Origin of the sequence: Halorubrum sp. CGM4_25_10-8A (assembly GCF_005435025.1) — an archaeon.
Lineage (GTDB): Archaea > Halobacteriota > Halobacteria > Halobacteriales > Haloferacaceae > Halorubrum > Halorubrum ezzemoulense.
Genome location: NZ_SGTX01000023.1, coordinates 1 through 42,152 on the forward strand (window position 1 = coordinate 1; position 42,152 = coordinate 42,152).

36 protein-coding genes and 4 pseudogenes are annotated in these 42,152 nt (G+C 55.4%); 13 read left to right on the forward strand and 27 right to left on the reverse strand.

Annotated elements, in window-relative coordinates; translation table 11 throughout:
* The first annotated feature begins 268 nt into the window (after window positions 1-268).
* Window positions 269-1,570 (forward strand): site-specific recombinase, encoded by a 1,302-nt coding sequence (locus tag EXE52_RS16230; RefSeq protein WP_137703870.1) that lies wholly within the window; start codon window positions 269-271, stop codon window positions 1,568-1,570.
* A gap of 50 nt (window positions 1,571-1,620) precedes the next feature.
* Here the strand turns inward: EXE52_RS16230 and EXE52_RS16235 are convergent, their stop codons facing one another.
* On the reverse strand, window positions 1,621-2,256 hold the full coding sequence (locus EXE52_RS16235; protein WP_137703871.1) for a hypothetical protein: 636 nt from the start codon (window positions 2,254-2,256) through the stop codon (window positions 1,621-1,623).
* A 180-nt stretch (window positions 2,257-2,436) separates the two neighbouring features.
* Between EXE52_RS16235 and EXE52_RS16240 the strand changes: the two genes are divergently transcribed.
* The 4 genes from EXE52_RS16240 to EXE52_RS16255 all read left to right on the forward strand — a co-directional run bounded on the left by EXE52_RS16240 (window position 2,437) and on the right by EXE52_RS16255 (window position 6,919).
* Window positions 2,437-2,838: a hypothetical protein gene (locus tag EXE52_RS16240; protein WP_137703872.1), complete on the forward strand. Its 402-nt coding sequence runs from the start codon at window positions 2,437-2,439 to the stop codon at window positions 2,836-2,838.
* Window positions 2,835-4,265 carry a hypothetical protein gene (locus tag EXE52_RS16245; RefSeq protein WP_137703873.1) on the forward strand — a complete coding sequence of 477 codons (1,431 nt, stop codon included), beginning with the start codon at window positions 2,835-2,837 and terminating at the stop codon, window positions 4,263-4,265. The genes EXE52_RS16240 and EXE52_RS16245 overlap by 4 nt, the downstream gene beginning before the upstream one ends.
* A gap of 103 nt (window positions 4,266-4,368) precedes the next feature.
* Entirely contained in the window at window positions 4,369-4,767 is a 399-nt protein-coding gene (locus EXE52_RS16250) for a hypothetical protein (protein WP_137703874.1), read from the forward strand.
* Between the two features lie 211 nt (window positions 4,768-4,978).
* Window positions 4,979-6,919: a transposase gene (locus EXE52_RS16255; protein ID WP_137703875.1), complete on the forward strand. Its 1,941-nt coding sequence runs from the start codon at window positions 4,979-4,981 to the stop codon at window positions 6,917-6,919.
* A gap of 1,156 nt (window positions 6,920-8,075) precedes the next feature.
* Here EXE52_RS16255 and EXE52_RS16265 read toward each other — a convergent pair.
* The 6 genes from EXE52_RS16265 to EXE52_RS16295 all read right to left on the reverse strand — a co-directional run bounded on the left by EXE52_RS16265 (window position 8,076) and on the right by EXE52_RS16295 (window position 12,970).
* Window positions 8,076-8,609 carry an HNH endonuclease gene (locus EXE52_RS16265; RefSeq protein ID WP_199239167.1) on the reverse strand — a complete coding sequence of 178 codons (534 nt, stop codon included), beginning with the start codon at window positions 8,607-8,609 and terminating at the stop codon, window positions 8,076-8,078.
* Between the two features lie 203 nt (window positions 8,610-8,812).
* Window positions 8,813-9,307 (reverse strand): HNH endonuclease, encoded by a 495-nt coding sequence (locus tag EXE52_RS16270; protein ID WP_137703876.1) that lies wholly within the window; start codon window positions 9,305-9,307, stop codon window positions 8,813-8,815.
* Window positions 9,300-10,133, reverse strand: a complete 834-nt coding sequence (locus tag EXE52_RS16275; protein ID WP_137703877.1) for a ParA family protein — start codon at window positions 10,131-10,133, stop codon at window positions 9,300-9,302. Before EXE52_RS16275 ends, EXE52_RS16270 begins: the two co-directional genes overlap by 8 nt.
* Window positions 10,134-11,049: 916 nt before the next feature.
* Window positions 11,050-11,481 (reverse strand): TRAM domain-containing protein, encoded by a 432-nt coding sequence (locus EXE52_RS16285; RefSeq protein ID WP_137703879.1) that lies wholly within the window; start codon window positions 11,479-11,481, stop codon window positions 11,050-11,052.
* A 488-nt stretch (window positions 11,482-11,969) separates the two neighbouring features.
* Window positions 11,970-12,653 (reverse strand): hypothetical protein, encoded by a 684-nt coding sequence (locus tag EXE52_RS16290; RefSeq protein ID WP_137703880.1) that lies wholly within the window; start codon window positions 12,651-12,653, stop codon window positions 11,970-11,972.
* A gap of 47 nt (window positions 12,654-12,700) precedes the next feature.
* Window positions 12,701-12,970 (reverse strand): hypothetical protein, encoded by a 270-nt coding sequence (locus EXE52_RS16295; RefSeq protein WP_137703881.1) that lies wholly within the window; start codon window positions 12,968-12,970, stop codon window positions 12,701-12,703.
* Window positions 12,971-13,107: 137 nt separating this feature from the next.
* Here EXE52_RS16295 and EXE52_RS16300 point away from each other — a divergent pair, with 137 nt between their 5' ends.
* Entirely contained in the window at window positions 13,108-14,244 is a 1,137-nt protein-coding gene (locus EXE52_RS16300) for a hypothetical protein (RefSeq protein WP_137703882.1), read from the forward strand.
* Window positions 14,245-14,474: 230 nt separating this feature from the next.
* Complete coding sequence (locus EXE52_RS18885; protein WP_241988282.1) at window positions 14,475-15,194, forward strand: MarR family transcriptional regulator; 720 nt, start codon at window positions 14,475-14,477, stop codon at window positions 15,192-15,194.
* A gap of 316 nt (window positions 15,195-15,510) precedes the next feature.
* Here the strand turns inward: EXE52_RS18885 and EXE52_RS16310 are convergent, their stop codons facing one another.
* Both EXE52_RS16310 and EXE52_RS16315 read right to left on the reverse strand, forming a co-directional pair.
* Complete coding sequence (locus EXE52_RS16310; RefSeq protein ID WP_137703883.1) at window positions 15,511-16,875, reverse strand: restriction endonuclease; 1,365 nt, start codon at window positions 16,873-16,875, stop codon at window positions 15,511-15,513.
* Between the two features lie 170 nt (window positions 16,876-17,045).
* Window positions 17,046-17,966: a helix-turn-helix domain-containing protein gene (locus EXE52_RS16315; RefSeq protein WP_137703902.1), complete on the reverse strand. Its 921-nt coding sequence runs from the start codon at window positions 17,964-17,966 to the stop codon at window positions 17,046-17,048.
* Window positions 17,967-18,251: 285 nt separating this feature from the next.
* Here EXE52_RS16315 and EXE52_RS16320 point away from each other — a divergent pair, with 285 nt between their 5' ends.
* Both EXE52_RS16320 and EXE52_RS16325 read left to right on the forward strand, forming a co-directional pair.
* Window positions 18,252-18,575 (forward strand): hypothetical protein, encoded by a 324-nt coding sequence (locus EXE52_RS16320; protein ID WP_137703884.1) that lies wholly within the window; start codon window positions 18,252-18,254, stop codon window positions 18,573-18,575.
* Between the two features lie 734 nt (window positions 18,576-19,309).
* Window positions 19,310-20,599: an orc1/cdc6 family replication initiation protein gene (locus EXE52_RS16325; protein WP_199239169.1), complete on the forward strand. Its 1,290-nt coding sequence runs from the start codon at window positions 19,310-19,312 to the stop codon at window positions 20,597-20,599.
* A 605-nt stretch (window positions 20,600-21,204) separates the two neighbouring features.
* Here EXE52_RS16325 and EXE52_RS16330 read toward each other — a convergent pair.
* A complete protein-coding gene (locus EXE52_RS16330) occupies window positions 21,205-23,355 on the reverse strand; it encodes a type B DNA-directed DNA polymerase (RefSeq protein WP_137703885.1) in 2,151 nt (716 codons plus the stop codon).
* A gap of 288 nt (window positions 23,356-23,643) precedes the next feature.
* The gene (locus EXE52_RS16335) at window positions 23,644-24,246 is read right to left on the reverse strand and encodes a hypothetical protein (protein ID WP_137703886.1); all 603 of its coding nucleotides are present in this window, start codon (window positions 24,244-24,246) and stop codon (window positions 23,644-23,646) included.
* Between the two features lie 94 nt (window positions 24,247-24,340).
* Here EXE52_RS16335 and EXE52_RS16340 point away from each other — a divergent pair, with 94 nt between their 5' ends.
* Window positions 24,341-24,796, forward strand: a complete 456-nt coding sequence (locus tag EXE52_RS16340; RefSeq protein WP_241988283.1) for a MarR family winged helix-turn-helix transcriptional regulator — start codon at window positions 24,341-24,343, stop codon at window positions 24,794-24,796.
* Between the two features lie 32 nt (window positions 24,797-24,828).
* Here the strand turns inward: EXE52_RS16340 and EXE52_RS16345 are convergent, their stop codons facing one another.
* The 9 genes from EXE52_RS16345 to EXE52_RS16385 form a co-directional block, all read right to left on the reverse strand.
* Window positions 24,829-25,485 (reverse strand): ribonuclease H-like domain-containing protein, encoded by a 657-nt coding sequence (locus EXE52_RS16345; protein ID WP_137703888.1) that lies wholly within the window; start codon window positions 25,483-25,485, stop codon window positions 24,829-24,831.
* Window positions 25,482-25,802, reverse strand: a complete 321-nt coding sequence (locus EXE52_RS16350) for a hypothetical protein (RefSeq protein ID WP_089309403.1) — start codon at window positions 25,800-25,802, stop codon at window positions 25,482-25,484. The genes EXE52_RS16345 and EXE52_RS16350 overlap by 4 nt, the downstream gene beginning before the upstream one ends.
* Window positions 25,803-25,804: 2 nt before the next feature.
* On the reverse strand, window positions 25,805-26,734 hold the full coding sequence (locus tag EXE52_RS16355) for a hypothetical protein (RefSeq protein WP_137703889.1): 930 nt from the start codon (window positions 26,732-26,734) through the stop codon (window positions 25,805-25,807).
* Between the two features lie 294 nt (window positions 26,735-27,028).
* On the reverse strand, window positions 27,029-27,688 hold the full coding sequence (locus tag EXE52_RS16360; RefSeq protein WP_089309405.1) for a helix-turn-helix domain-containing protein: 660 nt from the start codon (window positions 27,686-27,688) through the stop codon (window positions 27,029-27,031).
* Between the two features lie 104 nt (window positions 27,689-27,792).
* On the reverse strand, window positions 27,793-28,818 hold the full coding sequence (locus EXE52_RS16365; RefSeq protein ID WP_137703890.1) for a Cdc6/Cdc18 family protein: 1,026 nt from the start codon (window positions 28,816-28,818) through the stop codon (window positions 27,793-27,795).
* Window positions 28,819-28,973: 155 nt separating this feature from the next.
* The gene (locus EXE52_RS16370; protein ID WP_137703891.1) at window positions 28,974-29,189 is read right to left on the reverse strand and encodes an exodeoxyribonuclease VII small subunit; all 216 of its coding nucleotides are present in this window, start codon (window positions 29,187-29,189) and stop codon (window positions 28,974-28,976) included.
* Between the two features lie 42 nt (window positions 29,190-29,231).
* Window positions 29,232-30,602 carry an exodeoxyribonuclease VII large subunit gene (gene xseA, locus EXE52_RS16375; protein ID WP_137703892.1) on the reverse strand — a complete coding sequence of 457 codons (1,371 nt, stop codon included), beginning with the start codon at window positions 30,600-30,602 and terminating at the stop codon, window positions 29,232-29,234.
* 27 nt (window positions 30,603-30,629) lie between these two features.
* Window positions 30,630-31,544 carry an ADP-ribosylglycohydrolase family protein gene (locus EXE52_RS16380; protein WP_137703893.1) on the reverse strand — a complete coding sequence of 305 codons (915 nt, stop codon included), beginning with the start codon at window positions 31,542-31,544 and terminating at the stop codon, window positions 30,630-30,632.
* Between the two features lie 78 nt (window positions 31,545-31,622).
* Window positions 31,623-32,048, reverse strand: coding sequence for a DUF6884 domain-containing protein (locus EXE52_RS16385; protein WP_137703894.1), 426 nt, complete (start codon window positions 32,046-32,048; stop codon window positions 31,623-31,625).
* Window positions 32,049-32,384: 336 nt separating this feature from the next.
* Here EXE52_RS16385 and EXE52_RS16390 point away from each other — a divergent pair, with 336 nt between their 5' ends.
* Window positions 32,385-33,401 carry a hypothetical protein gene (locus EXE52_RS16390; RefSeq protein WP_137703895.1) on the forward strand — a complete coding sequence of 339 codons (1,017 nt, stop codon included), beginning with the start codon at window positions 32,385-32,387 and terminating at the stop codon, window positions 33,399-33,401.
* A gap of 226 nt (window positions 33,402-33,627) precedes the next feature.
* Here the strand turns inward: EXE52_RS16390 and EXE52_RS16395 are convergent, their stop codons facing one another.
* Window positions 33,628-35,757 (reverse strand): phospholipase D-like domain-containing protein, encoded by a 2,130-nt coding sequence (locus EXE52_RS16395; RefSeq protein ID WP_137703896.1) that lies wholly within the window; start codon window positions 35,755-35,757, stop codon window positions 33,628-33,630.
* Between the two features lie 773 nt (window positions 35,758-36,530).
* On the opposite strand from EXE52_RS16395, the pseudogene EXE52_RS19220 reads away from it, so the two are divergent.
* A pseudogene (locus EXE52_RS19220) lies at window positions 36,531-36,725 on the forward strand (type II toxin-antitoxin system VapC family toxin); the annotation flags it as partial.
* A gap of 93 nt (window positions 36,726-36,818) precedes the next feature.
* Here the strand turns inward: EXE52_RS19220 and EXE52_RS16405 are convergent.
* Window positions 36,819-37,586, reverse strand: coding sequence for a hypothetical protein (locus tag EXE52_RS16405; protein ID WP_137703897.1), 768 nt, complete (start codon window positions 37,584-37,586; stop codon window positions 36,819-36,821).
* A 251-nt stretch (window positions 37,587-37,837) separates the two neighbouring features.
* Between EXE52_RS16405 and EXE52_RS16410 the strand changes: the two genes are divergently transcribed.
* Entirely contained in the window at window positions 37,838-38,239 is a 402-nt protein-coding gene (locus EXE52_RS16410) for a type IV pilin (protein WP_137703898.1), read from the forward strand.
* Window positions 38,240-38,299: 60 nt separating this feature from the next.
* On the opposite strand, the pseudogene EXE52_RS16415 reads toward EXE52_RS16410, so the two are convergent.
* The 5 genes and pseudogenes from EXE52_RS16415 to EXE52_RS16435 all read right to left on the reverse strand — a co-directional run.
* Window positions 38,300-38,979, reverse strand: a pseudogene (locus EXE52_RS16415) (IS6 family transposase).
* A gap of 416 nt (window positions 38,980-39,395) precedes the next feature.
* The gene (locus EXE52_RS16420) at window positions 39,396-40,799 is read right to left on the reverse strand and encodes a hypothetical protein (RefSeq protein WP_137703899.1); all 1,404 of its coding nucleotides are present in this window, start codon (window positions 40,797-40,799) and stop codon (window positions 39,396-39,398) included.
* Window positions 40,796-41,197 (reverse strand): hypothetical protein, encoded by a 402-nt coding sequence (locus EXE52_RS16425; RefSeq protein ID WP_137703900.1) that lies wholly within the window; start codon window positions 41,195-41,197, stop codon window positions 40,796-40,798. The genes EXE52_RS16420 and EXE52_RS16425 overlap by 4 nt, the downstream gene beginning before the upstream one ends.
* 275 nt (window positions 41,198-41,472) lie before the next feature.
* Window positions 41,473-42,024 (reverse strand): annotated as a pseudogene (locus EXE52_RS16430) (IS1595 family transposase); the annotation flags it as partial.
* Window positions 42,025-42,032: 8 nt separating this feature from the next.
* Window positions 42,033-42,152: pseudogene (locus tag EXE52_RS16435) on the reverse strand (IS630 family transposase); the annotation flags it as partial.

The following is a 42,152-nucleotide window of genomic DNA, read 5'->3' on the forward strand; positions in this document are numbered from 1 at the left end:
ATACAATATACTATTGGATCTATGCCGCTAAGAATGGCTCTCGCACCCGATACCACCGGATAAGCTCTCACAAAATCACATAGCGCCCGAATATATTACTTTGTCTTAGTCGAGTAAGACAGAGTAAACTCTTAGTGACCCCCACCCGTGGCCCCAAACGAGGCAGATTCAGAATTATGGTCACGTCTTCCCGAGACAGTCGCTCCAGCCGGATCGCCGCGTCTACAGCGGAGTCTGGACGGTACAACCCCCACACTCCGGAGGCCCAATGACGGGTCGCCGCTCCGTCGAGACGCCGATCGAGGACACGTTCACCAAATACCTCACGGACAAGGGGAAAGGCGAGGCCGGCGAGGAGGGCGCGTACCGAACCGACGCTGAGCGCATGCTGTATCGATTCCGCCGCTGGTGTCTCGGGAAGACCGCCGACTCCGCGAATGCGTCACCGCCCGAGTCGTGGGCCGGCGTCGTCGACGGCGATACCGTCCGCTTCGAAGATCTCGACACGACGGTGTTCTCGGACTACGCGCGGTACCTCTCGACCGCGGGGTACGCCGCCGGGACCGTCCTCACCTACTACGCGCACGTCGCGTCGTGGTGTGGGTGGGCGCACGCGCAGGGCTACCTTCCCCGGCACTACGCCCGGGAGTCGGACGCCGAAGACCCGCTCCCGGAAAACGACGGGCGACGTCCAGGCGACCAGCAGGCGTGGGAGCCGATCCACCGTGACCTGATCACGCAGTTCGTCGACCGACGCGTCTCCGAGGCGTTCGACGCGCTCGGCGCGATCGAGGTACCCCACGCTGAGCGAGGCGACCCTGAGAGCGAGACGTGGCAGGCCAAACAGCAAGCGCGGTTCGAGGCGTACCAGCGGTGTCGCGAACAGGCGCTCGTGTACGTCGTCGCCTACACCGGCCTGCGCGGCTCGGAGTTCCTTTCCGCGCCGAAGGAGGACCGTGAGGGCCGCAACGGGATCCGCTGGCGTGACGTGTCGTTCGCGGACAGCAGCGTGACGGTGTTCCGGAAGAGTCGCGAGTGGAAGGAGGCGTCGCTCCCCGAGCCGGTCATCGGGCCGTTGAAGCGGTACGCCGAGGTGCTGGACGTCCCCGAGTCGTGGCCGGTGTTTACGACGCTCCACCGGCCGTCGCTCGCGAACCACGTCACCGACGGGCTGGGTGACGCCGGTCTCGACGAGGACGCGATCGAGCGCATCCGGGCGGGCGCACCCGATCTGATCGTCGCCGCCGAACACGACCTCGACGCACCGAAGCCGCTCACCACCGATGGGGCGCGGTCGATCATGGAACGGCTTTGGACCCACGACGGCCTCGCCGAGCGTCGCGATGAGCTGGACCTCTCACTCGATGGCGACTACCTCGAACTCCACGGCGGCCGGCGCGGTGTGGGAGAGGTCCTCGTTCGCCAGTTCGGCTACGCCGCTGCGGCGCGGTATCTCGACAACAGCGAGGAACAGGTCCGCGAGGCCTACCAGCACATCGAGGCTGCCGAGCGCGCCGACATGGCGACCGAGGCGTTCTCAGAGACCGATCAGCGGGTCCGCGATAAATAATTACGCTTGAAAACTGGGTCCCACTTTTGACGGAATTGGTCCGAGATGAATTATGGAATACGCTCGATCCTTTTGACTAACCGGTGTAGTTTGATTGTCTGTTGTGGTGTAGGGTAGAAAATACGGCGCTGAACATCAGCTAATATTGAGGAATCGCTCACTGATGGGAGGTCTGTATACCCCGCGATAAATTCTTCTTCCCCGAGATCACGGAGAGCATGGTAATCGGCGAGGGTCTCATCAACTCGGACAGTCACAACGAAGACTGCCACTGCGATCAATCCGATTCCGCCTGTGTATGCTACGGATGCCGTAGTCGCCCCCGAAAATAGAAGAACTCCTGCTCCGGTGAGAGCAAAAAGTCCAAACACAAACCAGAGTGCGAACCCGTAGAGGAGGCCTTTGAACACTGAATTTCTCTCTTGATGGCTTTGTTCGTGACGAAGGACCACTCTTTGTGCGTGTTCAGGAAGGCCCCCCATCCAGTGTTCGTTCCAAATAACGGTCCCAAAGGGTGTGGCTTGTGCGAAAAACTGGCTTTCGCTTCGAAACGGGAATACTACAATCGATTCGTCTAACAAATCCAGTTCTTTCGGTTTAAGCGGGGTTGTTAGCTTTGTGAAACGGATGAACCATTTGGTGAGTACGATTGCTATCAGTCTCCTCCAGCCTGAATCGTGTTTCATGATAGTACATAATCATCACAGGTTAAATATCCCTATCAGATTCTGTTTGTCTAACATTAATCTCATCGTATCGGTGGCTGGTACTCTCCGGCTGTGTAGGATAATTGTATAATTAACATGTTGATATGAAGCATCTCCAAACAATGATTTATGCTCGACACGGATTTGGCGTGAACGAAAGTGATCGCGTTGCTAGAACAGATAGCAATTCTCACCGTCGGTGGTCTCGTTGGGCTCATAGCTCACGAATCGGTCCACTATGGATTCGGCCGTCTATTTGGTGGGTCTCCATTTGTCTCGAAGCGGACCTTCTACATCCCCGAACAGATCGACTTCGAAACACCACACCAAATGACTGACAGACAAGTACGTATCGCCGGTGGCGGAGTGGTTGTGTTCCCGATTCTCCTTCTTGTTGGAGTCTGGGCGGGATCGCTCCCTGCTATTGCGGTCGGGGCTGGGGGTAGCGGAATTAGTATGTACGACACGCTGGCGGGATACCATCCGAAGCAGTGGAAGCGATTTACTGCTGGAGAGTCTATCTCGCGATCCGATTTTCAAGCACAGGAGAATACTGAATGAAGCGGAGCGTTGCTCTCTCACTCCTTTGGTGTCTCATCCTGCTCGGCGGGACCGTCGCTGGGGCGGCCCCTGTTTCGGGAGCGACCCAGCAGCCGACGTCGACGACAGCTCAGGCTGACCAGTGTGCGTCGGCGTACGACCGACTCAACGGCCGAACCGATCGTTCGGGACCGACTGTCTCGATCACCGCGACAGCGCCCGCTCCCGGCGTCGTGTCGCTAAACTACTCTGTGCCGGACCGCCAATCTTCGTTCACCGTCTCGGTACCTGACCATCAGGACATCAAACACGTTGAGGGGTTTGAACAGCCCCATACAGGCTATTTCAAATACACCGGTGACGGGAGCGCCCGGATCGAGTACGCGGTCAATCGGAGTTTTCACATTCCCGATTCTGGTGACCCGGAGGTCCTCCCCGAGTCGTTTACCGCTCACAACGAATCAGTTGCGACGAGCGTCATTCCGAGACACGACAGCGCCCCATTCGAGCTGGAGTTCCCCGGGGGTGGATATGCTGGTACGACTATCATGTACGTGGGTGGGATCGACCACGTTGAAACAATCTCGAATGGACCGAATGACCATCGTGTTGTCGTCCCTTCGGCGGTTGATCCGGCGGTCGGGAATGCGTCCATCGAAGGCCTCCGACTCGGCGCGGCGGCAATTGAACCACGCCACTACTACTGCGAAAGTACGCTGTTCCTCCACCCCGCTGATGTTCGTGGCTACGCGGCTCGGGCGGACTCGGTCGCCGGCGAAAATTGGGGAGAGAACGTTCCCCAAGCTCACACGCCGCTTCACGAGTACGTCCACCTGAATCAACGATATCACGTCTCCGACGAAATGCGGTGGTTTACAGAGGGGTCAGCGACCTACCTGACCGCGCGCATTCTCTATGATAACGAGGAACTGACGCCGGCAGAGTACGACGCGCACCTCACCTACTGGACCCGGTATTACTCTGGGTCGAACCTCACTAATTCCAGTAGCTATCTTTCAGACTCCAGGGCGGCCCTCGACCGAGACGACTACCTCTCTGGCGCGCTGGTACTCGCGCGGCTCGATGCCGATCTCCGTGCGAACGGAAATGCGACGATCTACGATCTGTTCACCGCTGTCGGGAGCGGTGAGCCCTCGACCGACTACAACGTCTCCGCGTTTCACGCTGATTACGCACGACTCGGTGGGAATCGCTCCGAAGCCGAACTGCGAACACTCCTTGAACAGCCTGAGACGATTGAACCGACCTACGTGACGCCGTCCGCGAGGGTACTTCCCGATTCGATTACGCGACACCCAAGCTATACTGGCCTGACGCCTCGGGAGACAGAGATTCGAGTGCTACCGTTTGTTGCGCTGCTTCTCCTCATCGTTGTCGAAGGAGTGTTGCGGGTCCGAGACTCAATCACTGGTCGCGACGTCGATTGAGATGCTCTCCACTCGATTGTCGAGGATGTCGAGGCGGAGTCGCAGCCTGCGCGTTACTATACAATAGTAACAGACTATCTGCCACGAACTAATTGCGCCGGCCATGCGGGCCGACGGGATGGACCCTGAGGCCGAACACCCGCGGTGGCTGAAAGCCGACTTCGCGGGCCTGATCTACACGCTCAGCGAACACCACGACCGGACGCCGAAGGAGTTCTTTCGCGACGACGTGGGCGTCGTCCCAGACGATGGGTACGACTGGGACCTCGACGACCAGCCCGTCGTGGTCGCGCTCGATCGCCACGTCGACGCGCTTCGCAACCGAGGCCTCGCAGAGTCGACGATCGAGGGGACGCGTTCCCGGCTCGCTGCGTACGCCCGGCGGTTCGAGCATGGAACCGACGTGTCGCTGGTCGAGTCGCACAGCCGCGAGCAGGCCGTCGCAACGCTTCGGAAGTCGCGGGCCGGTACGTCTCCCGGGACGCGAAGCGACATCTCGTGAGCGACGTGCGCCGGCTCTACGCGTGGCTCGCGGAGACGGAGTATCACGACGACCACGTGCTGGACGGTGTCGGGCTGGACAGTGTTCTCGATTATTAAACTTGTAGCAGTAGTGAGCAGTTTAGCGCTATGTTGAGTTTTTATAATATATATGATGTTTTAGCCGCCACCAGTCGAATAGGCTAACACCCCCGGGTGAGAGACACCCGTTGATGGGTTTCCAACGTGACGACCTCTACGGTAGTGAACCCCCTCAATATCCCGACGGCGTCGATCGATTTCTTGACCCCTCTTTTTCGTATACTCCACCCTCTACCTACGATGTTGACCAGTGGGAGGATAAAAACCAGACAGTGGAACTCGGTGGTGAGACAGAGTACGACGAAGAGACCGAAAAGATGCTCTGGGCCCTCCGGCATTTCGAGCTACGAATAGCCCCTGAGTGTGACGAGATCGACGACTGGAGTTCTCTCGACCACCGGACGCAACGGATGTACCATGCCGGTATTCTGAAGGAGTTCATCGGGGGATATCGTGAACTTGAGGAAATCTTGGAGAAGGGGGGTCCGGTCGCTCGCGAGGCCGGCTTCTCCCCCGGTGATGGCACTAACTACTCGACACTTTCGGCCGCCATCAGCAAATTCGACGCCGATTTTCTGGCTGATGCCGCTGAGTACAGTCGCAACGCCGCGCTCTACGCACTGACCTCTCGAGGACGCTCATTCGACCGCGCTCCCCCATACCCGTCGAAGCCGCGTGCCTATTACCTCGAGAACGGTGAGGAATGGACGGTCGATATAGACCAAAAAATGAGGGAGGCCAGCCAAGTCGTCGCCGAGTACATGGCAATAGTTGCTCCCTCTCTCCGGTTCGGTCGCGACCGATCAGCCCCCAACTACCAGCACTCGATTGGAGACATCTACCGGTTGTTAGCGCACCTTGCCATCGAGCAGTGCGCCGCGAAGAACGGGGCAGAACTCCTCGCCTGGCAGTCTGACAAGGATACCCCCTCGGCCTCGACTCTCGCGGAGTACATCCCAACTCCCGGAGATTCAGAAGAGCTCGAAGTAGAAGGTATCGAAGACAAGTTCATTGATGCTACCTGTCGCCTACTCGAACGACAGACGCTCGCCCCGTCTGGACCGATACACTTGGCCTATGATCTTACGACGGTCGGCTGGTATGGGGAAGAGAACAAATGGGTGACGGGGTCGGTCAAAAAAGATAACACAACAGAATTTTGGCACTATGCGGTTCTATCAACCGTCTCACCCGGTCGGAACTACATTTTAGGTGTAACCCCCATCAAAGAGCGAAGCGAGAAAGCGGAGGCACTGGACCGGATGCTACGCCGGGTTCGTCAAAACGCCAACCCCGACTTCGGCAGGATCTACATGGACAGCCAGTTGTTCCAAGCTGATGTCGTTACAAAGTGCCGCGAACACGGGTTAAACTGGATGATACAGGCCCCAGAGGCGGAACTATACACCAAGATGGCTGAGAGTGCGCCCCCTGGAGAGTCAGATAAGGCGAAAGATATCTCCTTTACCGACTTCGATGCCCCGCACCGGACGTTTAACGCCATCATCTGTCCGATTCACGAGGAGGAAGTCGGTCAAGAAGAAACCACACCGAAAACAGAACTCACTCGCTATCACGATACAGCCGAGGATGGGGGTGGGGGAGATAGCACCGTCTCAAAGGGGGCAGCTCCCGACGCCGCCGTAAAAAATCGACTCGGCGTCTTCGCCGACGATATGCCCGCCCCAAAAGAGACGCCAGATGGCCTGAGTATCGATGGCGAAACCGGTAAAAGCGATACACATACTGTGTGGATAACAGATATAGACGTCGACGACCGGGACCTAGACGGGCTTGGTTACCAGTATCGCCACCGGTGGAAAATCGAGACGGCTATCCGTCAGCTCAAACATACTTTTCAGGGGCAGTGCCGCTCTGCGGACCGGTTGACCCGAACGGTCTACTTCGGAGCTGCACAACTGTTCTTCAACTTCTGGATCGCGCTTAAACACGAACTTCCCTATCACCTCGGTGATCCCGCAAGATTCCGGCTCACCGGTCTCGAAACACTACACGCGCTCCGCGAGGCCGACTTCGAAGCCGGGGAACGAGGAAACAATTTATTAATCTGATAGGTATCCAACATAGCCTCAAACTGGTCACTACTGCTACGGCATCTTCGGGGGGTGTCAATAGTCATGTGGATCCGTTTGTATCCCTCGATGAGAGTGAGGGGGGTTCGGAAGAGGGGATGACCCGCACCAGACCCCCCTCAGCACTATGCAGCAACAAAGACATACAACGTATGCGGCCGCCACCGACACGACAATCTCATGGTTGGAGTGGTGGTCGTGTGTGCGACATGAGCAGACAGTCGTATCGACTCGAACTCTCGGACAGCCACTGCTGGCTGGTAGCCTGAACACGCGGCCAATTCCCAGTGGGGTCGTCGTAGACAAGCGCTCACCGGGGGGTGAGACAAATGTCTGATAGCTCATTTCGGCAGGCTGTCCGCGATGCGTGGGGTACTGAGTGTCTCATCTGTGGGCGGTCACCCGAAGACTGGGTTGAGAGTGACAATCGACGGCTAGTAAACTCGCTACACCACATCAACGGTGACGATACCGACGACCGCGTCGCCAACGTGATCCCGCTGTGTCAGCGCTGTCATATCCACGTCCACAAGACGGACGCAGCTCCATACAGGCAGTGGCATCGGCAACTGCCGATCGAACACCGGAATGCGTGGAATGCGCATCATAAAGTGTACTACGAGGGGCCACGGATCAACAGCGCACAGGCCGAGTGGTTCTACGGCGATAATGAGGGCACACCACAGAGCGCACGATCCCACGATAAAAAGTCGGAATCGTCCGATGAGTCTCACGAAACGACTGATTTCGACACTGACTCGACGTCGGAGACCACAGGCGATGATGACCCATAGACTACATAGCTAGTCGTCGACGAGACGCTCGGTAACTCCGAGTGAAGCATGTGCTCCAGATTGCTTTGACTTCCGACCCCAGCTTAGGACCACAACTCCCAGTTGAAACAAAGGGCCTAAACTGCGATGACGACCTGATCGCTCGTTAGGCGACCTACATGGGTTACAACTTTTTGCTTACCACCACCTGCCGCACGCGACAGGTGGCTTCACCACGCTACCGGGGCATGCTTATCCCCAAGTTATCCCTACCCATATAAGAAGGCCAGCGCTTTTGTAAAAATGGTCTTAACAGAGATTAGAAGCGCTACACCGCAAGAGATCGGCCCTGAGAGTCGGAGTTATGACGCAGAGTTGTTGTTTTCATCGCAGTCACTGTTATCCTCATCAGCTGAGCCGGGTTCATCCCGATCATCGCCGGTGTGATCGTCGGGAAGCAAGTCGACATCAGGTGCCTCGAACGCATCAGGATCGAAGTCCTCGCGTTCATGTTTGAGATATTTCACGCTCTCTGGGACACCCCCATCGTCGCCGAACTGGTTCACGGCTTCTTCACGAGTCAGGCGTGACCCCTCGTAGTATTCGTGGTGGTACTCGTTCCACGCATGACGATGCTCGATCGGGAGCTGTCGATGCCATATCCGGTAGGGTGGCTCGTCCACCTTGTGGATGTGGACGTGACAGCTCTGACACAGCGGGATCACGTTCTCGACACGCTGATCCGTATTGTCACCGTTGACGTGATGAAGCGACAGTTTGTCTTGGTTACGTGCTCCGTAGTTGGTTTCAAGCCATTCATCTGGGGTTCGACCGCAGACCACGCATTGCCGGCCCCAGCGGTCGAAGATTGCCTGTACAAGGTGTGTTGGGCGCATTGGATTGATGTGGATCGCCGCTCGCGTGGCTGGTCGTCTATACTCTGAAACCAGCAGCGTGTATCTACACGAAAACGCGAGCGGCAGGTTGGTTAAAAATCGAGACGGCTCGTGAGAGTTCACTCCCGTGTGGTGCTTCGCTTTTGACTGCTCACCTCACCCAAATCGGGAGATAAAAATGAACGAGAGCGTACCCTCCACACCTAATCGCTAAGACCGAGCTCTTCCTCGAGGGACGTCTCGTTTATCGCCGCCCGGACTAGCGCTGGGTAAAACCGCTCATTTTTCGGCAGCTGCTCGCCATGCTCGCGCTGCCATTCAACGTTGACCTCCGAGTACCGGATGTCGAGGTCGTCGACGACGTCGTCAGGGAGGTAGATCGTCCGCCCATTCCAATCTTCGCGCAGCACGAATCCCTCATCGCCCGGTACGAGCGTGTCAGTCGTTTCTGGCGTTTCGATCGTTTCTCCCGTTTCAGTCGTTGCCGTCGCTTCAGTCGTTTCAGTCATATCAGCAGACTGCGTAACGTTCCCCTCAGTTGTCTCGATCGTTTCAGTCGTTTCAGCCGTTTCTGTTGTGTCGGTCGTTTCGGCCGTTTCAGTCGCCTCAGTCGTCGCACCGAAACGGTCAGCGATACCACCCATCTTCTCGCCGGTCTTGCCCAGTTCCTCGCTGGCGTCGTCGTTGTCGTCACTCATTTGCTTCCCTCACGAGTTCTGTCTCGACGAGTATCGCTACGTCGGCGAGTACTTCGGCCATGTCGCTGTCGAGCTCATCGGCCGCAAAGATGGAGCGCTCCTGAGCGGCGATCGCCCGCTGAAGATCGACTCGCTTGTATACGTCGAACACTGGAATCTCGAGTCCATCCTCAAACTCAGAATGTAACTGCTCGAGCATGGCGTCAGCCTGTTTGTTGTGCTCGATGCGGTTCGCGATGATACCGAGAATCCGTACCGTCCCGAAGTACTCTCGAACGCTGTCGATCTGCTTCTGTAGTCGATCAAGGCCCTGGACAGAGAGTGCCTCAGCATAGGCGGGAATCAACACTCCATCGCTGGCAACCAGCGCGTTGTCCGTGAGCACGTTGATGTTCGGCATGTTGTCTATGAGAACGACATCATACCCTGTTGCAAGCTTGTCGAGAACCATCTTCAGCCGTTCTCGAGCGCGGGGTTCGCCATTGAGTTCACCGCCGGTGCGGTCGACCATCCGCTCGTTTGCGGGGAGAAGATCAAACTCCTCACCGGTGATGATGATGTCGTCGACGCCGTCTGCGCGGCTGGGATCGAGCAGCAGTTCGTGGAGTGATACCCCCCGGTCAAGGTCGCTGTACGCCTCGTCGTAGCCAAGGATCGACGTGAGGGCTCCCTCAGGGGCAAGGTCGACCACGAGAACGTCAAGCCCGCGGTCGGCGAGTGCGCCAGCCACATGGATTGTGAGCGTCGTTTTACCAACCCCTCCTTTCTGGTTGAGCATTGCGACGATCGCTGGTGGCGTTTCGATCGTTTCAGCCGTTTCAGTCATCTAGTGAAACGAGAGAAACGCGATCGTTATAATACTATGTCAGACAATAGCTACAGCGGAGTAGTGGACGCCAACGGCCCGGAGCTCATCTCGCAACCGGGGAATCGGACGATCCCGAGGTTGTTCGAGAGCGGCTCAGACGATTAGTCGAACGGCAGGGGAGATCATCGACGTGCTTAATGAGCGGCCTGCTCGCTAAACTGTTTAACCAACAGATCATCGAGGTTTCCTCTCTTGTATTGGTTAAGATTCCTGCGTTCCGATGAAGGGCAGAGGCGCAGAAAGCCAATACAGCGGTGAGGACAGCTATGCGCCGACACATTGCCACTGCTGACCACAGCTGCGTGATGGCCACTCACGACTCACTATCAAGTACCAGTCCCAAAGAAGTACTTCCACTCCGCTCACCCGACGTATAAGCCACAGAATCTCTAATGCTGAGTTGAGGGAGCACAGCTGGCTCGGTGACACCGACCGAACCAGCTCCCAAATAGTGTCACACGCTCCCTCTCCCCTGAAAGGAGCTGCCGATCTCGTAAGAATGACCCCTAATAATCCAGAGACGGTCCGTGGCACCTGCTCGTTCTGCGGCGAGACAGTTACCGGCCGGCACGCGATCATCGAGTATGAAACAGCTAGCGGTGAGCCAGGCGTGTGGGCCGAATGCCCCGACTGTGGCGAGATCGTCGATCCCATCAATGGTCAGTAGACGGTTCATCAGGCAGATAATCGGACTCGAGCCACTATCGACAACGCACCACGAATGTCGTCACTGTGGATACAGCGTCGAGAAGGACGCCGATGAATGTCCACAGTGTAGCTCTCACGAAATTGCGGCCTATGATCTTGAGTAATCGCAGAGGCGGTCAGAATCTCAACAATGCCAGCCCTACAGACGATCGGTGATATATCGACGTTACAGCGCCCGTGAGTCGTGTGCGACGATGCTAGCAAACGCGACGTTCTCTTGGACTTGGTCAATCTCGACCGTCGGCTCATCACCAGGTTGTCCCCCGGGGACGATCACAACGTAGCCGCGTTCAACCTTCGCGATGCCGTCTCCCTGATCACCAGTCGTCTCGATCATCACCTCGCGGACTTCACCTTCATCCACAGGTGGACCTGCTGAAGTCGATGCTGCTTTCTGGGGAGTCGATTGCTGTCGATCTTGCTCGTTCGTACTGTCTGTCGAGGAGTCCGATGTAAGGATAGCAATGCGATACGTTTCGTCGGCAGCGAGCGCGTCATGCTCAATTTCACTCGCCGGGATGTCCACAACATAGGACCCATCACGCTCTTCGATTTGAGCACTGAACAGAGAGCGGAGCGAATCAGAAATTTCAGTCATCGGGCATCAGCAGTATAGGCTGCGTACAATAAGTAAATCCCGTGTTACACTCTATATGAATTACCCAAGGTGTCATAGATCTCTTACCACAGTGTTTATTTCACGCTTTCTCAACCGGAGCAACCGTGAGAACTTGCGTGCGAATTGGCCATAAGATATTCATGATACTATCAGTTGAGAAAGCACTATCGCCCTCTCTCTGTCAGCAATCATCGCCTACAGCTTTTTGACGTCTGCTGTCATCGGCCTCTCTCTTAGCCTTTTAACCGATCGAATCTCCGTGAAGATGGCATTGCTCATAGCAGTTTGTACTACGGCTGGTACAGTAGTCGGGAGAATACTGTGAGAAGCGTATACTGAATGGCCTATGCAACACCTGTATTGACCGGTCCTGAGTGGGTGTGAGAAATCTTCTATAACACCCCCATTATCGGCTAATTACAGAGCGCAAGTCGGTTCCGGTTCAAATGGGGTTGAGACTGTGAGCGTTAGTCCGGACCGATTCCCCTAACGAACTGAAGATCACCTGTCCGTGGGAGGTAGGCAACGTCGACCTGTGTGTCCAGCGAGTCCAACCGCTCCCGGAGCTGGCGGACGTCCTTCTGGAAGGTTCGGTTCCCATAGCCATCGCGGGGCCACCAGTCTAAGAACACAAAGTAGCGCCGCCCCACCTCACCTGGGTAGCTAGCCAGCGCCTGAATATCACGTTCGCCTCCACTACGGAACTGCCCACTCATGTTCATTGAGTGTTTGATTTCACAAAGCACCGACAGTGGCGTGGCCACGTCGACGAAGTTTCCGACGCCCTCCTTTTTGCCCTGCATCATGACCACCTGGCCAGCCGGGAAAACTGCCATGTCAAAGTCGCTTTTTGCGCCGCGCCAGATGCCCTCGTCGTAGAAAGTTACCTCGGACCGTACCCGCCGAATCTCATGGTTATCCTCATCGAGGCGGTTAAACATCTCTCGATTTCGCCACTCCTCCATGCTGCTGTGGTCCTGGCGGTAGTCAACTGGGACAGTCAGCTGGGAAAGACTAGCGAGAAGTTGCCGATACAACTCTGGGGCAATGGGATGCTCGTTACCGTAGTGGAACGGGTATTGCTGGAAATCCTCGTGGAGGGCATGGAGACAGGCCTCAAACTGCTCGATGTCCTCTGAAACAGATGTCATAGCGGAAGATTGCCTACGAACTAGTTACATCTTGGCCCCATCAGTGGTCATTGGGTGGGATACTGTTCAAGCCCGCTGTACACCCCAAGTAGAGTTTCAATCAAAATACTCGCAAGAGACCCTCCACCGTTGAGGCCTGCCCAGCTGATGTCGTGTTCGTCCTGAAGATCGTTGCGGACGGACCGTTCGGCCTCTTCGAGCGGGACCTTCTTCTCGGTGTACTCCTCGAGGTCACGCTCGACTGCCTCCTGCTTGAGGTCGACGTGCCCGTCGAACTGTTCGACGATGTCGGCTGCGGTGGTTGCTACTTCAGACATAGGCTGTTTCGATCGGCTTCTCGGGGGCAGAACTGCTTCACTACGAGGCTACTCTCCTGCTCCCTCACCCCACTCGGGGATCAAAAATATCTCTCTTCTGTCGACAAGGTGAAATTGCCTGACGCAAGTGCTGGAGTATGGCTCGACTCTACCACTACCAAGGCGAACCCCAACAGCACTTCTTGCTTGGGTCGGTTAATGGCTCGAACACGACGATCCAATGCGAGCCTCTCGCTGACCGGATATTCCAGGAAATGGATCAGGTGCCCGGTATCCGGGGTACTCGACGAGGGCCTCAACTCCCTGGAGAGCTTGTTCACGGAATGTGGGAGACGGGGTTGCTATTCACGGGAGACGGGGAACACGAAAACAGCCAGAGCGGGGAGCTAACCGAAGGTGGTGAGTCTCCACAATTGGCGGCTGGGGATCGTGACGCTTTGCGCGAACTTCTCTCAGAGTATTCTGGCCCCCTGCGAGGCAAATTGGAAGATCTCGCTGATACGCTTGGCATCTCTGCCGAAAGCAACGGGCCAAGCCATGCGGGTGGGGACTCTTCTGGCCCGTCAAAGCGAGCACAGCCGGCTTCGGCAGGAACTCCATCAGTTGACGATGATACTCTCCAAAATCGGCTGAGAGAAGCAGGAGTCGCAGACACACTCTCCGTGTCTGGCCTCAAAGACTGGTATGCGAAGAAGTCCACAGGACCCTCTCTGAGTACCATCGTTAGCTCATCAGAATTGCTGCGTGCGGTGTCGTTCCTTCTCTCGCAAGATGATGTTTCCGTCGTGTCGATAGCCGATGCGGCCGATCCTGATGAAGTCACAGAAGTCACTGGACTGTTTTCGAAGTCTGGGACGTTTAACACCGAGGCAGAGATCTCCCTTTCGCGATTCCACACAAGCGACGGGTTTCTGCCTGATGAACAGAACAAGACCGGCTCGTGGGAAAACGAGTTTTTGACTGCATGGTGGTACATAAATTCGACCCTCCATCTGGACTCAGAGGAGACGGCACAGTCTATTTCGTGTGAGACGACAGTGGATCTCACCTCGTCTGGAGTGAGCTCAGTTCACACAGATGCCTGGAAGGCGACAGGACATTTCAGAGAAGAATATGCTATCCGCCGCCATCAAATTGAACTGACCGAACAGGTTCTTGAGCGCCATATCGAGAGTTCTGGACCGTTTTGTCTGCCTGAGATGACTGATTTCAGCCAGTACCCCTCCACGGTGGATTTTTACGAGGAATCCAGTGTTGGGCGGATGTTCGACTAGAGTACTGAGGGAGGGATCGGTTGCCGTCTCCTCTGTGAGCGAATTCAAGCAACCGCAGCTTGTTGGCTTCCGGCTCCGAGTTTGTCTGGGATCGTGTCATGGCGGTATCGGAGGCAAAGCGCTCAAAGTGCCGCTGTCTGGACCGCTTTTTCCAAGGCCGACCAGCACCATCCTACCCAGGCTCATCGGCGGCGAGCGTTCGCTGGTCGTCCGCGAGATCGTATGCTCGGGTGAAGTTCTTCTACATCGAGGTCCTCACCAGAGATGTCGAGGTCTTCGAGAACGGTATAATCGGCATCTGCTGGAAGGCGATAGGTGTTTGCTTCCACCCGAACACTCGGTCGTTCTGGCGCGCCGAGAACGGGATTCTATTGGCCCACCTCACTCCATCGGGTGCCAAGCCTGCGGCGGGGATGTATTCGTCACAGAATAGGTGTCTAAAACACAGCCCTGCGAAACCCGTAATATCAGGTAGTGACACGGGTGATGTAATGCCAGTCCCCGTCGACGAACTCACAGACGACGAGCCATTCCCAGTTAACGCAGAATCACCTGAGTACGAGGTCCTCAGTTTTCTTGTGGCCCACCACGAGTACGGGTTCACACCACAGGAAATCGCAGCCCGAACAGGCCTCAACGAAACAACCGCATCGAACACAATGGCTCAACTTGTCGAGGATGAGCTCGTCGAACAGGTAGAGAATGTCTATTACATTGATCCACGGCGCGTTGATGAGCTAACGAATCGGCTGAGATCGCTTGACTCGGCCGTCGAGCTCTTCGAAGTGACACCCGACGACGACAGCTATGCTCAGGAGGACTGGGAACAGGAGGTTCCGAGTATCAATCCAGATGAGCAAACAGAGACATCGGTTGAGAGAGACTATAAAGCTGTAAAAGCGCGAGCAGAAGCACTTGTTGAAGAGGTCGAAAACAGCGATCCAGATTAGTGGCGGTTCAAAATGGTACTGCAGACACTGAGTCCACAGCTAAAGAAATGTAATAGGTGGCGAATCAGTACACTGCTACTATAATTGTATATCCAGTATTGTAATTTTAGCGTTTCATTACAACTAGATAACTTGGACCCCTATTATTTGTGTACGAGGCAACCATCAGCTTGTGGCCGACACGTATTGAGGGTATACCCCAGGTATCGACAGAGCACGACACGGTCGATCAGGAAGTTAACCAACCGAACGATGACAACGACGACGCCCTAGTCAAAGAAATGGTTCCTGAGTAGGCGTGAGGTCACGATCGATTCTAAATGATGCCGCCGATGACGAGTAGTCCAACGACGAGCAGCAGCGTCGCTACCACACACCCCCCGGCGAGTAGCTTGTTTTCCATCGCCTTCTCATGGAGCGGCATAGCGGCGTACTCCTCGCGAAACGCCTCCAGATTCTCCTCGTCGTAGAAGTACTTCGTCTTCAGTGCGAACCGTTCAGTAACCGCACAGCCCGTACAGACCGGCTCCTGCTCGAGTCGTTCGGTCTTGATGTGGCTGTCGCAGGCGATCGCCCCGCAGTTCGAACAGTACGTGTACGTCTCGTCGACGTCGTTCGTCTCGCAGTGGACGCACCGGTGGATGCCGTCTTCGGTGGTGACCCGAGAGGGGCCCGCTGCGAAGTACTCGTAGGGGTAGGTGTACTCGCCCAAATTGGTCGTGTGCCGAACTTCGGGGAGGTAGACTGGCTCGATCGACTGAACGGAGATGTCCGAGACGTTCGGCTCACACGTCTTATTGTAGGTGACGTTGTTGTCGCCGGTGTAGGTCACCGTCGTCGTGTGGTGCTGCTGGAGTCGGTCGACAGCCCACTCCTTGTACTCGGTTTGGGTCTGTCCGAACCGTCGCGCTTCGGTCTCGTCGAACACCGCACCGAAGCGGTCGGTGTCCAACTCAACCGTCGCGTGGAGATTCTCCGTGACCAACGTCGCGACGTCGTCGGCAGCGATCTGCGGCTGCCCACGTTCGGCGTGGACGACGAACTGCGTCCGCTCGTTAATCCGGTGGATAACGCCGACCGACGTTTCGAAGACCGCGTTTGTGTCGGCGGTGACAGCCACAACCGGCCGAAAGGTCGCGTCTGATCGGGGCGTCGGAAGATCGACTGCCTCGATATTTTCGATGTCGCGGAACGCCTCCGCGACAGGAGCGTCGACGTCGGCCGCAGGGTCGTACGGCCGAAGCGTTTCATCACAGAGGATTTCGATCCGGCCGTTGTAGAGATCAAGGCCGATCTCGTCGGCTATCTCTCGTAGATCCTCGCCGTCGATCAGCTCGATGGGATGTGGGTCGTCGTTCTGCTGGAGGCGGGTCGCGTACTCTTGGGCAGGGTTGGTGAATCGACCGGTGGTGGCAACCATCCCTCGCTTCGGCCCGTCGAACTCAAACGTCGCAATCGCCGAGTGGAGCTTCTGGACGACGGGTCGCCCGACGGTGTCCGTGTGCTTACACTCGACGACGATCGCGCGGCGCTGTCCGTCGACGACCTCTTCCATGATGACGTCGCGGCCCTCGTCAGCCGTCTTCTCAGCTTGGCGGACGTTTTCGTAGCCGAGGTTTCGGAAGACGTCCTCCATCACGTCCTCGAACTCGAACCCCGAGAGCTCGTCCAGTACAGCCATCCGGATATACTGGAGAGTACGTAGCAACTGCCAAATACATTTGCCGAAGAAATTCTCGTCTTGTTTTTACACAGACTATCTCCGACAAGCCCGAGAAGATGATCAAGTACGCGAATGCTCCCCACCCAGACGGCGCGTGACTTCTGAATCGGCTCGCTTACAGCTCCCGCTTAGGTTTCGATTTCGTACTCAGTCGCCAGCTTCTGGAACTCGTCCCACTCGGGGAGGCAATCGTCTCTAACATCGCCGTGGGTCTCGAGGTAGCGGAGCAAGGCGTTGAGTTCGTCTTCAAGATCATACTTCGCAGCTTGTGTTCGGAGGTCGTCCTCGTCGACGTCGACGTGACTGAGCAAGAGGAGACAGTACGAACGGTAACGGCTGCCGTCGTCTACCAACAGCGTGTGACAGCAGAGCTCCGCTGGAGAGAGGGCGTCGGGTTCCTCGGAGTAGACGTAATAGCGGTGGTCGGTGAGCAGAAATTGGAGGTCGAACGAGGCGAATCGAGCGAGGCCGGTTTCGTGGAATCCGTTTGCGTCGATCTCCGTCTCGGCTTGGGCGAGGAACTCATCGTAGTCTTCCCAGAGAATTGTGCCCTTCGAGGCGACGGCTTCCAGGCGTTGGCGATGGAGATGGTGTGTGAGTTGACGGGCGAACTCGTGAAGGCGGTCGAAGTCGGCGTTGAAGTCATACCGGCCGTCGTCCGTTCCGACGAGGCCACGATCGCGAAACCGCTTGAGGACACGGTTGACGGTATTGCGGTAGTTGTCACTCTGCTCGGCGATCTCGGCGACAGTTCGCGGCTCGTCGAGGTAGTATAGCACCTGGAGTGCCTTGCCGGTTAGCAGTTCGGGGAAATCGATATGGGAGTACTGGCGGACGAGGTCCTGATAGAGTTCGACGGCACGAGAATCAGACGGGACGACTCGTTTTCGCCGGCCGTCGCGTTCCGTGTAGACGAGTCTCTTCTCGACGAGGTCGCCGACGCCACGAGAGAGGTAGCTCTCACTGTGGTTGAGCTTCGTCGCGAGCTCGGAGATTGTGTCGCCGCGGTCGATCGTGGCGAGGACTTCCAGTTCGATACGCCGGAGCACAGTGTAACTCATTACGAAACTTGTTTATAAATAAACTTCAGGTAGTGTGACATCCAGCAAAGAAGGGTCGTCTCTATCGTCTCGCTCTTATGTAGAACTGCGGAAAGACGATTTGACATTTTGAATATCTGCTGCCGTCCGGCGGTCTGAGTCTCAGTTAACGTACTCAATTCACTACAGGGAACAGCTAAATGACCTCTTTCCGCGTTTCTACATAAGAGCGTATCGTCTTAACCAACAAAACTATTGCTTCATGGGTCGTGTTGGTTAACACGAGAGTAGCCGATGTCCTACGAACCCCCGACCCCACCGGCGAACCTTCCGACAGAGATCGTCAACACGCTCAACGAGTCGGACTCGGAGCTGCTCCGATACGTTGCGACGTACGCTGAAGCGCTCGCCGAGCACAAGGAACGAGAGGACCATCTCGAGGAGTCGGCAGATCAAGAAGAGGTCGAAGAGCGACCAGACGATCTTCCGGATGAGGTCCCTGCCAAAGCGACGATCACGATCAAGGAGATCAACGACAATCGCTACTACTACTGGCAATGGAGAGAAGGAGACAAAGTCACGTCCAAGTATAAAGGGCCAGTCAATCCGGACGAGTGAGAGGCTGCTACGTCAAATCCGGTGATAGGTTTTCACCACACACCCCTTGTACAAAGTGTAAATATGCCGCATTCAGACGATAGGGCGCTACTAAGCTGGTTTTGTATATTGGAGATTACCTACAACCTGTGAGTGACACCGACTCACTACAGGACCCTATCCAAGAGATGTATGGAGTAACAGGCCGATCAAGAACGCCCCATTTGCGAAATGGAATTTGACTGTCGAACATCGATAGAGACGGAAATGAACCGATTTACACATCGATGGTGGGGGGATAGTCGACCCCCGTGTTTACACATCGATGACGGGGGGTGTCAGACGCATGCCTTACACTTCGATGACGGGGAGGCGAAAATTAGCTCCGGTTACAGATTCAGAATTTCACATGAGGAGCGACGATTCTACATTACACATCGATGACGGGGAGCCTCTCACCAGATGTACTTCGGTGCCGGTGATATCTTAGGGGTCGTGAAACTGCTGAATTCGAGCATTAAATCGGATATAGCGGGAGAATAAACATCGACGTGGGTTAATATTTTAATGCTCCGGCGTACAGCACACATATGGCCGGTAGTGAGCAAGAAGGGGCGGATCAATCCACCCTCGATGAAGGATCTAGTTCCGCATCGGATGGACAACAGATAGAATCCGCCCATGAGGATGCTGCCGGAAACTCAAACCAAAATCAAGGATCTACCGAGGAGAGCGCTCAACGATCAATCCGTGACATGCTTGATGATGAGGGCGAAGCATCGGTCTTCGTCAACCGCGACCTCGTTGAGCCAGACACGATTATCGATGAAGAGCGGATCGTTGGCCGTGACGATCAGCTCGAGTCCGTCGTCTCGTTTCTGAAGCCAACTCTTCAAGGAAATCGGCCGCCGAATATGCTACTTTACGGTCCCGCAGGAACAGGGAAGTCACTCATCATTGGGGCCGTCACGCAACAGATTATCGAACTCTGCCAATCCAAAGGAGAACGTTTCGGTGTTGTCGATATCAACTGCCAGCCAATCAACACTCTCGATCAGGGTGTCTACGAGCTTGTCCAAACTGTCGCCCAAGACGTTGGTACAGATGTTGGAGTTCCAGAGACCGGCGTATCCACGAAGCGCAAGTACCGACGTCTGTACGAACTTATCAACGAGTACTACGATTCGGTCATCTTCATTCTCGACGAGATCGACCTCCTCGTCGGCCGGCGCGAAAACGATGAACCCGCATATTCGAAGCTTCTCTATCAGCTATCGCGGGCAAGTAACACGAACGAAATCGAAGGCCGCGTGTCCGTCGCAGCACTAACAAATGACCCAAAATTTATGGAAGATATCGATGGGCGTGCCGAGAGTTCATTCAATCCACGTGACGTCTACTTCCCAGACTACGACGCGAATCAGCTGCGCGAAATTCTCCAGAATCGGCGTGATGCGTTCCGTCAAGATGCTCTCAAAGACGACGTGATTCCGCTCGTGTCAGCATTTGCTGCACAAAGCCATGGTGACGCACGAAAGGCGATCGATCTGTTCCGCGGCGCTGGTGACCTCGCAGACGAACGGGGAGACGAACTAGTCACAGAGGCTCATGTCCGAGAATCTCAGGAAGAGATTGACAAAGATCGGTCACTGAAACTCGTAGAGGGACTCACGACACAAAAGAAGATTTCACTCTACGCAACTGCGGCAGTTGCGCATCACTCAAATCGAACGGGGAGCTCCGTCCCAAGTCCAGTTGGATTCAAAGTCTACCAGTGGGTCACAAACGAACTCGATGCAGACCAGATGACTCGTGAGACGTACGTTAAATATGTTAAAGAACTTTCAACATACGGGTTGATTTCAACTTCCCGGAAGAGCCGTGGACGGGGCGGTGGGATGTATATGGAGTTCACATTTACTGGTGATCCTGAATCGATGATGACCCGAATCGTCGATGATACTCGCCTGGAAGGAATAGCCCAGCAGGAAGAATTCCTCAGTTCAGTCGTGAATGCTCAGCTGAAAGAATTTCACAACGAGTAGGAATCCCGTCGAGCTTCTGGTGTAGGCCACACCCCCCGTGTTCGATGTGTAAAGTCAAGATAGTAGCGGGACAGAAGTCAAGAAAATTCTGAACTGTCGTCGGTGAGTAGAGAACACGAAGCAGCCGCTTCCACACCGGACCTTCTAGCACACTAGATGTGATCAAGACATGGAATCTCGTGAACCCCCACCCCCCGTCATCGATGTGTAAACAGTAGAGGGTGGAAGGGAGAACTCACGCAGGAGAAACACGAAAGTCTGGTCTAACCCCATGACACGGTCGATACCAAGAGAGATCCCGCGGAAAGACAAAAGACATGGTAGAGTGTAGTCAGTCGAGGCTCTGCCTCTCCTTACTCTTACTCATGGAGTCATTACGGGTCCTGTTGTAGTCTATTACATAAAAAACTTCGTCAGACATTAAGCATAATTCACGAGAATATAAAATCGACTGCTGAAACGCTCTTCCCTTTGTTTGTGACCTCATCGACGGTTTTTCGCTATTCGCCGCTTGTTGCCCCTTCCTTCATCTAATGGTTTTACACATCGATAACGGGGGGAGGGAGTGTAACCGTAGTTCTCTATCGAAACCATTCGCTACTCGGTCAATAAAAATCGGTTAGCTCCGGCTCACGTACTCCTGCGAGTTCTCGACGGATCCTTGAGCGATCCCAGCCAAGCGGTGACAGCACACTCTCGACAGCTCTGACGAGTTGCGTCTCATAGTACGACGGATCGTACGACTCGACCTCCTCGTGAGCTAATGCGACCCGTTCTCGTGATGTCTTCTCGTCGTCAACGACCACGTATTCGATGTCTTGTCCGGGATGGACGGCGAGATCCTGATCGCGAGCCCGCTTCAGCGCCGCCACGTTCTGGGTGTTCTGCGTATACCCTTCGAGTGGCTTAGAGACACGATTCCGTTCGACGAGTTGTTCAACCGGCACCGTTCCAGCGTGAAGGCGCTTGATGGCGTCTTGGAGACAGTCGAGTACGGCGTCCGGCGATCGAGTCGCGTCGAATCGCTCGAGACAATCCTGCTGAACATCCTCGATAAACGACGGAGTCGACCGCTGACGAGCCTCGATACCGCGTAACTTGAACTCGTCATTACCAGCCACCTTGCCGAAATACTTCGTGAGTGCGCCGGCGTCGCTCTCGCGTTGGGGCACGAACGCGACCCAGTCGTAGTGGGCTTCGTGTTCGAGCCGAATCTCGATCTCCTCCGTAATCTCTGTCGCAAGCGCCTCGAGGTCCTCACGGGCAACATCGTCGACGTCGGGATCAGGCGTCACCCAGATGGAGTCGACGATGCCGTGAACGACCCGCCAGCCGCCGGCCTCCAAGCGTTGCTTCGCCGTCAGCAGAATCTCGCGAGCGAACGCGTTGATTGCTTCGTGGCACTCGATCCGCCCAAACTTCGCGTTACTGAACCCCTGATACCCGAAGCAGGCGACGAGGATCCACTTCAGTGCACCCGACCGTCCCTCGAGTTCCGCCAGTCGGTCCTCGTCAGGATCGTCCCGCTGCTGTTCGCGACGGATGGCCGCCTTGATCTCGTCGCGAGCGTCGATGATGGGTTGGAGGACGTCGACGAGATAACCACGTTCGTCGCAGATCGAGTACCCGAGACCGGGGACATCCTCGCGGTCGCTGTGGCAGTCACATCTGATGACGTCGGGTGAGACGTTCCGGGTACAGATGATGTTCGGATACAGACTCGAGAAGTCGAGTTCGTGGACATCCTCATGGACCCCAACCTCGGGCGCGAAGATGAAGCCGCCACGATCGGCGTCATGGAGCGTCCCCATTGGCTTGTAGAACTCGTGCCGCCAGGAGTTCCACGGGACAAGCACGTCGCGATCGTGGGCTTCACCGATTTGAATCGCGGTCAACACGTTGCCGATCGATGCCCATGCCAGCTCTTGGACGGGTTTCTTCGAGCGCGAGACGAGATCGAGAACGCCGTCGAGATTCGTCTCCCCGTAGAAGAACGTGTTACTCTCGTCGATGATTACCCGGCCGGGCACGTTGTACCGCGCCGGAGAGTGGCCAACACGACCGTAACTCGCATACGTCGACCGGCTCGCGAGCTGCTGGTAGTCGACGTCGGGCCACCGGCTCAACGTAAACTCGTCGACGCCGGCGGCCGCAGCCATCTCGTACAACGTCGGGATGATCTCGCTTGTCGAGCAGACCAGGATATCCGGGTTCTGATCTTCGAGTGCTGCTTGGACTGCTGTCAGGATCTCCGTTGGCGAGCCGGTGACGGTGTCGCCAGCGATGGACAGCTCGGTGTAGGTGTCAGTTCCCGTTTCGGTCACTGGGACGCTGAGTCGGAGTGTCGACAGCTCGCTCGCCGGTGTCGGATCGACGTCTTCCTCAAGGCAGTACCGAAACTCTCGCGAGAAGTCGACGTTGAAACAGGCGAGATCTCCAACCGGATACGCGTCCACCTGCCGTGCCTGCTGTGCGAGCGGGCTGACGCGGTCGATGTGGGTGACGTCGACGGCGAGGACTGGTTCCTCGTTGCGACGGAATCCAGGATGCTGCGTCACTATCTCGGTTCCAGCGATGTGGGGATGGTGGTCGTAGAGCGACCGAAGTGCTGTGAAATCGATGTCGGCATCCGGATCGCGAGCACCGACGTAGAACCGTGGAGTATAGTCGTCGCGTTCGGTCGCAACGGCACCGTCGGCGGTGGCGTCCCACTCGAGGACGCGCCCGTCGTCTAGGAAGTCGATAGTGAACGGCATTTGCGTAAGTCACCTACTGCCTCTACACCGAAATCTCGCATAATCGCCGGCGTGTCTATTCCGGATTTCGGGAAACGAGGATCGTCTCGATAGAAGTAGCGTGTTCTCGTGGATTCACTCCTCTATTTCACTTTCCGGAATCATTTCCGAGTTTGTATCCGGATCTCCGTATCTGTGTTAACCAACAAACTGCCTGTACTACTGATATTCGTTGGTTAAATAGACCTATTTGAATTCTCGTTCGCTGGGGGTTTCAACACGCTCTGACAACCAAAACGGAGCCTCTCGCTAGGCAACTTGGCGGATGTGAGCTTTGACAGCTTGATAGAGGCCATCAAAATCATCGAACTCGTCTACTGTAACGTGCCAACGCTCCGAAATCGCATCGATCATCGAACTTTCGACGTTCTGTTCGCCAAGAAACAGCACTTCTTCACGGAGTTCCTGTGACGAGAGATGTTCACAGACAGATCCGATCTCGATACCGACACCGAGGTTGTCACCCATCGCCGGAGCAATAAAGACAGTTGCAACGGATGCCTTGGTGAATTCGATACTCTGGGTGGCAGCGTCCATTTCGTAGAGCGGAATTTCAGGATCTGTCGCGAGGAAGGCATTGACGCCTCGCTCTCTTCGGAGTCGTCGGCGGAGTTCGATGAGGAGCCAGAGTGCCTCATCCGCGTCAAAGTCAGTTTCTGTAGCTTGGAGGTTTTGGACTGCTTCATCAAGTGTCGTTCGCGTCGTGGCTACGCCTCGATCGGCAGAGAGTGACTCGTAGGGTGGATAGGACTTGTAGGGCCCCATCAAATAGACGAGGAGTCTGGGTTTGGAGATCTCTGTCTCGCTGATGTAGGGGCTTGTTTCGAGTGCCTCGATCAACCGCTCTTCCATTATTTGTTACTCAACTCGGTGGACCAAATAGCTGGATGGTCTCACCGCAACCATAGTAAAAAATCTTAAGATGGTTGGGAACCAACTGAATTATATGACGAACTCACCCGACCGAACGTCAATGCCTGACGGTGGGTCGCTCCGACGGCGTGACGACTCTAATGAGGGTGATAACGGGTTTGATCTTGACGTTGAACTCCCTGAAGACAGCCTGTTCGATCTTGAAGATTACTTGGAGATGTACGAAGTGGCGTCGAAGCCCAAGCAATATCTGATCCTTGAGGCGCTTGCGGAGAATAATCAACTTAGTACCAGCGAACTGTCAATGGTACTTGGTGAGGAAGATAATGCGCTCCACTATCCTCTTCGGACGCTCAAGGATGTCGCACTCATCAAGAACCGACGCGATCCGAATACGGGGACTGAAGAGACCTATTCGTACTACGAACTGACGGAGCTCGGACGGATAGTGTTGACCGAGGGGATCCGCGAGGGTGTCCGAATACTGGCTCGACAAGAAGCTGCTCTCGAAGACAAATACAGCAACTGATCGTGACCGAGGCCCTCGACAGTTTCTCCGATCTATCCTTCATTACTCACTGGTTCGAGCGATTTCATCGAAAAATCTGATTTCGAGCAGTAGCGTTCTGCGAGTTCCATCAGCACTCGGGTTCGTCGGATATCGGCGACATTGTGAGTGATGAGTGGCTCATACGCACCCCCTTCCCACACTGTCACGGCTTCACCGCTGTCGGCGAATGGATCAAGATCATTCAATCCCGCCCCGACCAGCTCGCCGTAGACGCCGCTCAGCGAATCCTCGCTGGTATTGAACCGCTTCTCGAAGACGTCCATCACGTCGACGTACGGGAGCGTCCCAAAGGGCCACTCGAGGCCGTGCGTACAGAATCGAGTTCGGAGAAATGGCAAGTCGAATCCACCGTTCCACCGCTCGCCGTTGTACGCGACGAGCTTTGCGTCACGCTGGGTGAGCGTTGACGTGACGAACGTCGCCAACTCATTGAGGAGTTCCTGCTCGCTATCGTGTAGTGTGAGCTGGACCGGTGTCTGGAGGGTATCATTCACCCGATCAGCCAAGCCTGCGGTCGGTGTCGACTCGCCTGTATTGAGAAACACCCGTGACGAGACAGCCGAATCGAACCCAACTACTGTGAGTTTATCATCGGCCCCAAACCCCGTTGTCTCGATATCGAAGGCAATTGTCGTCAATTCGGTCATTCTGGCTCTCCAGTGAAATCTTCTCCTGCCGGCTGCTGTCGATCAGTATCACCGTCCGCAATCTGCTGTTCAAGCTCCTCTAGACGCTTTTCGTGGTCATCCAGACGAGCCTCTTGTTCGAGATCGATGCTGAACAGCGCCGGGAGGAGCGGGTTCTGGTGGTTCAACAGCCCGCTCGCGTCGGCGTGCTCGCGGGCGTACTCGAACAGCCGATCGAAGCGCGGCTGGTCGCGACGCCGTAGTGCCCGGCGGAACTCCGTCCAGCGCTCTTCGATGGCCCGCAGAGCGTCCCGATATGTCGGGTTCGTACGCCCCATCGTTACCGACCCCCAGTTGCTGTCCACGCATCGAGTAGGGGATCTGTGGTGGCTGCGAGCGTCTCTCCCTTCGCTGTGACGCCCGTTCCGACACCCTTGGGTGTCGCCGATGCCGGCGTCGTCGGTTCGACGCCGACCTGCGTAGCGCGTGCCGCGAGCAGCTGCCGCCAGTAGGCGAAGGTTGTCTGGTAGTACGCGCCATCGTCGACGGGGTAGATGAGCGTCTCGAACTCCTCGCCACGGATTCGCGGTCCCATCCGTGTTTGCTCGCACTCGAGGTGGTGGGCAGCGACCGTCGCGACGGACTCGGTGAATTCGTCGATCGTACGCCGAGTAACGAGTACTGGGATGTCGTACCCGTCGGCGTACGTTGCCAACCGAGCGAGCGTTCGGGCCTGGAGGGTGTTGGCGTGCCTGTCCCCGTGAGTGTCGTTGGCGCGGTACTGGGCGTCGACAGCCGGCGCGACGATGAGCGAGGGAGTGTATGGTGATTCACCGTCGCCATCCGCTGGCTGCCCATCTTGTGCGTGGTTGTTTGCCGTTGACTCCTGGATGGACTGATTCACCGCCGCCGGGAGGTCGCAGACAGCGCCGTAGTGCTGGTAGGCGGTGAACCCGCGGGCGACGTGGATTCGATCGAGCAATCTGCGGCTCGGAGCGATCTGGGCCAGTGTCGTTGTCGTTGCGTGGCCGTTCGCGTCAATCCAGAAAGCTGGTCCGTCGTGGAGGAGGAGGTGATCAAGGACGAGTGACTGTAGGATTGGAACGCCACGGCTCCCCTCCACGTCGAGCAGCGTGATGCCGTTGTCAAGTTTCGGTAATAGCATCTCATCCGTAGCTGGATCAGCTTGATCGGCGAGGGACCGATTGTGGTCAGCCCCTCGTGTCGGCTGGTCCACCACCAATCGGTTCGCCGGTGAGTGTTCTCCCATAGTCAACTAGTTGTCCACAGCCCCGATAAGCCGCGGCGTGGCGCTTCCGCGTTTCAGGAAAGACACGAAGCACATGGTGACCTCTACGACTGGCTGGATTTCTGTGACTGTCCGACTGCTTCCGAGAACGCTTCCAGAATCTCACCCGACTCGCAGTGGCTATTTAACCAACAGGTGACGTTGTACGTAGTCTGTTGGTTAAAAACTCACCATCGTTCTTCGCTGCCCGGACGGGACCGACATGAGATTGTCAATCGTGTTTGCTGATAAACTCGGACTGTCGCTCGCGAAGACTCATTCTGTCGCACTGTGGTGCGACGCGTCGATGTCCCTATCGTACTCGTCGGCGATGATCTCTAAGGCAGGCTCGTAGGCTGGACGATTCTCTATCATCTGGTCGACAGCGGTATCCAACGGGATCACAGGGTTGCCGTCGACCCACTCGGTATCGATATCGTTGGTCTTCGGGAACAACACGTAGTGGACGTTCCCGTTGATGTCGCTGGCATCCGAGCGTTCGTTGATCGTCGTGTCGATGCCAAACTGCTGGAAGAACGCAATCCACCGGTCGACATCCCGGTCGTGAACTTCAATGAACACCGGATAATCGTCGTGACTCCGTGCGATCTGGTAGCCGCCATGCGTCCAAACGTACGCCGCGTCAATTTCCGTGTATGCGAACTCCATCCCCGCGAAGTGTGGGATGATGTAGGCATCCTCTTGGGAAATGGGGTCGTGGCTGTACAACGCAGCCACCATCTCAGCGTACTGCTGGCGTATCTCGTGATCGACGATCTGGAGTCCATTATCGGTATTCACGATAATCTCTGCGTTTTCTAACCGCTCAATCCAGTCGTATACCCATGAGTACGAGATGTCGATCTTGCTCGCGATGCGGTTAATCGAATCCCCACGTTGAATCGCTAAGACAATCTTCGCAGCTGTGGGGTCCATCAACTCGATCATTGTCTGAATCGCCTCTTGACCACGGTAGTAGTCTCGCTTCTAATTATCTCTAAGAAGATACTAAGATATAGAAACTCTGCTTAGATCGGCTACTACATCGGCGACGCAGCCGCCGCATCGACGAGCGAGTACTCCCGATCCCGACTCGTGCCCTCAGCCTCGAGGAGGTTGTACTGTGCCATCTTCGAGAGGTACGTGCGGACGGTCCGTTTGGTCCGTGGGTCGTCGACGTCCTCAGTATACCGCTCGTGGATCTCGCTCGGTCCGAGTGGACCGTGGTCGCGAACGACATCGTAGACGACTCGTTGGTGTGGGGTGAGAGAATCGAGGCTCTTCTGCTTAATCTGGGCCCGAGCGTCTTCGGCCGCATCGACGAGGATGTCGTCGGTGATACGGTCACAGTTCTCCCGATCAGCCGTGCTGGCTGCGCTTCGAAGCATCCCGATGGCGAGACGGGCATCGCCGGCGGCGGCATCTGCGATTTGGTAGAGCTGGTCATCGCTGATGACGTCCTTTTCAAGTCCCCACTTCGTGCGAGCACTCAAAATATCGTACAGTTGCTCGTCGTGATACTTGTCCATTCGAACGTGTTCACTGGAGCGGAGGCGGCTCACAAGGCGATCGTCGACGCGGCTGAACAGCTCCTCTTCTTTGTTCGCGATACAAATGATGGCGAACTGTGGCAGGCTGTGGAGGTCGTAGATGACGCTCGGGTCTTCGAGTTGATCGACCTCATCGAGAATGACGACGGTTCGGGGTCCGTCGTACTGCTGGAGCCGATCGATGAGCTCGTCGTGCGGTGTCGACTGGCGGTGAATATCGATGGTCGCGCCGATATCATCCAGAATCTGGTAGAGCGTTCGAAAGCGGCTGTAGTTCCGCCAGCAATTAACGTAGGTGGCCTCGACGTCGAGGACTTCCTCGCGGAGCCGTTCGGTAACGAACTTCGAAACACAGGTTTTGCCGACACCGCTCGGACCGGTGACGATGGCTGTGTCAGCCGGTTCGCCGTTCGTGATCGGCTCAAGAACGCTCGAGAGGTGGTTCACCTCGGTGTCGCGATGCTCGACTTCCCGAGGAACGAATCCGGCGCGAAGGACACGAGCATCACGGATCATCTGTCGGTGGGTAGCTGTTGTCCGGGGAAGTCATAAAGGTGTGACTGGGTCGGTTCCGGAAAGGCCCTGAGCGCCGTTGGATCGCTCCTGCTATCGCGTTGCTGTCTCCCGATTCTAATTGTGGAAGCACACGGTTTCCGGAAACGTCTGAAAACTCACTCGGCGCTCTCGATATCGGCGTCTTCACCGTCGATCTCGATGATATCACCGTCACCGACGTCCAGCGCGTCACGGAGCTTCTCAAGATGGTTGTCTGCCTCCTCACGAAGTTCCTTTGCCGTGGTGAGACCAACCTCTCCATCTTCGAGCGTCTCAGCGATCTCTTCAAGTCGACCGATTGTCTCGGCAATGTCGATCTCGGCGTCAGTCATAGCCGATACTCTCTCGGAACGAACTTGAATATCCTGCTCTCGTCACAGGAATCCGCCTGCCCACAGTGCGACACCAAGCAGCAGCAGTCCAACGAGAACAAGAATAACTATCCGGAGCTGTCGGGCTTCCTGTTTTGCCTCTTGAACGTCTGTATCCGTCTCGATGTCTCGATACGCTTCTTCGATCCGACGCTCGAGCGCTTCGGTCTCCTGATCGACGTATGTCTCATACGCCCGATCAATACGAGTCTCAAGCCCGCTAATGCGTCCCTGAGCTGCCCGTACCGTAACAGCCTCTGTCTCTGCGGTGTGTTCGATCTCCTGGAGTGCCGTCTCGATCCTGTCGTCGACCTCATCAAGGCGTGATGCTGTTAGTGTCGCGTAGGTGGTGTCGATCCGCTGTTCGAGATCGGCTGCTCGCTGGAGACGTGCCTGCCGGGTTTCTGCCTCACGTTCGAGCCCGATGACTGCGTTTTCGATCCGCCGACTGAGCGCGTCAAGCTGCTCGCTGACGACGGTTTCGTACCCGGTCTGGAGCCGACGTTCGATAGTGTCGACCCGCTCTCGGATGGTACTCATCTCAGGCGTCGCCACGATCCCCGCGTCTGTCGGCGTCATCGCCGCTTGGTCTGCGACATCTTCGGCGAGGGTCTCATCGTCTTCGTGACCTACAGCGACGACTGTCGGGGTCGCACAATCGGCGATCGCTCGGACGACGGGTTCCTCGTTAAAACACCATAGCGTGTCGTCTGCGCCGCCACCACGCGTGACGACGATCGTGTCGATATCCGGGTCCCGGTCTGCCTGCTGAACCGCTCCAACGATCGATGCGGCGGCGTTTTTGCCCTGCACTGTCGCTCCAAAGAAGGTGAGTGTCACTCCCGGTGCGCGTCCCCAGGCGGACTCACGGAAGTCCTCTCGGGCAGACCCAGTCAATGAGGTGATGATCCCGATATTTGAAGGGAACGGCGGCAATGGCTGTTTTCGGTCAGCATCGAAGAGGCCCTCCTCCTCGAGTTCGGCACGTAATGCCTCCAATTCCTGTGATCGATCGGAGTCGCCAACTGGCCAGTAGTTTTTGACGTTGAGTTGTGTCCGGCCGCCGTCTGCGTAGAAATCGACGTTTGCCCGAACGATTACTTCCTCGCCTTCGGTGATGCTCTCGTCGATGCGGTCGCGATAGGACGACCACACGATACACTGGATTGTTTCTTCGCCGTCGACGTCTCGGAGTGTGAAGAACGTCCCGTAACCCTTCGCTGCCGCGTCCGATACTTCGCCAACGACGTAGGTGGGAAAGCGATCGGCGGCCGCCTCAAGGGTGGCAGCGATCTCGTCGTTGAGCCGAGAGACGGACCATGCCGACTTGTTCGAGTCCGTAGGTTCCGATCCGGAATCGTCGTCGACGGCCATTCAACTCAGCATTTGAGATACGGCGGCTTAGTTCATGGTGACACTCTGTAATCTCCTCGCGAGTGTATCGAGTTCATCTGTCTCATCAATTGCCGACAACCATCGGTCTGGGAGCTGAGACGCGCCAAATCGCGCGCCGGCGACGGCACCAGCAATTGCGCCGATCGTATCCGTGTCTCCGCCACGGTTCACTGCCGTCACGATCGCCTCTTCGGCACTCTCTGCGTGGAGCCCATCGTGGAGCGCTGTTTGAAGTGAGTGTATCACGTATCCAGATGTCTCCAGAGTGTCGGGTGTTTCGCCACGGGCGAGTGGGCTGAGCGCGGTGGTGAGTTCGTCCGGTGCACTTGCGTCAACGTAATCGAGGGCATCCCGCAACGGTGTTGATGCGTCCTCGAGCAGCCCAGCAAGGGTGAGGTTCAGCACGACACAGCCGTCAGTACACCGTGGATCGACGTGTGTGATCTGTGACGATTGTTGGCTCACCTCGGCGAGTCGCTCCCGGTCGGTTGCGTAAGGTATCGCGAGCGGTGGACACCGCATCACACTCCCGTTGCCCGCGTTTTGACCCTCAGGGCTGGCCTCCCAGACATGCTGGCCAGCTTCGCTCCAGTCGTCGCCGTGTTTGAGTCGACTCAACGACTTCATCGTCATCCGGCCAATATCGAACGGGCCACTGTCGTACCAGTCGACGAACCGGGCTGCGATGTCTGCTGGATCGAACGCCTGCTGATCGACAAGGCTGCGGGCGATACACAGCGCCTGTTCGGTATCATCCGTAATCGTCCCAGCGGGTTGGTTCCACGTTCCGTGGCCAACCATCTCGTCGAGTTGTCCGTGTTCGGCCGCAATCGAGGATGCTGACGAGAATTCAACTGGCCGACCGAGCGCATCCCCACAGGCTAGCCCGAGGAGGATCCCACGAGCTCGATCTGAATTCATACGAAGATCAACTACGGCTTTTGTGGAAAAGTATGGGTAGTGGGGCGGGCTCTATGGGCGTCATCTTCTGCGATGCGTTCAAATGCGATCGTTGTACCACGCAAGCGTCTCACCAAACTGTAACCCATCCGTCGGCACTGTGAATTCTACACTCGTCTCGAAAAGCAACGGTGTGAGTTCCTCATGGTAATCTCGTCCAGCGTGGAAGACGAGCTGATTTCCGTCAGCAAGCAAGCCTTCTGCGCGTAGTTGCTTGAACACGATTTCGGCCCACTCCCGTTTCGTATCTACGGACGCACCGCTTAGCGTCTCATCATACGGCTTGATCGGGTCTCCGTCCGGATCAAGCAAATGGTGTTTCGCAGAGAGAATATACCACACCTCGTGATTCGCTTCAACGTACTGCCGCGCCTTCCTGAAAAACGCCGACTCAAGATACAGATCCTTCGGTTTCGCTGCCTCCTCGCGCTTACTCTTCGTACAGCTGACGAGTCCGACTTCCATACTGGGTCGTTGTGTTGTCGATCCTATAACCGGCTTTGATACCGTGTCTGCGAGCACGCTGTGAGTGGGGTGTCTCCATCCCCCAATTATATCATCTGCCCGATAGTGGACAGGATAATGGCAGTCTCGCTGGCGGAACCGACAGTGCTTGCTGCCGCGAAAGACGCACTATACCCTCATATCGACACGAGCTCTGGCCAGTACGCAATCACAGAAACGCAGTTCACGCAATCCACGTGGGGCGGGTAGACAATACCCGACTCGATCCGCGATCGACTTGCACCGTACAACACGATCCGGCTCGCTGCTGGCGAACCCGATCTACTCGGCGTCGGCATGCCAGCAACCGAGGTGCTGAATGGTGACGCAGCCACGACACCAGTCACGGTGATCGAGGCGAAAGGCCACAACACCGACCCGGCGGCAGCCGACATTCAACGGGGCATTACCCAGGCACACGCGCACCTTCCCGAAGTCAACCTCGGATACGTTGCCGCACCAGCCCCCAGTATCACCGACACAGCGCGCGCACAAGCACGGACCCTCAACGTCGGTGTCATTGGCGTCGATAGCACCGACACGGCACACGTGGTTGAGCCTGCTCGCGTCACTGGGGCTGGAGAGTTCTCGACGACGATCGACGCGGTGCGACTCCAAGCGACAACGCATCGGCTCACCGACGGCAGCTTCCCAGTCAATCACCCGAAGAACTACCTCGGGTATGCGCTCGCACTTGCTGCTGATGGTGACACTGACGCCGTGTACGCCGACAACGTCATCAACGCTATCTCGGGTGGCCGGCGTGGCGCGATTCTGTTGGGTCTCGTCGACGACCAGCCAACCGGTGATTCGCTCACACACCTCGGCGCAGAAGTCATTCGCTTCGCCCGCCAGCAGCACGGCAGTGTCACAGCTGCGCTCGCAGAGTTCGATACGTGGACCGGCAAATCAACGCGATTCACCGAACTCGCTCCGCGGTGGGCACAGCTCGCACGCTCTGTCGCCGTCCAATACGAGCCCACGCGACTCATCATCACTGCGCTTGAGCGCCTCCATGACAGTGGTATCCGTGATGCGTCGCTCGCCGACGTCGCCCTTGAAGCCACACGCATCAACCAGCCGCTGGCTGTCGAGGTGTTCTTTACCCAGAATCGTCGGGAAGACGTTCTGACCGCTGACGGTGATATTAACGAATCTATGTTGACAGACCCGACTGTGTACAAGTCAGGTATCCACTTCCAGTTCAAGTACCAGCTCTACCACCTCGGAATTCTCACCACTGGGGGGACTGACGACAAAGACGACGTGTTGAGTGACACGTGGCGACTAGCGCAAGCAATCGGCCTACTGTGATCGTAGCTATTCTCTAGGTAGGAGAGCTTGATGCTGAATTATACGGCATTCCGAGAACGTCCTTGATTAGTAAGCTGTCCACCAATATCTTAGTGTCACCACTCTACGCCGTCACATCAGCAAAGCTCAGTTCATCGTGAGCGTATGAGTACTGCTTCAAATCCTCGCAAGCTGTCGGAAGATCAGTTGGTGGGATGTACTCTGAATCCCCGATTGGATGCGCCATTTAACCTAATAAGCGACTGAGAAATCCTTTCCCGCCGTCTATCTCGTCGTCGCCACCTAACTCAGCGAGTTCAATCCACTCTTCGAAGCCGTCTGGGTTCTTGATGATAATACTCCGCCCGCTCTTTTCCGGCCGCATCTTCGTCGGGAGGGTCTTCCGATAACTGTAGAGTTCGTGTGGCTCAAGATCGAATTCGGCAATAAGTCGATTTTCACGCCGATCGAACGTTACGTCACCGCGTTCGTAGGCTTGTTTCCACTTACGCTTGCCAATGTTGTACTTCCGGTTCGCCGGCTCTTTCGGGAAGAATGACGGGACATTACGGTCAGCATGGTCGTAAAACTCGAGAAACACTTGCCGAACGTCATCGACAGTCCCACCGGCATCGAGGTATCGCTCCTCTCCCAAGATACGCCGTGACACATACGAGAAGATCGGGTTGCGAGCGTCGAGGATCGTATTGAGGTCTTCCTGCGCTTTGTAGAAGCCCTCATCCTCGGGATTAGACGGGAACGCGACGTCGAAGTGAAGCATTTTCGCCCGGTTTCGGAACCAATCATTCGGCCGGGAGTCGTTGCTCGTGAAGATGAGCGTTGGGTACGCAATCTCATTTGAGGGGTGCCATGAGTCCTGCCAGAAGTTCCGAAGTGTATCGACCCGCTCAATCTTCTGTTTGGAGATGTCCGAGACGACGTACGGGAACACCGTGTCGATATTTCGCAGCGACCGGATCTGGTTCTTTCCGACATCGTCTGCGTCGGCGCCACCGCGAACAAGATCATCGGAGATGAGCCGTAGCACGAACTCGGTGAACTTGTCTTTTCCTGCGTCGGACTCACCGAAGATGTAGAGATACTGGAGCGCGTTATCCAGGGTAACACTTTCGTAGAACTGCTCTGCGTACAGATTCACGAACGGGGCCCAGAGCCCGTAGAGTACACCTTCATACAGGTGCGCTTTCACCGCCTTCGGGTTGTTCGTTTCGCCCCAGCGGTCGATCGTCTTGATGTAATTCTCGATATTCTCGAGGGCTGCGTCAAGGAGATCTGGGTCGGGTTCGTGGTCAGCGGTCAGGATACGATGGTGTTCACCGTGCTGAAGGTGGACGCGCTGGCTCTCTTCGTCGATCCACATCTTCGGCACGTCGTACCGCGTTTGAAGATAGTTGGTGTACCCCTCAACCGATGTTGTGATGGCGTCAGCACCTACGTCCGCTCCGCGCCGTTTGAGATCGGCTTCCATCTGGTCGAGGTAGCCGTCGTTTTCGTACCCTTGCGTTGAGAGGGTGATTGAGTATTCAGGCGTTTTTGCTGCGGTGATTCCTTCTGATGGCTCTGTCTCTGGCTGTTCGCCGCTGGTGTTGGTGTCGTCTTCAGGTTCGATCTCTTCGGGGTCGATGCTAACGACCTCATCTGCTTTATCGGGGTCATCGGTTATGCTCACGACTTGGTCTACCTCATCACCTAACGCTTCGAGTTCCTGACCGACATTCGAGTGAATTTCCCCCTGCTCAGAGAGTTGCGTGTTCCGGTTGTCTATCCACAATTCAATTCGGCGTTCAACCTCCTCTTCGTCCTCAAGTTCTTCTAGGTCTGCCGCAAGATCCTCCATGAAGATGGTGTCAGCATACTCCTCGCGGTGGTGGTCAATCCATTGGATGAACTGTTGATCGAGTTGGCTCCCGACCTCCGTGTTGAATACGACGATGCTGTTGGTCTGGTTTTTCCAGCTGTTGTAGGACAGATTCGCGCTCCCAGCGATGAGCGTCACTGTCTCGTCACCCTCGACGATCCGATACAGCTTGGAGTGGACGATCTTCCGGTTTTTGAGTCGGACCGTCAGTCGATCTTCCTCGTAATAACGTTCAAGCCGGCGAGCTACTGTGGCATCGTCAACTGCGGACTGGTACTCATCTTTGTCCCCGACGAGGACGTCCATGGTCTCCAGCGTGGAGCCCTCCTTGTCAAAGAGTTCTAAGAGTAGTTCCGGAGATTCACAGTAGGTGACTGCGTCGATATGGACCGCGTCGTCGAAGAAGTTGGTAAAGGACTGCCAACTCTTGACGGTTTGCCACTCCATCTGCGCGGAGTTGCCGAATCCCCCGAGGTTGATTGTTGTGTCCCAATCCATTTGTTGGTAGGTTGGGAGGATCGGTAATAAGAATTAGCGGAAAATTTGACTGGCCGCGATGTCGGGGCTGACGATAAAAAAATAGTATGGCTGAACGAAGGGAGGGGATTACGGCTCACTAACGCGAGTGTAGCGAGACCACGCCGGCGAACTTCGAGCACATCACCGGTAGGGTATGAGCGGTCGAACTAGTGTGCGGGTAGGGTCACCGGGGACTAGCGGGATAAGAATCCGAACCAAACGGGGCACTAGCTATCGGACCGCTGCCGTGGGTGGACGTCGCCGAGGTCATATTTCACGCCAAAATGTAGGATTAGTTTTGACCCGCGGGTCACTTCGGTCGTGTTCTCGTGTGAGCCTATCCTACTTATACCAGTACAGGTTTACACAGTTTTCTGAGAACCAGTACCTTCTCAATGCGTTACGGGGGTTAGTTCGTAGATGTATCTGTAATCAATTCGAATACACGCTGATAATCTGACAATGTCACATCTCGATGATTAAGTCGGGCGATTGTATATGCCACATTCAGTAAGGCAAGACCTGTACGGACATTATCGATAGAACCGATTTGTTCGCTCTTATATCTCTTAATTTCTCCCTTTTTGTTTCAGAATTATAGGTTCGAAATTTTAGGCCCATGAAATGAACTTCCTCAATTCATCCGTCTCTTCTGGATCTTTTCCCTGGCGAAACCGGTCGTACTGAAAATCAATTGTGGTATCTCTCTCACCCTCGGTGAGCCGGTCAAACTTGATGACAAACTCAAAAGGATAGATGTCGGCGATACTTGGACGGACGCCTCGGAGTATACGCTCAGGTATAATCCTGCGCTTGGCGACTCGTTCGCGCTGGCGACAGCTGAACACGTCGACGCAACGCTCTTAGTTGGCGGTGACGACGATTATCACGATGTCTCTGATATTCCGATCGAACGGTTCCGCGTAGGCCCCCGTTCGAAGATCTAACTTATTATACTCCTTACCAATCCTACCGTGGTGAGTGTAATGATCTCGAAAAGAAACCAGCCGACCAAGTCAGCAGCTAAACACTCATACCAGTCATGTGAGACCAAGCTCGCGGGCGGCGTCTGCTGAAATAGTGATCCCCTGCTCCCCACGTGAGACAGAGCTAGAAACAGATTCGTCGATGAGTTCGTGTAAATCTGTGATATAGGATTTTGGACGCTCTTCTTGAATGCGTGTCGTCGCCTTCGTTTCGAAGTATGCGCCACGATGTGCCACATATATTTCGACAAACCTCCGCCGGAGCGGTTCAGAACTCTCCCAGACGACCGCCGGAACAGAGTCAAGAGCCGTCTTTACACCATGCGGAGCACCCATCGCGACGAGACACCGTCCAAGTACCGAGGCGTCTGTTGCCGGGTACACTTCAGTCGCGCGCTGGTCACTGTTCAGATTGCGACAGTGTGCGTCAACACCGACTGCTGTGAATGCCGCTTCAATCGCCTCACGATCAACCCGACGCCCGAGTGTAATTGCAGGCACATATGTTTCGTTGATACTCCCGCCCGCGAGGATGTGAGCGAGCACCTCGACGAGTGCGCCCGCCATTTTGGAGCTAGGATCAAGCCAGCCGTTGGCGCTTGCCGTGTCAATTCCATGGACTGAGTCAGGTTTTCCTCCATTGAGCCATGGCCGAACTCGCCCAGCTGGAAGTTCAAGCGCGGTCCCGACTGCGGTCCGGCCAGCCTTCGGGTGCTCAGCAGCATATGCTTGGACACGCTGGTAGTCTTCGACCTTCTCCCACGGATCGGCATACTCCCGGTCGGAGTAGGTTCGCGCTATTGAGCGTGCCGTCGGTTCCATACCTATGTATTAACATCCTGAGCGATACATCTTGTGAGACATTTTCACATTTGATATCCTGATCAGAGTGTTTATATCCGCACTTCACATACATTAGAGCATACCGACGGGCGAACTGAAGGTAACGGCAGGATGGAAGGTCATCCTACCACCTCGGGTCTACACGATGCAGGGCCTCACAAGGCACCTAGTATTCTCCACCCCGGTGTCGTTAACCTTCGTATCTGTTCCGTTGGCGATACAACGAAATCATGAACATCAAAACAGCATTCCAAGATAGTGAACGGGCCGTTAGTCCCGTTATAGGGGTTATACTCATGGTCGCTATAACTGTAATTTTAGCGGCTGTGATCGGCACGTTCGTGCTGGGACTCGGTGATAGTATTGGTAGTTCAGCTACTGCTGGCATTTCTGTTGAAGGTGAGGGAACCGATTCAGCAACAGTAACTCTCAGCAACCTCGGAACAGCCGAAGAGGTAATCCTTCGAAGCAACACCACCGATACTTCGTTTAGTGGATCTGGGGAAACTCTAACAGCGGTTGGAAATTCCACCACCATTACAACTACCAGCGATGCCACCATTAGTGTGGTCGCTGTTGACGAAGAAGAAGAAGAAACGCTTCTCCGCTCCTTCAAAGTCACTGCCCCATAATCCGTTCAACGGATCAAATCGGCTACTTTTATTTTGATATAATACGTCGAACGGCACTGTCTAGTTTAGCACCTTCTCAGCTGGCGTTCGATCGTTGAGTGATTGATGCGGTCGTTGATAGTTATAGTAGTGTACGAACCGTTCAAGCCATTCGCGGACGCTTGCCCGACTGCCCACCCACGAGTGATGAAAACGGTCAATTCGCATTTTGAGGGTATGAAACCACTTTTCGATCAGGTTTCAGTCAGTGTAGTCAACCTGACCGTTCAAGTCTAATCGAGAGAAGGCAGTCCGGTAACCGAACTGATCGACGAGAAACGTGGCGTCACAGAGATCGTGTTTCTCACGGAGACCAGCAAGGAACGCAACTGCCGGATCGGTACCATGTCGTCCAAACAGTTGGACATCGAGGATCAATTTTTCTTCAAGATCTATTGCGGCAGATAACCAAGACAGCTCACCATTGATTTTGATAGCAGTTTCGTCAACACCGACCCGCCGACGGCGAAGCCGTCAAGGGTCGGTGCTGCTATCAGCAACTCGATGTACCCATTGAAAAATAGCCTGATGAGAGCGTTCAACGCCGAAGAGACGAAGAATCTCTTGTATTTCTCTGAGAGAACAACCGGTCGCGTGGAGCCGGACGGTGAACCCCTGACGGGCGTCGCCGTCCGCTCACTCTCCCAACATTCAACATTCGCCGTCTCAAGCGTCTCAGTGAGCAGTTCTTGTTTGAGCATAGGCACCAAAACCAACGAACTGCTCACTTCTCAAACTGGCTTAACTTGGCAGTCCAAAACGGTAGTATATTCATTATATGACAGGCTGGCCAGTGTAAGACTTAACGAATACACCGATCAGACAACCTCAGAATAGTCCACAATGCTCACCATATGAGCTCAACAATAGGAACTACGCTCATGAAAAACATGTCATAAATCAGAGAACAATATGAACCACCTCTTTGAGAGCTTTTTGACTGGGTTACAGAAGATCCGCTGACCAGAGTTGGAAGACTTTGATATATGGTGTGAGCTTGTCTTTTGAGACGCCCCGACGCGGTAAGAAAGGAGCTGTACAGTCAATTCTCCAGCGGATTTTGCTGGAATTGTGTATCGCTAATTGGTCGCAATTATTGGATTAGCTCGTATGGGTACTAGTCATCGACTTCACCGTAGGCTGGCGTGCCAGAGATGGCCCCCCGTTCCACCTCGAGTTCTCCTTCTTCCCCTTCAGTATCTTCAATACGAGCCCCGTCGACAGAAACAATTCCATCTTCACTAGCAGAAGCCTCTATGCCATCACCACTGAGAGTCGCATCTTGGATGTCAATATTTCCATCGTCCTCATCCGTGGTTAGTGTCAGCTCATCGCCTGATCGTAGTATTGCTCCAGCAGCCATTATGTTTCCTCCTGTTGATTCGATCGTTAGATCATTATTTGTAGACTCAACAGTAATACCGCTTCGTATTGTTACGCTGTTTGCAACAATTCTTCTGTTCCCGTTTTCTATACTATCTCTCTCAATTATGAGATCTACTGACTCAGCGTCAAAATTTTTGAGATTTTGTGCCGAGTACGTCTCTTCTTCGGAATCATACACGCCGTTCCCATTCGCGTCGTTGAACGCGACATCGTCGGCCGGGAGTGGATCACCGGTGCTATCATCATCATCATTGTCACTATCGTCGTTGTCACCACTCCCGCCGCCACCGATGCGCGCAGCGTCGTTCTGAGTTGGCTCTTCAGGTGCTTCCTGTACGCCCACTGTATCCACAGTCAGGTTGCTGGTGGTTGTCTCAAGCGTCAGGTTGTAGACGCCATCGTCATTTGTGTCATCCGTAATACTGTACTCATTGTTTGGAATATCAGTCGTGCCCCAGTACTCGTCATCGCTCAACCGCGTCGGGACAGTGACAATGAGATCACCTTCTGGAATCTCACCAGTGACACTGTCAGCTGGGCGGAGTTCAAGAGTAACTTGGCTGGTCCCGCTTCGGCGAAACTCGTTCTGGAGTGCCGTAATCTGTACCTTACCGTTGTCGATGAGGGACTGATCTTCAATCACCGCGATTCCACCCCCGTCGTCACGAGCATCGAGGTAAAGCACGGATGCATCATACCACGTCGGCGATCGGTCAAGTTCGTTATATCCGGGTCGGTACTCGATGAACCGAGTCGGAATAGTCTCGATCACCGTCTCATTGGATTCGTACGCAATTGTGATCGGATACGATTCGCTGGTCCGTATTGTCCCGGACGGCGCTGGAGGATTTATTGTGAATATGCGGGTTGAATAGGTAGTGCCCAGCTGAACCGTCTGATACTGTGGCTGGTCGATGCTCCCGGCTTGTAGAATACCCGCTCTGAGCTCAACAAGATCGTTACGGACCTCTCCGGAGTGTTGGAACTCCGTCTCCGCATTCTGCTGTGGAACGACTTCTACCTGATACAGTGAGAGGGCAAGGATCAGAAATCCAAACAGAATAACGACCCCGATCACTGGCGCAACAGCACGATTGTCGTCTATCATTGACATGCTAACTGATTGGTCGCTCATTGTGGATTCACCTGTACACGCTGTGTATCTTCTGCTGACGGCCAAATGGCTAGTCGAATATCTGCAGGACTCGGAACGATATAGAGGAGCCAGTACGCAATCATGAGATGGTGAAGATAGTATGGGTCAGCGGTTTTAATCTGCTGCCAAATACCGGTTTGAATAGCGATGACAGCAGTTACGCTGCCGACAAATAGAGGGGCAAGTGCAATCATTCGAAGTGTGGCTTTTGCCGGCACTCTCTCAAAGTCGAGACGAAGTCGGAGCGGGACCCATGAGGTATGCTCAATTGAAATCGGGCAGGTAATCCGAGCGACTGCTAGGTGGGTGAGTTCGTGGAGTCCTATCACAAGAACCGGGAAGCAGATAGCGAGAAAGATTGCTTGAACTCCAGCCATACCAAGTCACTATTTGCTAAGCATTTAAATCTGGTATTCAAATTTGATGTCCATGATAATCGAATCTAGTACTACGTTTCGGGCTTGCGGCCCCTATCTCGACATGTGGTCCGGCCGTCCTAAAAATATGATTGCCGAGACGTGTACGCCGGCGTCAATAGATAGATCACGACGACCAACGCAGAGAGCCGAATGGGCTACAAGGATCCCAGAGTGGATGTTGTGCCGGTCTGATCACTTTCCCTCAGACGCTCTTGTGTAGCACATTGTTGATTTCAGAGAGTGGCTTTGACAGCGTGTTTGAGCGCTTCTCGTCCGGGTTTGCGGTAGAGTTCACGTCTGAGTTGGAACGCGCGGAAATACTGTGTGAGGCGATCTTTTGAGATGCCTCGATGCGGCGAGAGCCACCGTCGCGCCAGCGACGCGTGGCTCTCGCACGTGTTCACGTGGACTGCGTCATCCGCGTATTCACCGTCTCCGTGAACGACGTATTCGCGCTCGAATGCCTCAGCTTCCTCAAGCGGATCGTACGCGCAAAATCCGTCGGTATAGACGGTGAGAGGCTCCTGCTGGCGGTCAGCCAGCAGGAGCCGGATCGTCGATTCGTCTGCGGATTTCGCCGGCACGATGTATCGCTGCTCGGTGCCGCGATCCACGAGGACAAACACCGGCGGTTTGTCCTGTTCATACGTCCCGCGTCCGCGTCGAGAGAGGCTGCGAGAGCGCGACCAGCGGTCGCGCTCGCGGCCTTTCAGGCCGGCAGAGACGTAGAACTCGTCAATTTCGACCGGGCCACGGAGATCGAGTGACGGCGCGTCGAGCGCTTCGGTAGTACCTAGCATAACTTTTGAAGATAGTCGTCGAGATGATTGTCGATCCAAGAGGCCGCGAAACTAAGCTGAGCTGTGAGCTTCTCAAAGAGTTCGGTAAGGAGAGCGCGGTATTCTGCCGCGCT

Excerpts from the sequence above, each read along its gene's own strand:
- EXE52_RS16230 (WP_137703870.1), top strand. The coding sequence starts at position 269 with ATGACGGGTCGCCGCTCCGTCGAGACGCCGATCGAGGACACGTTCACC.
- EXE52_RS16235 (WP_137703871.1), bottom strand. The coding sequence starts at position 2,256 with ATGAAACACGATTCAGGCTGGAGGAGACTGATAGCAATCGTACTCACC.
- EXE52_RS16245 (WP_137703873.1), top strand. The coding sequence starts at position 2,835 with ATGAAGCGGAGCGTTGCTCTCTCACTCCTTTGGTGTCTCATCCTGCTC.
- EXE52_RS16250 (WP_137703874.1), top strand. The coding sequence starts at position 4,369 with ATGCGGGCCGACGGGATGGACCCTGAGGCCGAACACCCGCGGTGGCTG.
- EXE52_RS16255 (WP_137703875.1), top strand. The coding sequence starts at position 4,979 with ATGGGTTTCCAACGTGACGACCTCTACGGTAGTGAACCCCCTCAATAT.
- EXE52_RS16265 (WP_199239167.1), bottom strand. The coding sequence starts at position 8,609 with ATGCGCCCAACACACCTTGTACAGGCAATCTTCGACCGCTGGGGCCGG.
- EXE52_RS16270 (WP_137703876.1), bottom strand. The coding sequence starts at position 9,307 with ATGAGTGACGACAACGACGACGCCAGCGAGGAACTGGGCAAGACCGGC.
- EXE52_RS16275 (WP_137703877.1), bottom strand. The coding sequence starts at position 10,133 with ATGACTGAAACGGCTGAAACGATCGAAACGCCACCAGCGATCGTCGCA.
- EXE52_RS16285 (WP_137703879.1), bottom strand. The coding sequence starts at position 11,481 with ATGACTGAAATTTCTGATTCGCTCCGCTCTCTGTTCAGTGCTCAAATC.
- EXE52_RS16290 (WP_137703880.1), bottom strand. The coding sequence starts at position 12,653 with ATGACATCTGTTTCAGAGGACATCGAGCAGTTTGAGGCCTGTCTCCAT.
- EXE52_RS16295 (WP_137703881.1), bottom strand. The coding sequence starts at position 12,970 with ATGTCTGAAGTAGCAACCACCGCAGCCGACATCGTCGAACAGTTCGAC.
- EXE52_RS16300 (WP_137703882.1), top strand. The coding sequence starts at position 13,108 with ATGGCTCGACTCTACCACTACCAAGGCGAACCCCAACAGCACTTCTTG.
- EXE52_RS16310 (WP_137703883.1), bottom strand. The coding sequence starts at position 16,875 with ATGGCTGTACTGGACGAGCTCTCGGGGTTCGAGTTCGAGGACGTGATG.
- EXE52_RS16320 (WP_137703884.1), top strand. The coding sequence starts at position 18,252 with ATGTCCTACGAACCCCCGACCCCACCGGCGAACCTTCCGACAGAGATC.
- EXE52_RS16325 (WP_199239169.1), top strand. The coding sequence starts at position 19,310 with ATGCTTGATGATGAGGGCGAAGCATCGGTCTTCGTCAACCGCGACCTC.
- EXE52_RS16330 (WP_137703885.1), bottom strand. The coding sequence starts at position 23,355 with ATGCCGTTCACTATCGACTTCCTAGACGACGGGCGCGTCCTCGAGTGG.
- EXE52_RS16335 (WP_137703886.1), bottom strand. The coding sequence starts at position 24,246 with ATGGAAGAGCGGTTGATCGAGGCACTCGAAACAAGCCCCTACATCAGC.
- EXE52_RS16340 (WP_241988283.1), top strand. The coding sequence starts at position 24,341 with ATGACGAACTCACCCGACCGAACGTCAATGCCTGACGGTGGGTCGCTC.
- EXE52_RS16345 (WP_137703888.1), bottom strand. The coding sequence starts at position 25,485 with ATGACCGAATTGACGACAATTGCCTTCGATATCGAGACAACGGGGTTT.
- EXE52_RS16350 (WP_089309403.1), bottom strand. The coding sequence starts at position 25,802 with ATGGGGCGTACGAACCCGACATATCGGGACGCTCTGCGGGCCATCGAA.
- EXE52_RS16355 (WP_137703889.1), bottom strand. The coding sequence starts at position 26,734 with ATGGGAGAACACTCACCGGCGAACCGATTGGTGGTGGACCAGCCGACA.
- EXE52_RS16360 (WP_089309405.1), bottom strand. The coding sequence starts at position 27,688 with ATGGACCCCACAGCTGCGAAGATTGTCTTAGCGATTCAACGTGGGGAT.
- EXE52_RS16365 (WP_137703890.1), bottom strand. The coding sequence starts at position 28,818 with ATGATCCGTGATGCTCGTGTCCTTCGCGCCGGATTCGTTCCTCGGGAA.
- EXE52_RS16370 (WP_137703891.1), bottom strand. The coding sequence starts at position 29,189 with ATGACTGACGCCGAGATCGACATTGCCGAGACAATCGGTCGACTTGAA.
- xseA (WP_137703892.1), bottom strand. The coding sequence starts at position 30,602 with ATGGCCGTCGACGACGATTCCGGATCGGAACCTACGGACTCGAACAAG.
- EXE52_RS16380 (WP_137703893.1), bottom strand. The coding sequence starts at position 31,544 with ATGAATTCAGATCGAGCTCGTGGGATCCTCCTCGGGCTAGCCTGTGGG.
- EXE52_RS16385 (WP_137703894.1), bottom strand. The coding sequence starts at position 32,048 with ATGGAAGTCGGACTCGTCAGCTGTACGAAGAGTAAGCGCGAGGAGGCA.
- EXE52_RS16390 (WP_137703895.1), top strand. The coding sequence starts at position 32,385 with ATGCCAGCAACCGAGGTGCTGAATGGTGACGCAGCCACGACACCAGTC.
- EXE52_RS16395 (WP_137703896.1), bottom strand. The coding sequence starts at position 35,757 with ATGGATTGGGACACAACAATCAACCTCGGGGGATTCGGCAACTCCGCG.
- EXE52_RS16405 (WP_137703897.1), bottom strand. The coding sequence starts at position 37,586 with ATGGAACCGACGGCACGCTCAATAGCGCGAACCTACTCCGACCGGGAG.
- EXE52_RS16410 (WP_137703898.1), top strand. The coding sequence starts at position 37,838 with ATGAACATCAAAACAGCATTCCAAGATAGTGAACGGGCCGTTAGTCCC.
- EXE52_RS16420 (WP_137703899.1), bottom strand. The coding sequence starts at position 40,799 with ATGAGCGACCAATCAGTTAGCATGTCAATGATAGACGACAATCGTGCT.
- EXE52_RS16425 (WP_137703900.1), bottom strand. The coding sequence starts at position 41,197 with ATGGCTGGAGTTCAAGCAATCTTTCTCGCTATCTGCTTCCCGGTTCTT.